The organism is Enterococcus hermanniensis (assembly GCF_001885945.1).
In the GTDB taxonomy this organism is placed as follows: Bacteria; Bacillota; Bacilli; order Lactobacillales; family Enterococcaceae; genus Enterococcus_A; species Enterococcus_A hermanniensis.
Genome location: NZ_JXKQ01000007.1, coordinates 1 through 57,056 on the forward strand (window position 1 = coordinate 1; position 57,056 = coordinate 57,056).

The window sequence follows — 57,056 nt, forward strand, 5'->3', positions numbered from 1 at the left end:
CTATATCATCCTCTCTGTGATAGGTGTCGTTAACCGAACTTTACTTTTTCGAAACGATTTAGATAATAAGTTTCGCCGTCTACGTCCACATAATTGCCAATGATGTCTTCATCATTTACATCCGGTACAGAACCATAATCCCCCACAGCCCATATGTTATACGTTTCCTCAGGTGTCTCAGCTTCAATTTCAATACTAACCTCTTGTTTTCTTTCCCAACTAATTTCAAAAGATGCCATGATATTCCTCCTTTGTATCGTCCGCTAACGTACTTCCTTTATGAAAACTGTCCAGCGTGTTTTGCTACGTTTATCACCAAATAAAGGCTTGTAATCAATGTAGGATAATACTTCTCTAAAACTAATTTGATCAGTATTCCATTTGAAAACTAGCGTTCCATTAGGTTTCAAAACTCTCATGCACTCATTGAATCCATCGTGAATCATTTTTGGCCAGTTTCCATCAAGCTTGCCGTATTTCTTAGCCAACCATGATTTTTCACCGGCATGGATCAAATGCGGTGGATCAAAAACGACTAAATCAAACTCATTATCTGAAAAGGGCATATCTGTAAAATCTGCCAAAACATCTGGATCAACATTGATTATATGCCCTGTATCTAATTCCTCGTAATATTGCCTTTTGTCCATGAACGTCGTGATTGGATTGTTCTTATCAAACCAAAACATTCGACTTCCACAACAGGCATCTAATACTTTTGCCAAGTGATTACTTCCTTCCTCCGTGATAGCGCCAGTTAATGTACTATCCAATAAACTTTTCTTTCTTGTATCCGACTTCCAGCAAGAACTCTTCTCGCTGATTCAACGCTGTACGATAACTCGTTTTCGATTTAATACTCTTAGCTACTTGCTTTGCTTTATCAATGCTGGTATAGCAGAACAGTTTTCTATCTTCGTCTGCTACGATTGCTGCAATACTGTCGTGATATATGCGATACATTGAATCACCTCGAATTTAATTTGATGCCATAGTTTCATCTTTGTACCAGCTTTTTTGTATTGCTATTCCACTCAAATAGTTCACAGGTTCTTAAATCTACGACAACAGCTACACCGTCTGCAATTGCAGAATAATGACGATTGTCCCATTGACGATATTTTTTAACTTCGCAATATCCATAACGCTGAATCAGCTCTTTAATCCTCTTTTTTTGCAATAACTATAAACGCCTCTTTTCTATTCGTGTACTTAAAAATTGGAGATAGTAATCTGATGAAGTCTGCTTATAGTCCACAGAATTATCAATGTACCACATGATATAACCACACATCATCAGACAAAAACGATGCTCAAGTTCGTCATTAGTACACTCGTTACGAACCATATCCCGCAGACGCTCATAATAAGAGCGCAATAACTCTTTTTCAATTTCGTCTTTTGCTGATCCGCCAAGCTTAGTGACGATCTCAAGAAATCGCATGTTCCATCCCCCGCTTCTTAATTTCTTCGGTCAGTATTACTAGTTCTTGCTCTGTGACACTATACTTTTCTGCAAAATAATCTAGCGAAGGGTGTCCACCCATCTTTTCAGCCCACCAGTAGTCAAATAGTTTTTTAGGCGTCCATTTGCTTTTAGAATTACGAGCTGAATTATTTTTGTTATAGTGTCCATCCAAAAAATGCTGGACCTTTTCTAACGAGTCTAGGCCTTTTGATTCCCATGATTTAAGAATCTTCTCAAGATATTTATAGCTGCGAGCATTGTTCTTTAGCATCTCGTCAATTGCAGCAATCACAATCTCGTCTTGCCCTCCAAAGTCATTGACCCAATGACCTAGAGACTGAACGATGAATGGTGCTTCTGCTGGGTTCACTTGATTGAGCCAATAACGTACAGCGCTCTCTTCTGAATTTTTAGTAATACTAGATACAGAAGCATTATTACTTTGTTTAGTTTTGTTTTGTTTAGTCTTGTTTATATAAGCTGAAGTATCTACTGAAGAAACTACTGAACTATTTACTGAAGTATCTACTGAACAATCTACTGTAGTATCTACAGGAATATTTCCAGTAGTAGCATTATCTGCAGGAGTCTTTACTGTAAAATTTCCAGTTATATCAGATAAGATATAAATTCCCGCTTTTGTTCTACCACGCTTTTTATATTGAAGGAGTCCGTTTTGGATTAACTGATTCCTGTTGTTAATCAATGTTTTCTCAGACGTTTTAGTCATTGATTGTAGCCTTGTATTTGAAATAGATAACTCCTTCTGCCAACCGCTCAGGTTTGCTACTCGCATAAGCTTGTACCAAAGCAACTGTGCCCCAGGCCCGATGTCATTAAACTCATTCAAATTTTCGAAAGCATTAATCTGTCTGATGTAGTCCAAAATCGTTCCTCCTTTCTATCAATTAATAAGAGGGAGGAGTTCTCCCTCACTAGTTTTTTAGAACGGTAGATCATCATCGCTGATGTTAATCCCGCCATTAGAAATACTTTTAGCTTCAGCAAATGGATCAGTACCAGGTAATGATTGTTGAAAAGTATTATTATTTGCAGTCTGTGTAGGCGTTCCTTGATTGCTTCTTTTTTGTCTTGTAAAAAATTCTTCTTTGGTTAAAAAGTTTTTTATATCAGTGCCGACTGATTGTTTTTCTTCCCCGTTTCGATCGATATAAGTCCCTGTTTTATCCTTCGCTTGAATAAACACTCGCTTGCCTTTTAAAAAGTCTAACGTTCCTTGGTTGTATCCATAATCAATTGGAGCAATTTGTTGGTTGTTATCTTCGACACTAGCTAATACTCTATTTAAATTAGCCTCAGACCATTCAAGCCCAAACGTAAGCCAGTAACTGCCCGTTTCTCCATTAGCTCCCTCTAGAGAAAATTCAAACATATCTTTTCCACTTTTAGCTTTTTTGTTGATTACATTTGAAATAACTGCATTGTGTACTCCTTCTGAAAAAAGTTTGAAATTATTTAAGTCGCTCATTTCGTTTCTGTTGTATTGCATATTAATTTCCTCCGTCTATTTTTTATTTTTTAGGGCTAGTTTCAAAATCAAAAAGTTCTTCAATTTTACAAATGATACGATCATCAATACGATTTTTGGCATACACGCTGTCGTTTCCTTCTAGGATCGCGCCACGGCCGCCTGTTTTTTGATTCACTTTAATACGTCCAACGACGTCAGTAAGACCTAATAGTTGATTTAAAACTTGATCTCTAATTTGGGGAACAAATTGAGTTATCTTTGTTCCATCTTCCATTTCTAAGTCTCTAGTCACTTCCCAAGCTGTCACATATATATTTATAGGCAGATCATAGATTGCAGTAATAATTCTCAAAAAATAATTAGTAAAGTCACCATAATGTTGTATCTCATTTCTGATACCATTTTTAGATGTTCTGCCACGTTCAACAAACCAATCCAGTTGAAAAGCTGTTATGTTGTCAAAAACGACTGTATCAAAGTCTTTTACCATTTTTGGTAGTTCTCTTAAAACATGAGTCATATCCTCTGTCGGATGCGTTCGATCGAATTTATAAACTTCAATATTTTCATGTTCAGCCAAAACTTTTCCTGAGCCGTCAAGATCGATCACAAGCACTTTTCCTTTTAGGTTTTTTACTGCGCTTGTTTTTCCTTGCCCTGGTTTTCCATATAATAGAACTCTCCAATTTTCAGTTCTATTTATTTGTGCAGCATTTGTGGTTTTAAGGACCATCTTATTCAGCCTCCTTAATAACAACTTTGTCATCTCGTGGAATTACTTTTATAGATTCGATAATTTCGCCATCAGGACTCACAACACTTCCATCTTCTAATACCGTCACTGATTTTTTAAGATCTGCTTTTTTAATTGACTCTTTTACTTCAATAAACTCAGTCAATCCCATTTCCTTTAGCTTTTCTACTGCATCATTTGTATACTCCCAAACGTCAGATTGTTTTCTGGTACTAACAGTCCCGTGAGGTGTTTTTACTTTTGCCTTTTTGTCACTTTTTCTAAGTTGGTATAAATAATCTGCCAATTTATGTCCAAAAAAATCAATACTGTCTTGGTTACTTTGAGTTTCTTTGTTCTCCCAATCAGCAATTCGTTCACGTTCTTTGTTAGCTAATTGATTGATTTCTTTGTTTGCTTGTTTTAGGGTACTAATCTTTCTAAAAGCCCAATCAGCACCTTCCAGACTATCTATTTTCCAAGTTTGGTTTTCTTCAAGCACTTTACTCTCTTTTAAATCTTCAATTTCATATTTTTCTAAAGCGTTCATTTAATCCCAACCTTCCATATTTGTTGGTTGATCATCTTCATGAGTATCTTTGCCCCAATCGGGATCTGTTTTGTAATCGTCTATTGCTTGTTCAAAACTCTTCATTGATAAAACCTCTTTCCTTCTGCTATAATGAGGTCAAATAGATTAACCTTTTGTGACTTACTTTTGCTTGCCGGCGAGTAAGTCTTTTTTTGTGCGCATTTCATATTCTTTTTCGTCATAAATCATTGTCGTCGGAACTAAAACACCCGCAGCAATGATACAAATAATCATTACTAATATTTTTAATGATTGGATTGAGCTTAATTGGAGCATTATAATTAAGCCAGCTACAAAAGTAATTCCTAGTCCTCTTACAATTTTGATATTTCTCATGCAATTTCTCCTACTTTCTCCATTTTTAAAAAGTCCTCAGGTTTAATTTTTTTTGTAAGCAATCTATTGTGTGACTCATAGTCAAGAAACAAATCATATAAATCAGTATCAATTCTTACTTCTTGGCTAGTAGGTCGTGTGTAGGCTCTACTAAAATAGTTAGTATTCTTTAACTTCATCATTCTTCTTTGATATGTTGACTCTGAATAACCATATTGTTTTTTAAAATCTGATTTGATTAATTTACTCATATCAATCATTCCTCTCTTTAAGGTCAGCGTTCTTAATTATTTCCCTTGAATTAAAGCTATATCGTTCACATACAGAATTGAATACCGCAATCTCAGATGAAATTTCATCTACTAATTCTAGTAACCAATCTTGAACTTCGATTCGCTCGTCCATCGTAATCTCTTCATTAGATATCGAGAGCAGATCCCATATTTCAAACTTTTTCTCTATCTCAATGCGTTCCATTTCTTCTTTGTCTTGACCAACCATCTTAGATAATGGGTGTCCATCTCTTCGCTTCCTGTTTAAAGGTTTGGGCGTGTAAAAGAGTGATGCGGCTGCTTCGAAATCTGTCTCTGGATTTTGAAGATAATCTGCGATTTCTACTACTTTTTCAATCCCCATTGTTCGACGACCATTTAACATGTGGCTCAAATTCTGTGCTGAATAATTAAGATGATCTGCCATAACTCGTTGGTTCAATGCTTGTCTGTCTACATCTTTCCTAAATATTGCTGCAATCTGTCTTTCTTTTGCTGAAACAACCATATTGTTCACTCCTTTGTATTCGTACATTAATTTTCATAGCCGTTTAAGAGCTATAAAATGTAATTATGAAACAAGTTGAGGGACACTTTCGAATTGCCATTTTGAATTGATGAAATCGAAAATATCTTGTGCTGTTTCATCATTCGATAAAAAACGGATTAGCATTTCATCGGTGCCGCCTGGTTCCATAAATATTGAACCTTCTATCCCAGGCTTGACGTCAAATTTTCTTTTAAGTGCTGGAACTAGCATTTCAATATATTGGTCTAAAAAGCCAGATGCTATTGTTGCTTTGATCGTTTGTGGTTTGTCTTTCATTTTGAAACCTCCTTCTTAGTTTCTATTTTAGAAACTTTGAGTATAAAAATTTTAGAAATAGGAATTCCAAGAATTTTTGCAACAACTGGTAATTCTTCTGGATTAAACTTATACTCGCCTGTTTCACGGCGATAGTATTTCGCTTTATCATTAAATCCCATTAAATCAGCCATTTTTCTAAAAGAATATCCTTTTTCTTTTCGCTTCTCTTTTATAAGTTTTAAGTTGACAGCATACATATTTATCCCTCCTAACGAGTTTCTTTTTTAGCAACTCTATATACATATAATACATTGCGATTTTAGATACGTCAATACATTTTTGTATCTTTTTTCGCTACTTTTTATATCTTTTTTCGCAACCATGATAAAATAGTTGTGAAAATAGAAACGAAAGGAGCTTCTAAATGGCAAAGAATGAACTAGCTAATAGAATTATCAATTTGAGAGAATCCAAAGACTGGACCCAGACTGAGTTAGGAAAAAAGATTGGTTTAGAAAAATCTACGATGAACAAAATTGAGAACGGGTCAAGAAAAGTCACAACAGATGAATTGCGGCAACTTGCTAAAGTATTCGGTGTTTCTACTGATTATCTATTAGGTAACACAAGTAAAAGAAACTACTATGACCTAACCGAAAAAGACGAAAATTCTATTCAGAAACAGCTCGAAGAAATGATTGGAGATTTATCCCAAGGTGGTCCTCTCTCCTTTTCTAAAGACGAATCTGAAATAGATCAAGAAACGAGAGAACTATTGATAGCTTCCCTCGAAAATTCATTGCGTATCGCTAAGATTGAAGCTAAAAAGAAATTCACTCCTAAAAAATATCGTGACGAGTAGGTGATCGTTATGGAATTACCGATTGTTGATAGCAAAATACACGATCTTATTTCAAATTATGAAACAAGAGATCCTTTTCATTTAGCTAAATCGCTTAACATAATCATCATCGAAGAGGATTTAGGAGAGATTTACGGATATTATAATCGAGCGAATCGCATAAAGATGATTCATATCAATAGTAAATTAGATGAGTTAAACAAACGAACTACCACAGCTCACGAGCTTGGGCATGCCGTTCTGCACCCCGATGAGAATACCCCTATGCTCTCAAAATCTACTATTGTTTCTGAATTAAAGATTGAAAAGGAAGCAAATTACTTTGCAACAAATTTGATTATTGATAAAGAAAAATATTTTGAAGAATGTAATTATGAAAATGCTCGCACTTATGGATTGTTGAATCATTATGGTTTACCAGAGCATTTCGCTCGTTATATCTAAATAATTTATTTTTAAGATGGGAGTTTTTTTAATGGAAATGGATCAATTCAAAGAATCATTAAAGAATTTAGGGAAACGTGTTGAAGAATTAAAAGATAGTATTGGTACTGAGGAAGCGACAAAAACATCCTTAATAATGCCATTTTTTGCCGCTCTAGGATATGACCTTTTTAATCCAACAGAATTTGTTCCAGAATTTACTGCAGATGTTGGAATAAAAAAAGGCGAAAAGGTTGATTATGCTATTGTCCTTGATGGCAAGCCTACTATTTTAATTGAAGCGAAATCAATAAATGAAATTTTAACTAAACATGATTCTCAACTTTTCAGATATTTTGGGACGACTGAATCAAAATTCGGTATTTTAACCAATGGTCAAGAGTATAAGTTTTTTACTGACTTAGATGAACCTAATAAAATGGACTTAAAGCCTTTCTTAACCATTGACATTACAAAGATTAAAGACAATCAAACTCCGGAGTTAGCTAAATTCCACAAAGAAAATTTTGATGTGGACAAAATTACTAGTTCTGCTGCAGAGTTGAAATATCTTGGTGCATTAAAAGAGTATTTAAATGCTGAATTGGATAACCCAAGTGATGGCTTTATTAAGTTTTTATTGAATGAAATATATGATGGAATGAAAACAAAACAAATAATTGATAAATTTAAACCGATTATCAAGAAAGGTGTAAACCAATTTATTTCAGAACGAGTGAACGATAAATTGAGTGCAGCTCTAAAATCATCCGTTTCAACTGAAGATCAAGAACCGATTGGATCTGAGGAAGATATTTCACAATGTGAAAATGAAATTGTAACAACTCCGGAAGAAATGGAAGCTTATACAATTACTAAAGTCGCTCTAAAAGATACAATTCCATTAGATCGATTATTCTACAGAGACAATAGAAGTTACTTTAATATTCTTTTAGATGATAACATCAGAAAATGGATTTTACGGGTTCGCTTTAACACTTCGGGGATGAAGATTGAGCTAAACGATGATCACCACACGACATATGAATTAAATGAACCTATGGATATCTATAAATACACCAAAGAAATCATCTCAGTTGTCGAAAAATTCTTATAAACATACGGAGGAATAAAAATGAATACTATTGGTCCTATTCTTCTTATCGTAAGTTTCTTAGGTATGATAATTACTGCGATCATTGTTAATAGAAAAAGAAAAAAACAGCAAGATTACACGCTAACCAGACGAATACTTATTATGTTTACAGCAATACTAATTCTAACTGTAATATTTGCGAAACTAACAGACACAAAAGATTCTGCAAAATCATCCAGTGTAGAAAGTAGTTCTACTATTAAAGAGACATCTGAAAGTGAGCAAATTTCAAGCAGTAGCACTGAAACTTCAACTGAAGAGTCTGGTTCTACTATTGAATCAAGCTCTTCAAGTGAATCAGATTCGATTAATACGCAGATCGCTGCCTATCTCGAACAAAATAAAGGATTTGCAAATGGTACATTAGATGAAAATGGAAATCCTACGGAAAATGGCACGCCTAATCCTGTGTTTAATTGGGCTTTAACTATTAGTGAAATAGATTACGAAGAAAACCTTCTTAAAGTAAATGTGAACGATAATTTCCTAACGCTTAGCCAAACTGATGCTAGCTCAGCTATTCTTTCTGCTCAGAACGCTGCTGTTTCGATTGTAAGCGAAAGCGAAAATTGGGATATGGATAAAGCCAGCGATGGAATTTTTACCCAAATTTACTATAACGGTAATGTAATTGGCAGATCAAAAATGACTGACGTTAAAGAATTTAAGTGGAAATAATTGGTTTGACGCTAAGAAAAAAGACTTACTGGGGTTGTAAAAAAGCTCTACCCTACTGGCGACTCTGGGACAATTAGATAGAAAATACCAAGCTGAAAACACGGATAAAAGATTTTATCTTTAAGGTCTTCCATCCATGTTTATCAAAGAAATGAGGTTATAAAATGAAAATGATGACTCTTTGTATCAAATGTTATTCATCATTCAACATTGAAATTGATAATGAATTTTTTGAAGGAAAACAAATTACATGCCCTCACGGACACAACTATTACTATTTTCCAGAAAGTCCAAAATATCCTTTTTTATTTCAGTTATCAATTAGAGCCTTTAGAAATGGTTACTACTCAGAAGCCTTCCAAGCTCTATACTCAGGCTTTGAATCTTTCAAGGAAGAGTATGTCGGCATTCATTATTACTCTCAATCCAAAAATATTGATAAAGTTACCGCGTTGATGAAACGAATAAATCGCTCGGAAAAAATCGACGGAGCTTTTACCCTCTCTTATGCGGAAGATTTTGGAGAGCTTCCAAAAAAAATGCCTAACAATTTAATCGAAAAGCGAAACAAGATTATTCACTCTGGGGATTTCCCGACTAAAGAAATTATTACAAAAATGGGGAATTGGATATTCTCATTTGTTCTTACAGTTCACGAAAAATTTAATAAAAATCGCGTTGAAAATTTCGATACATCTAGCCTTGTGTATACTTCCGAAAAGACAACAAAAAAGATTGCTGATAAAGGATTCAATATCAATAATATAGATAAAGATTTCAACGTTAACTACGTGAGACAAAGTTTGGCAATAACTGCAATATCTCCAAATATTATTTTAAACGACACCATTGATAACCCTTATGAATATTTTGTTTCTGATCCACTATATTCCAGTGCGTTTGATCAAGTTTATACAAATCAAGAATTCGCATAAACAAAATACACGTTGTTTTCTTCAACAATATCAGGTGATTCAGATTCATCAGATCCATCGTCATAGATATTTACAAAAATCATTTTTTTGTTTTGATCTAACATTTCTAGTTTTTCAATTAATTCCTTAACAGTCATTGTTATCCCCCCCTAATTGGATGACTTTTTCTCAATCCAATTATAACACCAAAAAAGAGATTAGCCTTCGGGCTTTTCTTTTTAACTATTAAACGAACGTACGTTTGTATAAATCAACTGAGTTTTATATTCAAATAAATATTTTTATTATCAAATTAGCAATAATACTAGCTATTTTGTATCCGGCAAATAAATACATATACAAGGTGGTTTTATTTATGTGGATTGAAGAAGTAACAAATCCTAAAGGAAAAAGAGTTTATAAATATAATGAACGCTATTTTGACCCAAAAACAAATCGAAGAAAAAAAGTATCAGTGACAATGCCTAATAAAGCACGTGATACCAAAAAAGAAGCTCAAAAGCTGCTAGACAGCAAGATTGATCTACGACTCAATCAAAAGACTTTAAAAAAACCTACTCTCACCTTTCACGATTTGATAGATGAATGGTTACCTTATTATCAAAAACAAGTCAAAGAAGCTACATACTATGCAACTAAGTATACATTTAATACCCTAAAGAATTATATCCCCGATACTTGGATAGTTTCATCGATAACAGCTTCTGATTTAGTTGACGTTTTAGAAAAAATTCTTTATTCAAATGACTTATCTAATAATTACATATCGACAATGAAAGGAAAAATGAACAAATTATTTACCTATGCTGTAAAACGTCAATATATTGATGCTAATCCAATTGCGGGCGTTGTAATTGAGCGAAAACTTGATAATAGAAGTGGAAAAATCAAAGATAAATTTTTGGAAGATGATGAATATAGTCGTTTGATAGACTATGTGGCTCCTAGAAATAAAAGATACGCACTATTATTTCAGTGGTTGTATTACACTGGTATGCGTCCTGGCGAAGCCTTAGCGTTGAATAAGACGGATGTTTCTAAGACTTCTGATGGCAGTTTTCACGTTAATATTACTGGTACTATGATGGATAGACGTAGAGTTAAAGATATGAAAAAATCTGATTCTACTAAAAGTAGTGCTGGAATGCGGGAAATAGATTTACCTAAAATGGCAATTGAGGTTTACCATGAACTTTTAGAAATAAGTCCTACAGGCCATTTTCTATTTCAAACATCGAGAGGTACACCTCTGCAAAATTCTGGATTAAACACTTATCTAAGAAATCATAAACAAAAAATGAAAATAGATAAGCCTTTGAGTTTACATATTTTTAGACATACTCATATTTCCAAGTTAGCAGAATTAGGTGTTCCATTATATGTTATTCAAGATCGTGTCGGGCATGAGCATAGTGATATTACTGAAAAGATTTATACGCACGTTACGAAGAATTCAAAACAACGATTAAAAGAGAATTTAGAAAAATTGTAGCACCTTGCCCCTTTTCTGCCCCTTTTCAAAAATATTTAGCAATTTTTTCTATCGATATCTTTTCTTTCGATAACAATATTAAAAAAAGAGTCCTTATCATATAAGGACTCAAACGTTTTAAAAAACAAATTACAGCAAAATCATTTCTTAAATTAAAAAATCTTTCCGGTTCTTACGGCATAAATAGTTAAAGAAATCAGAATGAACAACGCCAACATTTCCAATAGAAAGTCAGTAGATTTTACCTCATTTTTCGAAGTGTTCTTTTCTTGTTTCATTGTGCTATTCGAGCCCTCCTCACTTTTACAATGTAAGGATAACAAACGATTGGTATAGCAAGTTAATATTTTTTTATTAATTTGATTAGAATTTAATTACCATCATCTAATCTAACCGTGTGGAGTTTCATCCTGTACTAATGCTATTTGTTGTTAAATATGCTTGAATAGAAACAGCGTTTTTTTTGCTATTTTTACTGTTAAATTTCTTACAACAGTGCATATGAATGAGGGGGAACCTATGGAACAACAGCAAAAAGATACTCACCACACAAAAGAGATGAGTCTATTAGGCTTGAGCATGATCGTCATCGGATCGATGCTTGGTGGTGGTGTTTTCAATTTACCGAGTAGTATCTCACAATCAGCTGGTGTGATTGCCTCACTGATTGCTTGGTTTATTACTGGTACTGGCGTTTTCTTTATTGCCAAAGTATTTCAAACATTATCAAAAGAAGAACCCGATATTATTGGCGGCATTTATTATTATGCTAAAGACGGATTTGGTGATTATGTTGGTTTTAACTCAGCTTGGGGTTACTGGTTAAGCAATATTATCGGAAATGTCTCGTTTGTCATTTTATTTTTAGATGCATTGAGCAAATTTATTCCGCAAATTGGTGGTTCTGGTGGGCGAATTGGTCTATTCCTCGGAACATTTATGATTTGGGGTGTCATCTTTTTAGTTGCTCGGGGCATTCGAACAGCTAGCCTTTTAAATACAATTGCAACAGGTGCCAAAGTTATCCCTATTTTAATGGCTATTTTTCTTTTATTTATTCATTTTAAATACCATATCTTTTCATTAGATGTCTTTGCAAAAAATATTGAAGCCAATGGACAACATCTAGGTAGCATTCCGACACAAGTTCGCCATGCGATGTTACAGACGATGTGGGTATTCGTAGGAATCGAAGGTGCGGTCGTTTTATCGGGTCGGGCAAAACGTGCGCGTGATGTTGGACGTGCTACACTGATTGGTTATACGCTCACACTGGCTATTTACGTTTTAATCGTTATGCTAAGCTTTGGTTCATTACCGCAAGAACAACTAGCCAATTTATCTAGTCCTTCTTTAGGTGGTGTACTGCAAGCCTCTACGGGTAAATGGGCTGCAAATATGATTAATATTGGGGTCATTATATCTGTCCTAGGGGCTTGGATTTCATGGACGATCTTAGCTGCAGAGATTTCTTTCGATGCCGCTCAAGACAAGATGTTTCCAGCTTTTCTTGGCAAAGCAAATAAACAAAATGCCCCTGTAAATGCCTTAATCGTGAATGGCGTTATCATGCAGATCGTCTTTTTGATTTCACGTTGGGCGATGGATGCGTTTGAAGCTGTCACAAATACAGCTACGACGATGGTTTTAGTACCCTACGTTTTATCTGCGGCCTTCTTATGGCAAGTAGCTCGGACTAAACAACATAAGGGGCAACAATTTTTAGCTTTCGGCGGAATCCTCTATGGTATCTATATGCTTTATTCATCTGGTGCCTTGAATCTTTTATACTGCATCGGAATTTATGCATTAAGTTTTGTCTTTTGGTTATGGAACAGCCATACGTATCAACGCCCTGTTTTCAATACTAAACGTGATAAAATATTATTCATTGTTATCACCGGTCTAGGAATTTTGAGCTTGATTATTTTTCTTTTCAATTGAATTAATAAAAAAGACCACTAGCACTTATCACGCTAGTGGTCTTTTTTATAATTGATTATACGGAATAAATGCTGGATACTTACCTTGTGGTTCGCTTAAAAATTTTTGCAACCACAGGACATCATGCCATTGGTCAAATTTATAACCGATTTTAGGAAATCGTGCCACTTGTTGATAGCCCAATTTCTCATGGAAATGGATACTTCCATCATTTCCACCGGTGATGCAGGCAGTTAAAATCGCGACATTTTGTTTTTTCAGTGCTTGCTCTAGTGCTTGATACAAGCATTTTCCTGCACCATTTCCCCGTTTATTTTGATTTACATACACACTGACTTCTACAGCCCAGTCGTAAGCAGCACGATCTTTATAGGCGTGAGCATACGCATAGCCCAAAATTTCAGCATTTTTTTCTGCTACAAAATAAGGGTATTTTTCTTGAATCTCAAGTATCCGCTGAGAAAATTCTTCTTTGCTGGGTACTTCATAATCAAAAGTAATTGTTGTTTCTTTTACATAAGGTGCATAAATTGTTACTAATTCTTGCGCGTCCGCAGTCGTTGCTTCCCGAATGGTTATCATCTAACCCCTCCTTATTTTTATCATCCTACCATTTTAATTGATTGAAAAAAAGCTTATTTTTCTACTAAGCCAAAAGTCATACCAATAATCAAAATGACTAAAACAATCAGAGTAATGATGACATACAAATAATCTTTCTCTTTTGCAAAAGCAACTATGGAGACCACGACTCGCAACACTGGGGTCAAAATCAAACAAAATAGTCCTAACATAATAAATGCTTCGCCATTCAATTTGAGTACACCTTGGAAAATCAACCACAAATCAGTTGGTACTTGATCATTGGCGGGTTGGAAAAAAAGTAATAGCATACCGATTACGATGATCCCTGCCGAAACAACCACACCAATACGTAAAATATAGCCGATCGATCGCTCTATTTTTAGCATCTCTTCTTTATTTTCCATTAAATCATCACCCCAAATCCACGAAGAACCATTTGAATTCCCATAAATAGTAAAATTGGAATAAAAATCATTCGTATCACTATTGGTTTTAATCGTTGCATGATCCTAGAACCCATCGTCGCTCCGGCTAATACGCCTAAAGCAAGTGGCGCTGCGATTTGAGGTAAAATAGCACCGCTAAAAAAGTAAACGGTCGCTGAAGCTGCTGCTGTAACCCCCATCATCAAATTACTAGTTGCACTTGAGGGTTTCAACGGCATTTTCATGATCGTGTCCATTGCGGTCACTTTGAATACCCCACTTCCGATTCCTAATAATCCTGAAGCAATTCCTGCTCCAAACATCATTGCAAATCCGCCCGGAACTTTTTCGACTTGGTAATCGATCTGCTTATCTAAAACCTTATCATAATATGAACCATTCAATTTCAATTTTTCGGCTAAAGAATCCTCAGCAGCTTTGGTACTATTTTTCTCAGCTTTTCCTCGTAATTTTTGAACCATATTCACCACGGAAAATAAAAGAAAACCACCGAATAAAATAAATAAAAACCCCGTTGGAACAACTCCTGATAACAAAGCCCCAACGATTGCCCCAATCGTAGTTGCAATCTCCAGAAACATCGCAACACGTAAATTCAACATGTCATCTTTTAAATAAGCGATCGTTGCACCTGAGCTCGTTGCGATCACACAGACAATACTAGCTGCGATCGCATACTTTATGTCTAACCCCATCACTAAGGTTAAAAAAGGTGTTAAAATAATTCCCCCACCGATTCCCAAAATCGAACCCAATATCCCAGCTAATATGCCGGTCACAAGTAATAACACTATCTGACTAAGCATAACTTCCCGCCTTTCTTGTAGCTATTATAACGCAAGTTACTAAAGAATCAGCTAGTAATTACCTTAGTTGTTCCTTCCAGAATGAACTCACAAATTCAATTGTTCATGTAATAATTTTTTCACACGGTCCAATTCATCTTGTGGAACCCTTTGGTAAGAAATTCCTTCCTCTCCTGTATAACCATCGCCCGTAAAGCCTTCGCCTTGAAGTTGTTCGCTATCGATTTGTTTAAGCGCCGAGCGATAACTTTTCAGAATCTGCTGCATTTGATCGAATGTTAAATCTGTCTTTCCATTCTCGCCGATGCTGTCTAAGATTTTTTGATAATTGAAGAGACTTTTAGGAGACAAAATTTTGTCTACCAATAATTCGATTACTTCTCTTTGTCGTCCTTGTCTACCATAATCTCCCGTAGGGTCTTCGTAACGCATTCTAGAATATTGAAGAGCTTCCCAACCATTCAAGTGCTGTTTTCCTTTAGGATAATTGATTCCTTCTGCAGAAAAAGCAAAATCATTATCCACCGTCACTCCACCGACTGCATCGACTAACGTTTCTAACCCGTCCATGTTTACAGAGACATAATGATGCAGTGGTATGTCTAGCATATTTTCTACTGAATCCATGATCATTTCTGGTCCACCGATTGAATGGGCATGATTTATTTTATCTTCATAATCAGCACCGACGATTTCGGTATATGAATCTCGCGGAATGCTCGTCAATGTTGTCTTTTTCGTTTCATTGTTTAGTGTTGCGACCATAATCGTGTTTGCACGATAATCGGTTTGGCGTTTAGAATCATTGGCTATCCCAAGAATCAAAATACTCATTGGCTCTGAAGCCTCGGGCGCTTTAGTTTTTCTCGTGCCTTCAATCGGTGCGTACATAGAATCAGCCATTTTTTGAGAGCTATGATGAAGCTTTAAGGCAAATACACTGATTCCTGAAACGAAAGTCAGTAATAACACCAAACTGCCTAAGAGTATTTTTTGCCAAGTTGAAAAGATCGAGGTACGACTTCTCCTTGAATCACTCGGAAAAGAAAGCAAATAGCGATAAAACAAAGCGGCTGTTCCTAGAGTCACTCCTACAGCTAAGAATATTCCGGCTAAAACATCACTAATATAATGGACGCCTAAATAAATTCTCCCGCCCATAATCAATAGCGCAAATAAACCTAAGCCTAATTTCAACCCTTTTGACACTCTCTTTTCTAGGAAAACAGCAATAACTAAAAATGAACAAATCAACGTTGTAACCAACAGGGAGTGACCACTAGGGAAACTGTAAGAATTTCGCGTAATATATTGAAGTTGCTCCGGTCTAGTACGTTGAATCAAATGTTTTAAGACATAGCCCACTGCGCTTACAAAAAATAGATTTAGAAACCCCCAAATAATCAATCGATTTTGTTTTATCTTTAACAAATATAGTGAATACAAACTAAATAATACTAAAATCGGTCCAATTGTTGCTATTTTGGCAACCCATCCTACTACAGTAGTAACAACGGATATATTTGGGATACGATGATTTATAAAAAAATGATCCATCCCTTGCAACCAATGTGCATCGATCGTAACAGCGATACTAAGACCTAGTAATGCTATCAGTGCTACGCTACTAGTTAAAAAATATTTTTTTCGCATAATTAACCTCTATTCTCTATTAGTTTTCTTTGAATCCCATCATGATTCCTAAGCCAATCCCTAAAACGATCAATGATGTCCCACCTTGGCTCAAAATCGGTAGCGGAATCCCCGTTAAAGGTAAAATTCCGATCGCTGCTCCAATATTTTCAAAAATTTGGAACAACAAGCCAAAAACAAAAGAAACGGCAACATATAAATTGGCTTTATTATTTGTTCGAATAGCAGTAGAAAGTATTTGATAAAATAAGTAAAAGTAAAGAAACACAACAAACGTTGCGCCTATAAAACCAAAACTCTCTCCTACTACTGTAAAGATCATGTCGGATTCTCGAACAGGCACATATACGGCGGTTTGCTCGGATCCTTTTCCGATTAACCCACCAGATCCAATGGCATATAAACTTTGGACTTGCTGATAGGCGATGGAATCTTTGTATTGAAAAGGATCGACCCAAGCTCGTACTCGATCTAATTGATAGGTCTTAAAGTGAAGCGCATAAAGTAATTTGTTTCCCCATTTACTAAAAACCAAAAAGAGTAACGTACCGCCTGCACTCGCGCCTAAACCAGTGATTACTGCTAAAATTTTCCAGTGCATCCCGGATATGACAAATAACGCGCCTAAAATAGCAATAAAAACTAAGCTGGTCCCAAAATCGCGTTGGACGAACATCAAAATAAAGGTCGGTAAACTGTACAATAAAATCTTTCCTAAATACTGCAAGTCACTTTTCAAGGTCCGGTCCGTGCACTTCATCTCATAAGTCACTGTTAAACGAACCATAAAAAGTACAAAACTTAATTTCATCAGTTCAGATGGTTGAAATGAAAATCCACCAAATCGTAACCAACGTTTTGTCCCAGTCACTAAGTACATGGCTGGATCATAAAACCAGTACAGCAAAGCCATGATACCTAAAGAAATGACATAGAATACCGGTGCATATTTCAAGAAAGTAGCCGTTTTAAAACGACTAACAATTCCCATCGCCAATAAGGAAAGACAACAAAAAATAATTTGTTTGATCATGACATTTTTTACGTTTGCACCATCTAGATTAGCCGCCAGCGTTTGAACAATGACACTGATCACATAAAAAACTAGGATCGGTAAAAACAATGAATAATTAAATGATTCGTAATTCAGACGTTTTTTCATTGGTACGATCCTCCGAAGAAAATTTTAAGCAGACACCAAGTGCTATCGATAATAAAAGATAACTTGTTCCACCGTAACTAATAAAGGGCAACGGAATCCCAGTCATTGGGATCAACCCCAAAATACTCGCAATATTGATACTTGTTTGGATCAACAAGAGCGTTCCGACACCAAAATAAATCAAACTAACTTGCTGTTGTGTCTCTTTTGATGCCAATACAAATAATCTTAAAATGAGTAAAAAGAGCATTGCTAAAACAATCAGACCAACGATCAGCCCTAATTCTTCAACTAAAATAGAATAGACAAAATCCGTTTCTGCTACTGGTAAGTAGCCTTTTTTAGTGATGCTGTTTCCAAGACCTCTACCAAAAAATCCACCGTTGTATAATGCATAATAAGAATTACTCATTTGAAACCCTTTGCCATACGGATCTAAAAATGGATTTCCCACTAAGCGAATCCGATCATACGTGTGCGCAAAGATTCCTCGCAGTAATTGATGACTGCCTAAGAAAAGAATTAGTCCGCCAGTCGCAACTGCGGCTAAAGCCAGTGCTAAAAAAATCAAGATCGTTAACTGATAAGGAAATTGTGCAGTCGATATAATGACGAATGCAATCAGCCAAATCATGATTGCTCCAGTAACTTTAGGCTGGAATAAAACTAGTAAACTGCTGAGAAAAACGATACTGCACGGTGCAACTAATTCTCTAGTTGTTCGTTCTTTGCGAAAGAAATAGGCTAAATAAAAAATCAATGCGACATTGGTAACATCCGAGGGCTGAAATTGAATTCCCATAATCGACACCCATCGCTGTGCTCCGTTAATACTCACTCCATGAATCTTAACTAAAACCAAACTAACCAGTCCAATCGCCAACAAAATTTTGGCAAATTTTCCTTGTAACATCACAGTGCTTTTTACTCGATAAATCAGTAACATAATCATCCAGCTTAGTCCCATAAAAATTGCTTGCTTCATAAATAATGAAAATTGATTTTCTCCAGCAGCTATCAAGCGATAAGAGCTTGCACTGTAGACCATCAAAAGACCGATTGTGCTCGTGCCTAAATAAGGCAACACTAAAAGCCAATCGATCTTTTTCCTTCTTATCATCTTTATTTCCTCCTCTTCGTCTAAGTCGATGTTATAGACGAGAGTAGCACCACAAATAACTAAAAAAAGACACCAAACGTTAGCAAAAAGAACTAACAAGTTTGGTGTCTCATACAATCTCATCGTCTGAGTTTTAGCACTAAACAACGTAAAGAATTACTCTTAGCTATATTATGAAAAGCCTTAATCCGACAATTCCTGTTTTACACATTGGCGTCTTTCGACGTTTCTGCGCAATAGCTTATGTTTGTTTAGGAGCCTCACCTAACAAGTTCACTTATATTTACTTTCACAAAGAATACTACTTTCTCTGACGATAAATATCAAAAGTTTTCGTGAGATATAACCATTTCTTTAGATTTATTTATAAAATAACTAGAATTAAATTTTAAAATCACATTTATGTCAAAAAATATAGAATATGCTTTACGTAAATATCATAATAGATATCTTAGCTTAATAAGTCGCCAAGCATGGTTTTCCAGCCGACACTAATGAAATCACAACAAGCCCTCTCCTTTTCAGGAGAGGATGTAGTTGTTTATTCTATTATCTCTACTCCCAAACCTGTAGCAATCGTCAATGCTTGATAGGCTGTGACTTTCATCCCGTTCAACTGTTCCATCGAAAAAGCAATTTTACTAAATTGATTAGTAGTAAAATCCAAGTCCCTTAAATTTGTACGCATCCAATTACTATTATCAAGTTGATTATTCACAAGAAATAGATGTTTCCACGTCACTTCATAAAATTCGCTATCTGTTAATTGACAATTCTCAAAAGCTACATGTTTTAAATTTGTATTACTAAATGAGCCAAAGTTGATCACACAATCCTTGAACTGACAATCTCGTAAATAACTTTCCGCAAAATTACACCCAGTTAATTTACAATTTTCAAAAGTCACTTGATGAAAGCTACCACCTATCCAGTCAAGATTTGAAAAATCACAATTTTTGAATCCTGTATTACTGGCTTCAAATCGGAGCAATTTTGTGCGCTGCATTGTGATTTTTTCTAAAATTGAACGGCGAACAATCACGTTTTCAAAAGTCAAATAACTATAGTCTTCATCACTACCATGAACTTCCTCTATCAAGGCCTCATCCTCTAAGTAAAAATTAGTTGAAAAAGAATGGGGTAAATTTGGCGGGGCTGGATAATTTTTTGTCATATTTTAACTCCTCATCTGGATTGATCTGCTTCTTAGTGTGCCACAAAAAAGAGGAATTCTCTAGTCGAAGTAAATTTTTCTGATGTAAAAGAAGTTAACAAGAGCTTTTTATTTTGAAGCATGATAAAATTATCTTCGAACGAGGTGAATTATGAATAATAAATTAAAAGAGTGGCTTCCGATAGTCCTAATTATCTTATTAGTTTTTCTAGCTAGAATGTTTGTTTTTTCTCCTGTCAAAGTAGATGGACATTCTATGGATCCTTCATTGCATGATGGGCAACGATTGATCACATCCAAAATATCTTCACTCCAACGACAAGATATCATCACTACAAAAGAACCCGATGATGAAAGTGTGTATGTCGTAAAACGAATCATTGGACTACCTGGCGATCGCGTAATCATGAAAAATGATGTTTTGACTGTTAATGGTAAAACATACGACGAGTCCTACCTTGACGATTACAAGCAAAAATTCAAAAAGGATAAACTAGCGAGTGAGTATTCGTATAGTACAGGATTCCAAGAACAAGCGGCCAATGCGACTAGCTTCACCAATGATTTTGATGTCACTGTTCCCGATAATAAATACTTTGTTTTAGGAGACAATCGACTAATTTCAAAAGACAGCCGAATTTTCGGATTTGTCGATAAATCTTTGATTCAAGGAAAAGTTGTTTTGCGTTTTTGGCCATTGAATGAATTTAAGATCTTTTAAATAAAAAGCCATGACATAATATGTCATGGCTTTTTTGATTTTTCATTCATCGATCTCTTTGTTTTTTTGTGAAAAGATTTTTGAAGGCAAAATAATTTCCGCATGATGAATCTGCTCCATTGTCAGTTGAAGGATGCCTTGTTTTTCTTCATTTATAAAAATTAGATTCTCCCTTTGACCAGTCACTTTCCCGATTAGGTCATTGTGAAAATCCCCTTCGCTGTCCAAAATTGATAATTGAAGCGCAATACGACTACGTTTTACGTAAGCTTGCTGTAGCAATACACCAATTTCTTCCATGCTCATTTGTTGCTTTTCTTTGTTTATCTGACTACGTTGCTGACTGTCTTTTGCTAGTACTGCAGTATGATCGGATAAGTAAAAACCTACCCACTTCAACATACCACGATCTTGGTAAACCCGTTTAGCTTCAAGAAAAAGTTTTTTTGCGCTTTCATCGTCATAAATCATCGTTACTCAAGTCCTTCCATCCCACCTGCATGCCCACCAACAAGTCCGGCTCGTTTGATCGCAGTTGCACCTTCAGTCATTGAATGGGCGCGGACGATTGATGCAAATTTATAACGACTTCGAATTTGAGCAATCACCTCATCGATTTGATCTTCTTTGATCGTTTTTTGCGGTTCTTCAAAAAGATTTAGTTGTAAGCTTCCTGCAGAAGATAGACTAGAAACCGTAATAACTATTTTACGAACTTCAGAACGATTCCAATATCTTTCGAATAATCCAATCGCTGCTGCGGTTAGTTCTTTTGATTGTTGCGTCGCAGGTATTTTTTGTTGGTGTTGAAATCCCTCACGCTTACCCTTTCCATAGTAGGCATAACTAATACCCAAATGTAGCGTAGCACCTAATAAATTTTTTTTACGTAATCTTTGAGAGACTTGCTCACAAATCTCTGCAATCACTGTTATTATATCTACTTTACGCACATAATTTTTTGGTAAAATTTGAGAGTTACCAATTGATTTCTCTTGATTTGAGGATGGTTCCTTTTGTGAGAGTACTGAACGATCAATTCCCCATGCATGCATATAATGTTGCATCCCCATAACACCAAAATGATTTTTTAACTCAAACGGATCACTGTGAGCTAAATCTCCCATCGTATAAAAGCCCATCAATTGATAGCGTCTTTCCATTCGTCTGCCTATTCCACAAAAATCACCTAATTTAATTGGCCAAATTTTTTCAGGAACATCTTGATAATGCCATTGTGCAAAGCGCGTAGAATCATGTTTAGCCTCAATATCCATAGCAATTTTAGCTAGCAATGGATTATCCCCGATTCCTAAAGTGGTATAAATACCTAATTGATCCATAATTTGGGTTTGAATCTGTTTGGCTACTTCTGCCGAACTATCACCAAATAATTTCCAACTATGGGTCAAATCACCGAATTGCTCATCAATACTATAAGTATGAATATCTTCCTCGGCCATATAGTGACGGAAAATTTTTTGAATTCGCATGTGATAGTCAATATAAAGTGTCATCCTAGGTGGAACAACAAGCAAATCTGGATGGTTCGGAATTTCAAACCCGCGACTCACATTACTAATACCTAATAATTCCTTTGCTTTAGGACTCGCTGCTAAGACCAGTCCTGAATTCTCACGATCACCGCTCATAACGACTAACAGTGCCTCCAGAGGATCTACACCCAACTCGACACATTCAACACTGGCATAAAAACTTTTTGAATCCATGCAGAATACATCTCTAACTGGTTCTTCCATATAAAGATCCATTTCTCTTCTCCTTTTCACGAAAAAACAAACATACGTTCGTTTTTAGTTTAAAATTTTTTTTGTTGTTTGTCAATTATTCATCCATAGATCTCAGCATTAAATTTCGCAATGCTATTTTTTTAAGATGTTAAAATGAATGAACTTTAGCAGAAAGGAGCATTTCCATGCAGCAAGTCTTAAAAAAGCAGAATTATTCTTTTCGTAAATCACGTTTTGCTAATTTTCATGATTTTATATTTGAACAGATCAATTTTTCTGCTGCTGATTTACCCGGAGCTAATTTATTTCATGTAAAATTGGAAAATGCTGTAATTGCTGATACAACAACAAAATTTTTTCCCTTCATTGCCTTTTTCCAAAGGAGCATTTTTAGACTATAAGAAATGCTATGATCATCGCATTGTATAGTTATTGATCCCTAGTGAAGCTCAAAGAAGTTCGTCAACAACTACTTGTTGATGTTGTGATAAAGCAAAAGACCTCTTAATCAAAGGTATATCCACCAATAAAAATTACAGTGAGACCGTTTCTTATGTAGATGAATGGGTAACCGTTGAAAATTTTAATCTGAATCGCTGGATGGATTCAACTGGCGGAATTCATTTTTGACTGATGCGAAAAGAAGTGGAAAGTTATATGTAAAAAACAATATTGAATCTTTTCTTTCTATTACTTCGGTGACCTGATAAAATGAGGAAGAAGAATGAGAAGGAGCCAAAAATATAGATGGATGAAAAAAAATTAAATCTCGAACTGACACAAAAATATATGAAGTTGAATAGTTTATTCATGCAATTTTTTAGAGAAAATACTCGAGGACCTTTTAAATTTGAAAATAGAAATCGTGGACAAGGCCAAATATTAAGTATTATTCGCGAGCACGGAAAAATTTCACAAAAAGACTTAGTTAATCAATTAGATATGCGTCCTCAATCTGCTTCTGAAATGATTCGTAAGTTAGAAAAAAAGGAGTATATCACACGTGAAAAATCTGAAAAAGATAAACGCGTGATGGAAATTTATCTAACCTCAAGAGGAAAAATGGCAGCTCAACAATCAGATGATTTTCAGCCGGTTATTTTAGAAGCGCTGACTTCTGAAGAAAAAGCACAATTTGATCATATCATGACAAAATTAATCAACGAAATTGAACCTCAGGTCAAACATCGGCCACGTGATCGTTGGGGAAATAGAAATAATTAAATATAAAAAAAGACTGGCGCTAAAAATTAATTTAGCGCTAGTCTTTTAAGGTTCTAATTTTTCTTACGGTTTTTAATTTTAGTTGTGACATAGCCGATTGCTAAGACTGATAATATTTTGAATCCTAACGATTTTACTGCACTTTTATCTTTCGAGTGGTTCTTACCAGGATGCTTTTTAGCTTGAACTGGTTTTTTCTCTAAAAGATGGATCATGTTGTTCTCCCCTTCCCATTAATTCGCTACAAGTAGGCATTTTTAACTTGATTTTCTACTTGATGTAATTTTTGACGACAATTCTTCTTCATAATCGGCTGAAAAAGCCGTCATCCGTTCATATTTATCGTAATATTTTTTCAATGACGACGTGTAATCCTCATTCCAAGGTTTATCATGTCCAGAATAGTGAATAATTTTGGGATTTCTACGAGTTTCAAAATATTCTTTTTCCCCTTCAGGATCTGGATGGTCTACTTCTCGTTTCATGATATAACTTTGAGCATTCCATTTTGGATGCAACTGCAACCAATGATCATGTAAAATCGCATTCAAAGCATCTTGATCGTGAAACCTTAATTTTTCAGGGTGATCATGAATGAAATCCATTACCCGCTCAGTGATGTTTTCTGCTAACCATTTTTTTACATTGATCAGCATAAAACCTGAATTAAAATATTTTGCTGAATCACAAGCGATAGCCATTTTTTCTAACCGATGATGAAATCCCGCATCTTCGACTGCAGCAAGCGTATAATCAGTCAAATCTAATTTCCATAGAGCAGAGATATCTGTTAACGCAATCATGTCACAATCTAGGTATAACAGTTTTTCAATTTTTTGGTCTCTGAATAATTCAGGAATTGCGATTCGATAATAAGCAGTTTCAGGAATGCGATCACTCTCAACAGCGTTTTTAAAATATTTTTTATCGATAGTTAAAAATTTAACTGTCGCATTATATGGAGAAATCGTTTCTCGCATCAATCGTTTATGTTTGATCGTGATCTTATCATCGATCACGTAAAATTCATAATCTGAAGTCGTTCGATTGGCATTTTCAAGAATCGAAACAAATAATGCCGATACATGCGGAGCAAATGCATCATTGCAACTAGAAACGACGGTAATTTTTTCTTTTATCATTGTACATTCACCCTTTCGTTAAAAATACTTTCGTTCAAACGTTTCATATATAAATCTTGATACGGATGATTTTCAAGCGTGTTCCATGGTTTATCATGACCTGTAAAGTGGACGATAGCAGGATTTTCTCGTCCTTCTTTGTACAGTTGTTTATATTCTTCAGTCGGTGCCGGATGTTTATCAAAAATCAATGACGACTGCATATTCCATCTTGGATGAAACGAATGCCAATTTTCATACAGCACTGCATTTAATGCGTCTTGATCATGAAAAATAATTTTATCGGCATTGGTTTTCAAATAATCAATCGTCTTTTCTGTGATTTTTTGTTGATTCCAACGTTTCACATCGATAGCCATTACACCTGAATTAAAATAATAATCATCAGAAGTAACACCTAATCGTTCTAATGCTTTGGTTTGACCAGGATCAATGACGGCACCGATGGTCTTTCCTTCTAAACTCGATTGATACAAGTTGCTGATGTCATCTAACACTAATGTATCTGCATCGATATACAACAATTTATGATAATTTTCTTTTGCTAATAGTTTAGGCATCGATATTCTGAAGTAAGCAGTCGTAGTAATATGATCACTCACTAAAAAATCTTTGTATAATTCCTTATCAACTTTGACAAATTGAATCGTCGCAGAATCGGAAAAATCATTGGCTGTTTGAATCAGTTTTTCTTTACTCGATTTTGATAAATTGTCATCAATAATCAGAAAACGAACCGGTGTTTTACGCGCAGTCTTTTCGAGCAATGTGGCAATCATCACACTCAGAAAAGGAGCATATGCTTCATCAGATGCTGTCACTACCGGAATTTCTTCGGCTTTGGTAAACATGATACTTCACTCCTAACCCAAATTTTTCGTAAAATAGTGAAAAACATTTACAAATGTTTACAAATATTAGAATAATCTCATTTATTAGTTTTAGCAAAATATACGCTTTGTAAAAGATATAAATTATGTAAAATAATAGCAAAAACAACTGCTATATCACGTTTCTCAATTTAATTAATTTTTTATTAAGATAGTCAAAAAAATAATAATTAACTTGAATTCAAGAGCTATTTGTATTAAGTTTGAGCGTTTGATTGTTCATTTTTTGTCGTTTAAGCTAGTCTAAAGTAGGAAACTACTAAATAGATAGACATAAAAGGACGGATATGTATGAAATTGATAGCAGTGGATCTTGATGGCACACTATTAGATTCAGACGGAAAAGTCACACCTGAAAATGGACAAGCATTAAAAAAATTTAATCAGCAAGGTGGAATTGTTGCTTTAGCCACCGGTCGTTCCATTCAATCGGCAAGAGAAGTTTTTGCTGAATTGAAATTAAGTGGGTATACATTAGCATCAAATGGCGCTTATGTAGCACGGATCGAACAGGGAGAAATTGCTGAAGTATTAAAAAATTATACGATTCCAGCAGATACCGTAAAAACAGCTCTTTCTTTTGCCATGGAAGAAGGCGTTACCGTTGTCGCAAGCCGTGCGACACAAGATGATCGAATTAATTTTGCTCAAGATCATAATGAAGTCGATAGTCCTTATTATGCACAGTTTAATTTGCAGGAATCTCGAGTCGAAGACCTTTGGGAAAAAGTTGAAAATGGTGCTATTAGTTATTTTAAATTAGCTTTTACTGATGGAAACACTAGTAAATTAGTAAAATTGAGGGCCAAACTAGAAAAAGCACAGATCAATAGTTCTTATTCTGATAAATATTGGCTAGAAGTAATGGCTGAAGGTATCAACAAAGGCGCTGCCTTAAATTTTTTGACTAAGTATCTCACCGTTGATTTAAGTGACGTATTAGCGATTGGGGATCAAGAAAATGATTTAGAAATGCTAGAAATCAGTGGAACAAGTGTCGCTATGGCCAATGCAGCTCCCGCAGTAAAACAACTGACCGATCGATTGACCACTTCAAATAATGATTCTGGCGTTGCAACTATTTTAAACGAATATCTGAACTAGAAAAAAGCCACTCAAAAAAGAGTGGCTTTTTTCTTTATATCTTTATATTTCTTTATATCTTTATATATAGTAGCTATTTATTCTCCAAATTCAATCACTTTTCGGTCATTGAGTGATTGGCAACTACGACTATTCTTACCATGAATCGAAATGAAACGATCGAGTTGTTCTGCTGAAACTTCTAATACGTTTTGCAAAACATACCATTCGATTCCTTCAGTCAAAGGGGGAGTCGTTAAAGAGCCAATATAATGATAGTAACTTTTATTCTCAGGAATCAAACTTTCTACTGAAAAAGTTCCTTCCCCTTTTTCTGTTTCATATTGATTTAAAATGTGATCAAAATCTAAGTTATGCTTCCCTGCTCGATACAATACACCGATTACACCGGTTTGACCATTTGGGGATTGAAATAAAAAATGACCTTCTAACGGAAACTGTTCCCCATCAATCATATGCTCGCCATCCGCATGAAAATGGACTTGAACAAAATCAATTACACGACGATTGAGACAAGCTTGTCCGGAACCTAACAATTGAAGATTTTGACCATTATTAAAAAACGTGGCTGGAGTTGTTGAAAGATTTAGTTGAATTCCCGTACGGGTTCTTTCCATTTGTGTTTGATTTGTTTGGATATCAATAGGGGATTGTAGCTGTCCGCCTTGAAATCCCCACTCGTGTTGATGACAATAATCAATTAAAAATTTAGTTTTTACTTCTGCTTTCATAGAACCCCTCAATCACGTAAAATTTTTACAATGATATCATTTTCTATAAATCTTTTCCATCCATTTGCATATATCTCGAAAAACATCTTCTTTCTGAGCTTCATTCAATAGCTCATGTCGCGCATTTTCATAGAGTCTAACAGTCACATTTTCTACCCCTGCTTTACGATACGATGATGCAGCTTTCATTACACCTTTACCATATTCTCCAACTGGATCTTCTTTTCCTGATAAAAATAATAATGGTAGCTCTGTGGGAATAGTTGTCATTAAATGATTGTCTTGAGCGCTAATGATCAGGGAAAACAATTCTTGATATCCGCTTAGTGTAAATAAAAAGCCACAATGCTTGTCTGCTAAATACGCATTCACCTCCGTTGGAAGGGTCACCAGCCAATCTTTCTCCGTTCGTTTATTTTTAATTTTTCGATTCATCGTACCAAATGCTAAAACATCTACTAATTTACTAGGATGTTTTTCACCTTGAATTTTACTTAAAACGTTAGCGACATTTTTTCCTAAAGCTGTTAACCACGTTGGTTGCTGCCCTGTCCCTACAAAGATAGCCCCATCAATTTTTTGACCATACTCATATAAATAGTTTCGCAAAACAAATGACCCCATACTGTGTCCTAAAATAAAATAAGGAATTTCAGGATAATGTTGCCTGCCCCATTGAGTGATTCGGTACAGATCCTTAACTAGTCCCTGCTCAATCGTCGAATCATGAAAATAACCCAAAGTCCCGTTTTCCGCCGTCTTTCCATGGCCTAAGTGATCGTGACCAATGACAGCAATGCGTTGCTTAACCAAAAATTTAGCTAACGCTTGATACCTTAACAAGTGTTCAGCCATTCCATGGGTGAGTTGCAACACGGCCCTCGGTTTTTCACAGGACCAGTGATAGCCTTGTAGTAATGTTTTTTGGTCAATAGATACTACTTGAAATGATTCATACATAAATATACCGTTCTTTCTACTAAATATTAGCTTTTTAATTGTTCTATTTATCCTGCTTAAGATGGAGGTGAATCCTCAATAGAAATGATACACTATTTATATTATTGGAGGGATAAAAATGTCTTGTTTAGGAAATATCATTTGGCTGATTTTTGGCGGTTTGCTTGGGGGATTAAGTTGGTGTCTTGCCGGTATTTTTTGGTGTATCACCATTGTTGGTATTCCGATCGGTATGCAGTGCTTTAAATTAGCTAGTCTGAGCTTTGCTCCGTTTGGAAAAGACGTTGTTTATCAAACGACTGGAATGAATCTGGTTGTCAATCTTATTTGGTTGATTATTTCAGGGATACCTTTAGCAATTGGACATCTAATCAGTGCGGCCCTTTTATGCATCACGATCGTGGGCCTTCCTTTTGCAGCCCAATCATTAAAACTTGCGCGCTTAGCTTTAATGCCTTTTGGTGCAAAGATTGTTCCCATTCGTTAAGCTAATTTGTAAAAAAAAGAAGACGAATGTCTTCTTTTTTTTAACCAAAAATCAAATAAGCTAATCCCGCAATCACCAATACTAAATTCAACGTTACTTGAATATTGATCGTTAATGGGGCTATCGTTTTCTTTTTACGGCGGGCAAGGTTAAGAAAAATATTGTACCCTCCCACAAATATAATAAAAATTACCAATCCGAATAAATACAAAAAGCCACTTCCTTTTTTATTATAGTGTACTTTTTTATTTTTTTGGCCGCAATTAAACTCACACAATTTTAATCTGTTTGTCGATAAAAATTGCGCAATTCACTTTTCCGTCGTTCACTTAATTCTCGTTTAGGAATATCTTGAATCGCTCCTTCTAACGCATAAAGCAAATGCAAACAAGCGTCCTTATCCACCAAATGGTATACTTTCAAAAAAGAATTTTCTGTTCCTAATTCCTTTAATTTCTCTGCTGTATCGATTCCCACGCGCCCCAATTTTTCTTCATTGACAACACCAATATTTTTCATCTCAGATAATCTCATCATTAACTCCTTTTATTTTAATTATACCTTAAAACAAAAAGATAAACTTATCATTTATAAAAAGAAAAAAAGTTTAGAATGATTTTTTTAGCAAGCGAATCAATATTGGATGATTATCTTAATTTTTAATTCATTTGAAATTATTTTCCCCGCCCTCAATTTGTCATTTGTTATAAAATAATTAATCTATTGACATTATTTTCTCTTAAAATCTGACTATTAATTGTGTTTTTCAGCTATTTATTCTATTATGATAAAAAATGAGGATATTTTCTACGCTATTTTTATGGACGAAAGGAGGAGACTGCCGTGTTGGGCATGGATAGAAATACTTTGCTGAAAATTCAAATTATTGATATTCTGGACAGCTTCCAAACGCCTATTTCCTTAAAAGAATTACAGGAAAAAATTGGTTATGCAAGTATTGGTACAATTCGATTAAACTGCAAAGAACTTCAAATTATCATAGATGAACTTTATGCGACTAAAAGTTATTCATTAGAATTGCTAATGAATAATGGACGAGGAATTCAATTGATTCGCTCTTCTTCGAATCTTCAAACGTTGAAAATTTATTTATATCAAAAAGATTTAGGTTTTGAAATTATCCGTGAGATTTTAGCAAAACGATCAATTTCAACGATCCAATTTTGTTTAGACAATAATATCAGTGAATCTAAACTCCGTCGCAAAATCAAACAAATCAATTGTGAAATCGCGGATTATCGTGTACATATCTCATGCTCTGCCAATATCAGCCTCAAAGCTCGAGAAGTCGATGTTCGCCGTTTTTATTACGTGTTTCTTCGAGGATTCTACCGTCAATTCAATCAAATTACCTGGTTTAACACAGATAATTATTTGCAATTAGCTTTACAAACCGAGCAATATTTAAACTTAGCCACCAACCTGACTAATTTAGAAATGATTAGTTTTTGGATCTTTATTACTTATCAAGCAATTGATAAAAAAAGTCCTTTATCGCTCAATGAAAAAGAGGCTGAACTAATGAGTCGCTTTAAATTCCCACCAAAACCTGATTTTTTAAAAAATTGGGAAACGGAGGAATGGCAATTCTTTCTATCTGCTATTTACTGTTCCCAATTAAGCAACTTTGAGTTAACAAGTAAAGATCCGGCTGAAGAGGACTTTTTTTATTACGCTTCTGCTCATTGGGTCAGCTTATTTTCAAAACATTTCCGGCCATTAACAGCGATCGAACAAAAATATGTTTTAAAAAAAATAAAGCAGCACTACGCATCTTTTTTCTTTTTTAAATTGGACGATACAACACTGAACCAATTAAGCAATAGTATTTCCTTAGAAAATATGTACATGGAATTCCCTTATTATTTCAATCGTTTTCAATCGTTTTGGGAAGAATTTATTCAAGTGGTCCCTGAGTATGATCATAGACAGCTATACATTTACGCCGTTCTGACTAGCGTGACGCTCTTTTCGTTAGAAAATTGTTTGCCAAAAGTAAGCGTGTATGTTCATACTGAATTTTGTGATGTATTTAATATCTATATCCAGCAAAAAATTGATTTACATTTTAGGAATCATTACCAATTGACGTTTACGCAGCAGCCCAAAGACGCCCAATTAGTTATCGGTACAACTCCTACTTGCCGCTTATTCTTATCAGAAGAACAAGAATCAATTGTGATTCGTTCAAATATTTCTGAAACGGATTATTATGATATCGATCAAAAATTAGAAGCAATCGTCAAAAAAAGTTTGCAACCTTTAGCCGAAACAATAGGTTAATCTTGCTTATTTGGCTAATGACAGGTATCGTTTTTATTAATAGAAAATTATAAGGAGAATTTTATGGTTTATGTTAGTGAAATGTCTACAAGTTGTCCGGCCGACTATCGTTCTGAATTAGAAGAAATGACTTATGATGCCTTGACAAACTTAACTATTCCTTTTTATCAAGTGACAACTGATGAGGCTGTGACAATGGAAGATTGTCTCGATATCAATGAACGCTTAGGGATTGAAGTTGTTAAAACTATTTTTCTTTGTAATCAAAAGAAGACTAAATTTTATCTATACATCACCCCGGCTGACTTTAAATTTGTGACTAAAGACTTTGGAAAGAAATTAGATATCCCGCGGGTTTCTTTTGCTTCAGCGGAGCTTTTAAAAGAACGCTTAGGAGTCATTCCTGGCGCCGCTACGATTTTTGGTCTTTTATTGGATTCAGATCATGAAATTCAACTTGTGGTTGATCGTACGGTTGCAAGCCGCGACTGGTTCGGTTGTAGCGCGGGTTCAGTGACGAACTATATGAAACTACCGACAAAAGACTTGTTTGATATTTTTTTACCTTATACAGGACATAAAGCCCGTATCATCGATTAAAAAAGTGTTCGGAGAAATAACTCCGAACACTTTTTTAATCGATATTTTTTTGAAGCTACTCATCACTATTTTCTGATAAATCTTGTTTATTGATTGAAAGTATTTTTTGTTGTAGACGGTCATATACCACAATAAATTCGGCTACCCCTTTTTCTGAGGTAGGGACTCGAAAATAATAATCCGACTGTCCATCAGTTGGCGTATTGGTATGATAAAACCCAGAAAGATAGGCATGTGTTAAATCGCCCCTCGTGTCTCTAAACAAATCAAAGAAGCCACTTGGGTCGGTGACATTCATGCTCTTTTCCAACGCTTTAAATTCTGTTTGATCACTATTCATTCCATCTTTTTTCATCTGGCGGTAAAGTTGGACATCTGTTCCTCGTTGAACCAATTCTGTCCATGCCGTTTCAAAATCAGCTGATTTGTCTAGGTACGTATCATCCTTCGTAATCACTGATTTGACCTCACTATTTTCTTCAATCGATAATTGATACAACTCTTTTGTATTAAATTGCAGACTAATCGTATAATCATGACGCGTGCCATTAGAATCGGTGAAACTCCAGATCTGTCTTTGTGATGTGTATGTTTGATCGTTGATCAATCGTTGACCAAATCCTAACAAACTTACACTGACAAATCCATTTTCTTCTGAACTGACCATAGGATAGATTTTACGATAGAAATCAAACAAGTTTTTACTTTTTTTTGCAGGTCCATAAACTTTTTCGATAGCCGTTGCCATAGATTGCGAACTAGAAAAATTTGAGTTATCAGAAAAAGCTGTATTTAATGCTGCTATTTTATCTGTTTGTTCTTCTAATAAAGTTTGATCATTAACGTCTTTAAGTGCTAAAGATTTTAATTTGGGGATTTCCTCTTGTTTCTCTTCTTTATCGTTACTAGCAAAAACGCTGAAAGGAATTGTAAATTGTGGGAAATTCCCACTTAAGACGATAGCAAACATCCCAACAAATAAGGCTGCCAATATGCCCCAAAAAATCAGCCATTTTTTCTTTGTCTCCATAATTCACCTCATTCTTTCTATATTGTGGATACAAATAGAAACGTCGTCAAGTCTTTCTATCGAATATCTTATCATTTTTACAAAAATATCTAAAATTTTCCTTGGAATAATCGGTTTATGATAGTTATTATGCCTCATTTCCATTAAAATAAAGGAAATGATTAAATAAGGGCAGGCAAAACATGGCAAATAAAAAAGAACCAAAAAAAATAAAACCAACAAAGAAAAAGAAAGCAACACATAAAAATACTAATCAAGGAAAATTAGCAAAGTCGACTAAAATTTCAATTAGTATTCTTGTACTGATCCTTTTAATGATTATCGCTGGATCTGTCTTCTTTTTTCAACGATACGGAAAAGAAGTGACTGCCGCAATCGATACTGGTGAAGCAAATGCAGCAAAAATCCAAGAAAGTGATTTTAAGCAGCATTATCCAACGACTATTTTAGATAAAAATGGAAATGTGATTAAAGAATTAAAAACACAAGAACGTGACTATCTGACGTATGACAAAATGGACCCACTAGTCTCTGAGGCTTTGATTTCTATCGAGGATAAACGTTTTTATGAGCATCATGGGGTCGATACACAAGGTCTGTTGACGATTGCTTTAAATGCAGCTACCGGTCGTGGAATCCGTGGTGCCTCAACAATCACGCAACAGCTCGTCAAAAATATTTATTTGACACCTGAAGTTTCCATTTCACGTAAAATTGAAGAAATGGTCATGGCCCAAGCACTAGAAAAACGATTTACTAAACATCAAATCCTGGAATACTATTTAAACAATGTCTATTTTGGTCATGGTGCTTACGGTATCAATGCTGCTGCAAAAGTCTATTTTGGCAAATCAATTAATGATACCAGCTTGTTAGAAAAAGCGACATTAGTTGGTATTACTAATAATCCTGGGATTTTTGACCCTGTCTCAAATAAAAAGAATGCATTAAAACGAGCAAAAGTCATCTTAAAACAAATGAATCAGCAAGGTTATATCACTAAGGATCAATACAACAAAGCGATCGCTGATGATTTCACAGCCAAGATTAATAGTAATGCCTTAAACAATCAGTTAGATAATAATGAAGTGGCTTTAGCCGTCGATTCTACTGCTAAAATTTTGATGGAACAACAAAATTTCCGTTTTCAATATCAATTTGATACTAAAGAAGAGGAAGATAGCTATAACAAAGAATATAAAACTGCTTATAATAAAGTCTATCAGAGAATCCTTTCTGGCGGTTACCAAATCAATACGAATATCAATACCGATTTACACAACCAGCTTCAAACTATCGTAAGTAACGTCATGAATACTTGGCAAGATAAAGACGATGCTAGTGGGCTTTATACAAAACAAGCTGCGATGACTGTTATCGATAATCAAACAGGTGATGTGGTAGCAAGTATTGGTGGCCGTGGTGAAGAAGGAAATCATTACAACCGCGCTTTCTTATCTTATAGACAACCCGGATCAGCGATCAAACCACTAGTCTCCTACGCTCCTGCTTATGAGCGCGGACTATTAGAAACAAGTACTGTTTCAGATGATCGGCCAAATAATACGTATCCAAATAATGTCTATAATAGCTCAAAAGGCAATCTAACGTTGCGAAATGCCTTAGCAATTTCTTCAAACGTCGTTGCTTATAAATTAGCTAGCGAAAATCGTGATGACTCTAAGGAGCCGGTTTATCAACCTTTAGCTCAAATGCAATTTACAGGCTTGGATGTCCAAGATGACAATCCGATCATTGCTGTCGGTGGAATGACCTATGGCGCAACAACCCAAGAAATGGCGAGTGGGATTGCCACTTTAGTTAATCAAGGAAATTACCGAACACCTTTGAATATTCAAACAATCAAACGAAAAGATACTGGTAAAGAAGTCTTTTCTCAGAATGATCTATCACAACAAAAAATTTATAGTGATGATGCTGCTTATTTAACGCTTGACACGATGAAAGCAGTTCATCAAGATGCAGACGGTACTGCTGCTGGTCTAACACTGGCTCATAATCAATATTGGGCGATTAAAACCGGAACGACAGATGAAGCAAAAGATTTATGGACAGTTGGTGCTACCCCTTATTATACTGTCGCTGTTTGGGCCGGTGATGATACGCCACAAGCTCAAGACAATTCAACAGTTGGACAAGCGACAAAAGAAATCTTCAAACAAACCATGGATCTCTTGAACAACGGAAAAGAAGACACAGACTTTCAAATGCCTTCTTCTGTTCAGCAGTCTGGCGGACAGCTGATCACTCGTTCGAGTCAAACTAAGCAAGTTTTAGCTACTAGAAAAAGTGCTCTGGAAGCTGCTACGACTAATTTAGATACTTTAGCAAAACAAAAAGCGAATGAAATCACCGCTGCTAAATTAGAGTCTCCGATGGTATCAGACGCAACAACTTTTAGTAATCAGTTGATTGCTGACCGCATCGATACCTTAAGTGATTTTGAAATTATCGTCACAGATACCCAAGACAATTGGCAAACATTTGATCAATATGCTCAACAAGTTTATGCCTTAGTTCAACAAGTCGAACCTTCTGGTGGAACATTATCAAATCAATATACTAATATTTATCAAAATAAAGAAACTGAATACGCTCATGCAAAATCAGCACTAAACTCTGCGGTCACAACTGTCGATGATCAAATCGATGACACTAAAGATCAAAGTAAAGAATTAGACAAGCAAATCAGTGAGTTGAAAAAACAAATTGAAGACGAAAAAGACGATTAGATTTACTAATCGTCTTTTTTTATTGTTGAAGCGTTGATTCATTACCGTTTCGAAAGAAAGCCATGTCCGTCGATGATTGTTGAAAATCATGCCCAAAGATTTATTTTTCAATAGTGTTAGATAAAACCATTTTTGATAGCTGCTTTTATCTTCATAGAAAATTCGCTTAAAAAGGAGTGCTTCCAAATGGAAGCACTCCTTTTACATGTTAATCATCATCTTCAGCCGAACTAGAGGAACTACTTGAGCTTGAACTGCTTGAAGAGCTCGAACTACTTGAACTGCTTGAAGAACTTGAACTGCTTGAAGTACTCGAATCTTCAGCAGATGATGACTCTTTCTCCTTCTTACTATCATCAAGTGATTCTTTCAATCGTTGATAGGATTCATAGGTTTTTTGCTTTTCTGCTAAGGTCTTTTTTAATTCGATCAATTCTTTGTTACGCGCCGCTAATGCTTGTGCTTGACGTTCTTGATATTCTTTTTCGGCATTAGCCATTTCAGAATCACTTTGTTGAATCTTGCTAGCAAAGCTATCATTTTGATTGGCTAAATTATTTTTGACTGGATTCAACTTGGCTAACAAGCTCTCTTTATAATCACCATCTGGTAAAATCGCAATTGTCTTCACTCCAGCTAAATATTCGGCTAAAGATACATCATCTTTAGCTACCAAATTAGTGACTTCAGATTCAGCTTTCGTGTAATCAGCTGACTGTGTCGTAGCGATTCGTAGAATCATACTGATATCTTCGCCCCACTCTGTCCCCTTATTCGAACTTTTACTCAATTGTTCTTTTAACTGATTGATTTGATTTTCATTCGTTTTTTTTAAAACCGGATGAGCAGAAAGATCTAATCCATTCAAAACATCTGCTTCAAAAAGATGATTCATATCCGTTTGAATCTCAAAATCAACTTCTGCCTGTTTGATGTCTTTGATCGTTCCACTATTACTTTTTTGATTTTTTACATCTTTTGTTAAGTCATCAAAATCACTGGCTGTAATATCAGCTTTGAAATAACCAGTAGATTGGTCCTCATATAAATTTGCTAAACGCTCATTTAAAACTTTTTTATTCTCATTTTCTGTAGTAACTACTTTATCTTGAAAAATACGATAACTAGCAAGACCTACTGCTCCAAAAACAATGATTCCCAGGATAACCCAACCGACTATTTTCTTACTCAAATCGGTTCCTCCTTATATAATTTGTCAATATTATAACATTTTAATTGATACGAACGATCTTTTATAGGAGAATCTTCGGTAAATCTTTCTATATTTTTGTTATTTTAAAATAATTGGAATTTTCTCACCTTTTTATCATATTATATCAAATTTCCTTTACTGTTTTGAATTTTCTGATAAAATTTTACTAATCTTAAAAAAAGGACTGATTTTATTGGAAAGTCATGAGGAACTAGAAAGAGGATTAAAAAATCGACACGTTCAACTAATCTCGATTGGAGGCGCAATCGGAACCGGACTATTTCTTGGCTCTGGAAAAACCATCCAACTTACAGGTCCCTCGATTCTTTTATCTTACGCTATTACTGGTGGTATCATTTTTTTAATCATGCGTGCACTTGGTGAATTAATGTTATCAAACTTAAATTATCATTCATTTTTAGATTTCATCGCTGATTATCTTGGGAAAAAAGCAGCGTTTGTTACAGGTTGGACCTATTGGTTTTGTTGGATCGCTATTGCGATGGCCGATTTGACTGCCACGGGTATGTACGTCAGATATTGGCTCCCAAATGTCCCTCAATGGATCCCTGAAATTATTGCTTTGGCAATTTTATTGGGACTCAATCTTGTTGCAGTGGGACTCTTTGGTGAGATGGAATTTTGGTTCGCCTTAGTAAAAGTTATTGCGATCATTGCCTTGATTATCGTTGGAGCGGTAATGATTTTCATGCATTTTCAAACCAGCGCTGGCCCTGTACAAATAAGTAATCTGTGGAGTCATGGTGGATTCTTCCCTAAAGGTGCTCACGGATTTGCGCTCTCCTTTCAAATGGCAACTTTTGCTTTTTGTGGGGTAGAATTAGTCGGATTGATTGGTGGAGAAACATCTGATCCAAAAACGGTTTTACCAAAAGCGATTGATAATATTCCTATTCGGATCATTCTATTCTATCTTGGTTCATTGTTTGTCATTATGACAATCTATCCTTGGTCAAGTTTATCAGCTGACCGTAGCCCATTTGTCCAAGTTTTTTCAGAAATTGGCGTTATTGCCGCGGCTTCAATCGTTAACTTAGTTGTCTTGAGTTCTGCGATGTCTGCCTGTAACAGTGCTATTTATAGTACTAGTCGGATGGCTCGTTCATTGGCTCAAGAAGGTAGCGCACCACGTAGCTTTGCTAAATTAACCCGTCATCGTGTTCCAGGTAATGCGTTAGTATTTTCTACTTTAGTCATTTTTATTGCTGTGCTTTTGAACTTTTTCGTTCCTAGTCAAATCTTTACATTGATTAGTTCGATTGCGACGATCTGCTTCATTTTCATTTGGGGTATGATTACTTGGACGCATATGCGCTATCGCAAAACGAATCCAGAACTTGTCGCGAAGAGCACCTTTAAATTACATCTTTATCCATATGCGAATTATTTGATCTTTGCTTTCCTTGCTTTTGTCTTGTTCGTTTTAGCACTAGCTCCTGACACAAGAGAAGCCTTGATCTTTTCTCCACTATGGTTTATCCTACTTTTAGTCATTTACCATTTCAAATCTAAAAGTAAAAAACCAGAATCAAATGAAATTTTGATGGATTCTGACATTAAACATTAAAAGGCGTTATTTTTAATTTATTTAAGTTAAATAAAAAAATCACAAAAAGAGCTGGGGCAAATGTAATAAATACATTTGCCCCAGCTCTTTTAATTGATCTTTGAAACAAAATTTTCTAAACGTTTCATTGCTTCTTTTAATTCTTCTAATGAATAGGCATAAGATAGACGAATAAAACCTTCCCCACTATTCCCGAATGCCGATCCTGGAACGACTGCTAAATTTTCTTCTTCCAATAATCGTAAAGCAAACTCTTCACTGGTTAATCCAAGATGGCTGATTTGCGGAAAAAGATAAAATGCACCTTTAGCTTTGTAACAGGGTAACCCCATTTTTTCTAACCGATGATGCAAATAATTCCGCCGTTCTTCATAAGACAAACGCATTTCTTCGACCGTTGCTTGCCAATTATTTTTTAAGCCAGCTAATGCTGCATATTGACTAGCCGTTGGAGCCGCCATGATCGTATACTGATGCAACTTCAATAATTGCTCTATAAAAATTTCTGGTCCAGCAACAAATCCTAAGCGCCAACCTGTCATCGCAAATCCTTTTGAAAATCCATTAATCACGATTGTTCGTTCCCGCATTCCTGGCAACTCTGCAATGCTAACAAACGATTCATCATAGACGAGTTCTGCATAGATTTCATCCGTTAAAACTAATAAATCATGCTTTTTCACTACATCCGCTATTTTGATCAACGCTTCTCGATCCATCGTTGCGCCAGTTGGATTATTAGGATAAGACAAAATCAAGATTTTACTTTTGTCTGTTATGACAGCTTCTAGTTTTTCTGGTGTCAATTGAAATTGATCTTCTGCTTGTACAGCCACTGTCACTGGCGTACCACCCACAATTTCAGTGATCGGTTGGTAACAAACAAAACTAGGTTGGGGAATAATCACTTCATCGCCTTTTTCTACAAAAATTCGTAATGCCATATCGATAGCCTCGCTGCCACCGACTGTGACAATGATTTCAGATGTCGGATTATACTTTACTTTATTTCGAAACAACAGGTAGTCACTGATTTTTTCTCTCAGTTCGATTAATCCAGCATTCGCTGTATAAAATGTACGACCTTCCTGCAACGAACGGACCCCTTCTTGAACCATATGAGAGGGCGTGTCAAAATCAGGTTCACCGACACCTAGTGAAATGGCGTCTGGTCGCTCCGAGACGATATCAAAAAATTTTCGGATCCCTGATGGCTGGATCTCACGGATATGACGATTTAAAAAATCTCTCATGGGCTCACCTGAATACGATGATCTGTAGTATCTTGAGACAGATCAATGCCCCATTCTTTATATTTGTCTAATAAGAAATGTGTACGCGTTCCTGAAACATCAGGGATCGATGCTAAATTGACAGAGATAAACTTTGATATTTCTTTGATATTACGACCTTGTAACTGTAAAATAAAATCAAATCCACCACTTATAAAGTAAAGCGATTTAACTTCTGGAAATTTACGGACTTGATCTGCTAATTCTCGATAACCCTCTTCCCCTCTAGGAATCGTGCGCACTTCCACGATCGCTTCGATCAGATCATCTTCAACCTTATCCCAATCGATCAATGCGCGATAACCGCAGATAACTTTTTCCTTTTCTAACCGTTTGATTTCGTTGGCCACAATAACTGTTTCTTCGCCCAACATGATAGCATATTCTTCGATACTTAGACGACAATCAGATTCAACCAACTTTAATAGCTGTTTTTGCTTTTTTTTCTCCATCCAACCATTCCTTCCATGGTTTACTTATAGAAATATTTTTTAATTTATCATTCATTATTCCTAAAAAAAAAGAAACTGTCAATTTTTTTTGCAAAATTACCGAGCGTAATTAACCACTGTCCCGAATAATTAAAATAAAAATATTCCATTTTTTATAACACAAGCAAGCTGTTTCATAGTACAATAAATGAGACAAACACCCAGTAAAAAGCAATGAGGTAGGAGGTTTTTAGATGGAACAGGTCATAGAAATTTTTATCGAAAAACAACGTCAGCGTTTAGCTGATGGAAAGATTAGACCGGAAGAATACGAAGCCTTTTTAGACGGCATCAATGATGCGCTTTCATTTCTAGGGCTACACTATGTGAATAGCTCTGAAACAGTCGAAAAAAACGAGCGTAAACCAGTTAGTTTCAATGAAATCGAAGAAAAATACAAGAAATTCCGCGAAGTCGCTATGTATAAGAATAGTTTTTTACGTGTTTCCGACATCATTAAATATTCCGACCAAATGACTGACTCGCTACAAAAAATCACCAGTTCTGTTCGTAATGAATTATAAAAAAAGAAGCGACGAATCGCTTCTTTTTTTATCGCTTTTCTTAACCTTTCAATAATAACTCATTGTAAAAAGCTTGACCGATTTCTTTTAATTCAGTTTTATTAAATGATTTTGCGATCCAAGTAGGCATGGGTACCTCTACAGTTCCATAAATTTCGATCATCACTTGAATAAATGAAGAAGTATTCAATTGATCAATCGCTTTTCTTAAACGCTTGGCTGGTTCTAGTAACCTGCTTTCTATTCGTTGTGTCCGATAAATTTTATAGATTTTTCGGCCCTCCTCTGCTGCTAAAGAGAACAAGGGCTGTTCTCCTGCAATCGTTTGGAGTATTTCTTGTTTATAGCGGTCATAACGTTGCTGCCATTCCAGCAATTCCCGATAGACAGTCTCGATTTTTTGTTCTCGAACAGTAGCTAAAGCACTATAAAAATCGATCGGTAATTTTTCGATACGGCGTTCACGTTTGATCCAGGTTGCTAATGTTGATTGCGGAATCCCAGCTACTTTTCCAAATTGTTCAACAGTGATTCCTAAGTCACGGCGAATGTACATTTTTATAGGGTGTTCAATCGTAGTTAAAGACATTTTTTCACCTAGCTCTCTTGCGATATTTATACTTCATTATATCCGTTTCACTTAAAAAGACCAAGTAGAAAGAAAAAATTTAAAAGCAGCTCCTAAATTAGTTTTGGCTAACTTAGGGGCTGCCCACTTTAGATATTTGATTGCGCTCATTTTTTTTTATGCGTATTTTCTTGATTCAAACGTCGCTCAGTCATAGCTTTTTGCATTTCTAAGCGTTGTTTTTGTTTTTCTAAACGAGCGATATCTCGTTCTGCATGATGCTTATCTGAATCGTTCAATTCAAACAAGTGCTTTTTACGATCATTGATTTCTTGATCGATGTTTCCTTCCCATTCAGACATAACTTGTTTCCAGCGATCTGGGTCTTGGTCATTACCTTGCTTCATTGAATCCCTCAGCAAAGTAGAATAACGTCGTACGGAATTCCCCCAGAGTTGATCTCGGTCTTGAAAGTAATCGGCTTGCTGATCTTCATCCAAAGTAGCTACTAGGTTGTCTTCTTCCCGATCAACAATATTCTGTAAGAAAGCTAAGATTGGTAAGATCAAATAAATGACTAAGGCTGGCTTGACAAAGAAGTTGCCAAAAACTAACAAGAGTAGGCGAAAACTAATAGCGACTATGTCCTGCCGATTCAATTCGTGAAAACGATGGTTTCGTTGCTCATCATCCGTCAGTGCTTGCCCCGTTAAAGCAACAATCAAACGGCGCATTACAAAGGTGACAATCAAGGTCAAGACGCCATAAATCAATAAGGTCTGTTTGGTCGTATCTTCAATCAATAATCGAGTGGCTGAAGGAACCAATGACAAGAAAAATAGCAGAAGCAAATAAATGACTAAGTCTTTATTTTTAACTTGTTCGATTTTATTGAAAGCATAACCCGTTTGAAACCAAAGATTTGCTACAAAACAAAAGCTAATAAAATAAATACCGACAGCTCGGAACAAAGAGTTCATGTCCACCATCCCGTTAGTTGCTGTTTGAATCGGTAATTCTAAAACAATGATCGTTAGGATAATCGCGATGATGGCATCACCGAATACTACAACGCGTTCTTTCATATTTTCATCTCCTTCCTAACATCATATACTATACCAGAAAAAAAGAATAATGATAAGGAGCCCTGATTAGATTTCCATTTCAATACTCCTTTTTTAATTAGAAGAGTGACAAAGAAATTCACTACAGCAATAAAAAACCTGTCACTTTTTCATGTGACAGGTTCTTTTTTATTCTTCAGTGATTGGTAATTCTAACGATGACTCTGCTAAATCAAGAGTATACTCAATCGCCTGATTACCTCTGACCGTCATTCCAAAATCAGTTCCATAAACTGCTAGCCCAATTTGATGACCTGCTGGAAGATGGTACAGCGTTGGCTGTAGCGCAACTTCGATTTCGACAAATTCATCAGCTTTTAAATCATCAACTTTCCAAGGATTGCTGCGATTTTGTAAGTTGATATGCCCACGGCTAATTAATTTATACTCGTCTTCTGCACCAAATTTAAATTCGACTAAATTATCTTCCCGCCAATTTCTCCCTAGCGGCAAAGCATGTAACGCCAAAACATCGGGTACCGGTTTTAAGCGTTTAGCTCTACCAAAATCGATCAACTCAAAACTTAGCATTCCTAGATCGACATTGGATGCTACTTTTACTTTGACCGTTGGCCGACCATTCAAGAATACTTCTGCTGGTAGTTTTTCTGTTTTAGCTAAGTAGCGATGGACATCCATTGCACCAGATTCTTTTAATTCTTTCTCCCAAAGAGCAATATTTTTCGTATATTTTTCGTATTGTACAGCCGGCAATTGGTCATTGAAAGTCACTGTCCCTGAATTTTGTTCTTGAACCAATTGATCATTTCCTAAATAATAAGTCTGTTTCTGTTCAGATCCCCAATTTGTTAATGTGGACCAACTTGTTGTTTCGGTATTTTTTTGATAAAGAATGTCTGGCAAAATATCTTTAGCACCATTGTCTAATCCGTAAAGTTTATGACTCAGCCATAGATTCATCATATCTTGAAAGTCTAGTGACGGCATATTATTGATGTAGATATGTTGACCTTGATGAAGAATCAATTTTTTCGCAACCGGTATTGCTTGCAGCGCATCCCATAAATCGGCGACTTGGCGTGGCTTAACATTCCAGTCGTTCAATCCATGAACCATTACGACATCACATTTGATGTCTTTGATGGCGGGTAGATAATTGCGTTCATCCCAAAATGTATTATAATTCCCGGTTTTACGATCTTGTAATTCCACCATTCTTTGCAAATAATTTAAAAAGAACTCTTTGCTGTGTAAATAGTCACCCGCATTTCGCATTTTACTGAAGGTTTCGATTGCTAATACATCCGCATCTTCTCCTGGGAATCCTCCGGGAGCGATCACCAAGCCATTATCACGATAATATTGATACCAATCTGAGATAGCTGCCTCAGAAATGATTGTTTCCAATCCAGCAACTTGGCGTGTTGCACACGCTGTTGCTAACGTACCTAAATAAGATTTGCCGGTCATCGCAACTTTACCATTGCTCCACCATGCAGCAATCTCAATATTATCGGTCCGATTAGTAAATGCACGGCGATTACCGGCTAGCCATTCAATATACGCAACCATTGCCGTTGTTTGTTCCGTTGAGCCACACGTTTGGATTCCATCTGAATCTCGTGTTCCGATTCCAGCACCATATACGACCGCAAATCCACGAGCCAAAAAGAAATCATTCAAGCTATAACTATTTTCTCGACTAAATGTTTCTGTTGCATGAGTAGCTTGTCCTTTGACTTCACGCTCAGCCGGTAGTTCTATCGTTTGTGGCTGGTATTTGATTTCCTCATAGGTCGTATTATTAGGTTCTTTTCTTTCCAAAGGAACATTTACGTCATAGGTTCGTTCTTCACCCGCAGGACCATTGACCCCTTGACTATAAGGACTGGCCGTAAACAATGTTGGTACTTGTACTTCTTCCTCAGTTTCAATCGGGCGCAAGATTTCAAGCTTTAACAAATCACGTTTACCATCTCGATCCGTATCCAAAGGCGCTTCTACATACACAACTTCTCGTATCAAACGGCTTGTATCAAAAACGGCTTGCGCCTTCCCATTGAAAAAGAGTGGTTTTTCAATTACTTTATTCTCATAATATCCCTCTGAAGCTAGCTTATCTAAATAATTCAACCCATTTTTTGTATGGCTTGTTAATAATAAATACCAAGCTTCAATGATTGTATCCGATTGCGTAAAGTCCCCCTCACATAAAGGAACGCCGATTGCTTTTGCATCCGCTAAAACTTTTTCTGGCGCAAAATCGATCATTGGTTCAAATTCCAATAACTGTAACGCCATCGTATAAAAAATTTCATTAGTCAAAGGGGCAGTTGATTGATAAAAAACGGCAGCATCCATCGTTTCGGAAATCAAAAAATTCCCTAATTTATTAATAAAACCACTTTGATCGCGAACAGTCAAAAAGCTTTTTTGCAAGAAGTTAAACCAAAGTGTCTTACTTTCATAGGACTCTTTTTCAGCTAAAAAACCGATTTGGCTTAGTTCTTTTTTTGCTTCTGCTAACGATACACGTTTGAGCCCATACTGATTAATTTTCATTACTACACTCCTTTATTTAAACTAACTGGTTTTTACTTATTTCATACTTTAAGTATAACAAACAAGACGTTTAAATTCGCACAAAAAGTGAAATCGGTTACGCTGTTTTTACAAAAAATAAAAGACCTTCCAGCGCAAGCACCGGAAGGTCTTTTATTTATACTAGTTCAATATATTTCTCATTCTTCTCTAAATGATTTAGATAAATCAATAGACGATCGTACAATTGATTATTGGCTTCTTCAATAGCTGTGCCAAGGTTTTCACCAATTTCTCTAACTGTTCTTTTGCCATCGATTTGCTGAAGAATAAAACTACCATATTTATCAAGTTCCATCTCAGAAGTTTCTGGGATCTTATAATGAATCTTACGTAAGAGTCTTTGGACCCAAGCATTTTGTTCGGTGATCACGAAGACAACACCGTCACGTACTTCATAATGCAGATCTTCTTTTTGACGATAAACTCGATTTAATAATTGGTCTGTTTCAGGATTTACAGCATTAGGCTGTTGATTAGTCATTGTGTTTCACTTTCTTCACACTTAACAATGGAACAATGATCGCAACAACTAAAATCGCAAGTAGTAAGAAAGCTGCACCATTAGATCCTAAGAATCCAGTTGGTGTTCCTGGAGTTACTACACCTGTTACTTGTAAAATGATTCCGATTAAACCGATGATTGATCCACCAGCGATTAAACCAGATGATAAGCTGACACCTAAAGTTACACGTTCTTCGGCAACTTCTTCTGTTTCTTTTTTGTTTAGTTCATCGATCAAACGACGGATCAATGCACCAACTAAGATGATTGAAGTAGTTGAAATTGGTAAATAGAAACCAATCGCAAATGTCATGATTGGAACTTTCATGAAGTGTAATACGATACCCATTACAATCCCTGCAATAACCATGTGCCAAGGAAGTGATCCAGACATAATACCAGAAGTCAATGTTGCCATTAAGTTCGCTTGCGGTAAACCAAATGGAGGGTTAGCACCAGTGATCGCTAATTGTGGAGCTAAGATAACCATCATACCTGTAACGATAACCACACCAACAATGTTTGAGATCAAGAAGTAACGACGACCTTCTGAGAAGTTTCCGCCCATTACGAAAGTAACTTTTTGTGATTGAGAATAACCACCAGCAACTGAGATTGCTAATACGATAAATGTACCAAACATTAATAATTGTTGTGTATTTTCAGTTGATGTCCAACCCATCATAACAAATACTAATGTCAAGATAACCATTGATGCGATCGTCATACCAGATACTGGTAAGTTTGATGTTCCGATCGTACCAGTCAAACGACCAGCAACAATAACGAATAAGAAACTTAAGATGATAGAAATAATTCCACCGACAAGAGCCATAGTTACGCTACCTGTAATAACAAATCCCATTACGATACCGATAACTGCACCAGCGACTAATGGTAACATACCGCCGCCTTCTTGTTCAGAACCATCTTTACGACCTTTTAATGTTGCAGAAATTGATGAAATGATTGTTGGGATCAATTTAATCGCACCGATCAATCCACCAGAAATCATCATCCCAGCACCGATGTATTTAACATAAGAACCAGAAATCACTGCAAAATCAGAAGTACTCAATAATTGAGAAGCGTTATCCCATACATGGGCACTGCCGCCAGCCATTCCCATGAAATAGCCTAGTAATGGAGCAATTGCGAAGTTTGCTAAGATTGATCCAGCAAACATCAATACAGAAACGTCCATACCAACGATAAAACCGATACCTGCTAATAATGGATTTACTTCTGTTTCAAATTTCCATTTATAGAAACTTTCATTGACATAACTGATCACGTTGTTCATCACACCGAAAACAGATCCAGTCAACGCTGTTAAGACACCACCGATACCAAAACCGATACCCATATATTTCAATGAGTCGCCACCAGTATCAGAAGCAACTAGTGTTTCAGAAATCGCCATTGCTTCAGGGTAAACTAATTTTCCGTGTTCGCTAACTAACATGTAGTCTTGAACAAGTGAGAAGACACCAACACCTAGTAAAACAGCACCAATACCTACTCCAACGCCTTCGATGAAGTTCACTTTACCACCAACTAAAATAACCGCTGGTAATACGAAGATCATACCTGATGCGACTGATTCCCCACCACTAGACATTAATTGTAATAAGTTCTTACCTAAGATTGTTTTTGGTTTTACAAACAAAGCAACCAAACCTGAACCAATAATTGCACCTGGGATACCTGCTGCTACAGTCAAACCAGCTTTCATACCTGAGTATGCAGTTGATGCAGCGAATAATGCTGCAAGTAAAATACCTAAAATCATGATAATTGGTGAACCAGATTTTTTAGGCTTGTCTGCGACGTACGGGACATAGTCCTTTCCGTCAATTCCGCCAAAAGCGTCTTTCGAGAGTTTTTTCATTATTGAAATTCCTTCCTTACTATCTTTTCCCCAATGAGACGAGGAATCCTGTAAAGACAGGATTCCGAATCCTCTCATTACCGACTATTATTTAACTAAGCGATAAATTGCGTCAGCATAGATAGCTGTTGCTCTGAACAAGCTATCAATAGGCATAAATTCATTTGGTTGGTGCATTACGTTTTCTTCACCTGGGAACATCGCGCCATAGGCAACACCGCGTTCTAGGATTCGACCGTAAGTTCCACCACCGATTGATTCTTCGTGGCCTTCAAGACCTGTATGTTCTTCGTACACATCCAATAATGTTTTCACTAATGGATCAGTCGCTGGAACATAGTGAGGAGTTTTCACGTCACCAATGATCGCGATTGAAACACCTGCGTCTTTAAGAACTTCTTCCATGCTAGCTAAAATATCATCTTTTGTAATACCTTCTGGATGGCGGACATTCAAGGTAACTTTCTTGTCGCCATCTGTAGTATAGTCAAACAAGTTTGCTGAAGAAGTTGTTTCACCCATTACATCGTGTTTTGTGTAAGCATTCAGTTTCTTACCGTTGTAATCTAAGTGCATGTATTCAGCAATTGTTTGGATATAGTTGGCACCATTGCCATCCAATTGATAATCTACTAAAAATGTAGCTAAGAATGTAGCAGAATTAACGCCGAATTTTGGTTCTTGTGCATGAGCAGCTTTACCGATAGTTGTTAAAGTAATTTCGCCATTATTTTCAGCAAATTCACCTTTCACATCAGTTTTTTCAACAAATGCTTCAAAAGCAGCTTTTAAATCAGCAACTTTTGCTTCATTGTTTACTTTAAGTACAGCTGTAGCATCACCAGGAACCATATTTGTACGTAAACCTGACTTGAAGCTTACTAAATCGAAGTCACCAGATTCAGCATTGTCTTTGTTTGCAAATGTAACTTCATAAGATAAGATACCTTTTTCACCATTAATAATTGGGAATTGTGCATCTGGAGAAAAACCAACTTTAGGCATTTCTTCAACTTCCATATAACGGTGGATTCCTACCCATTCGCTTTCTTCATCAGTACCGAAGATAAAACGAATTTTTTTAGAAATCGGTAATTCTAGATCTTTGATGATGCGCATTGCATAATAAGCGGCGATCGAAGGTCCTTTATCATCGGCAGAACCACGTGCAAATAATTTTCCATCTTTGATTACTGGTTCAAATGGATCAGTATCCCAATTATCATCTACAGGAACTACGTCCACGTGACCTAATAATCCGAACATTTCTTCGCCGTCACCATATTCAATATGCCCAGCAACATTTTCAATATTCTTAGTAACAAACCCATCACGCTCGCCAAATTCTAATACTTTGCGTAATGCGGCAGCTGGTCCAGGTCCTAGAGGTTCTTCTTTTGTTCCATGCTCAATATCACGAATACTATTGATACGGATCAAGTCTCCTAAGTCTTTTAATAAGTCGTCTTTACGTGCGTCTACTTCTTTTTGCCAATCGATTGTCATTATTTAATCCCTGCTTTCTCTTTTTTTAAACAAGCTATGTAACTTGTTAGTTTCATTAGAAAGTACATGTCTAAAATGTGATACTCAGATTTTGACAGCTTAGAATAACTCATTTATTCTACTGAGCAACAATTATATGAAGAATTTATTGCGGTAGATAATTCATAAAAAATCATTTTCTGAATAATGAAAATGTTATTCTATCATTCCTAATTCTGCAGTGTGTTTCACCTCCCAAGTTAGCATTATACCGTATTTTATCCAATAAGTCATTGTGAAAAATCTATCATTTCAAAAAAAATAAACAGTTTTTTATCGGAAATAAGGTTTTTTCATAAAAATTTATTTTATTTTAGCTGAATAATTATTGAGTTCGACATTTACGACATGACTGATTTAACGCCTGATAAAAGTATATCTAACTATGTATGCGTTTACAACTTATAATTTATTCATTTATTTGTTGACTTTCTCATTTTAATGCCATCTGTGATTCATCTCTTTTTTTCATATTTTTTGTACAATAATAAAAAAAGAGTGTCGATATCAAGACACTCTCTTTTTATTTTACTATTCCGCTTTAATCGAAAATTAATTTTCGTTTTTTTATAAGCTAGCAACTTTAGCTTGCGCTAAGGACATTTTCGCTTGTGGAATTCTAAAGGGTGAACAAGAAATATAATCGATTGCTAAGTCTTTCAAAAATGCAATTGATTTTGGATGCGCTGCAGCTTCTCCACAGATACCGATTTTTAATTGCGGGTTCACCTGGCGACCACGTTCAATCGCTAGTTTCATTAGAGCTCCTACTCCCGCTTCATCCAACACTTGGAACGGGTCATCTTTTAGAATTTTAGCATCTAAATACTCGCTGATGATCCGCGGAGAATCATCCCGTGATAATCCTAAGGTCATTTGCGTTAAGTCATTGGTACCAAAGCTAAAGAAATCAGCATACTGAGCAATCTCATCTGCAACAAAACAAGCTCTAGGCATTTCGATCATTGTCCCGATTTGATAATTCAACGAATCTTTCTTACTAGCTAAACTTGTTATGATTGCTGCTTCGATTGATTGACGTACATGAGCAAATTCTGTGGCATCAATCGTAAAAGGAATCATAATTTCTGGCTGAATCACCGTTCCTGTTTCTTCCATCACTTCATACGCTGCCTCTACGATCGCTTCAGCTTGCATTTGATAAATTTCTGGATAAACCACGCCCAAACGCAATCCACGAAAACCCAGCATAGGATTTACTTCAGCTAAATTTTCAGTTTTCCGTTCGACTTCATTGAATGTTTTTCCTAGTTCCGTTGCTACTTCACGACATTCATCACTACTTTTAGGTAAAAATTCATGTAAAGGTGGGTCTAATAAACGAATCGTCGTCGCTTTTCCTAAGGATGCTTGGTAGATAAATTTGAAATCTTGTTTTTGAACTGTTTTCAGTTCCTTCAACACATCCAAGCGTTCAGCTAAGTTATCGGCTAAAATCAAACGACGAAATTGTAATAAACGGTTTTTTTCAAAAAACATGTGCTCCGTTCGTGCTAAACCGATTCCTGTAGCTCCTAAAGCCAGTCCCGTTGCAATATCTCTTGGTGTTTCAGCATTGGCTCTTACTTGAATCGTGGAATACTGATCCCAAATGGCTTGCAATTCATCTAATGCCACCGTGTGAGTAACTTCTTCCATCGGTATCTCGCCAAAATAAATTTTTCCACTCGTACCGTCAACAGAAAGGATCGCACCTTCTTCAATCATTTCTTCATTAACTGTTGCTCGGCTTTCGTTCAATACATTCAAATGTTCACAGCCTACAACAGAACAGATCCCCATACCACGTGCTACTACAGCAGCATGAGAAGTCATCCCACCACGACTTGTGATGACTGCTTCACTGACTGCAATGCCTTCAATATCTTCCGGGGAAGTCTCCTCGCGCACCAAGATTACACGTTCACCGCGGGCTTTTGCTTCGGTGGCTGATTCGGCTGAAAAATAGGCCGCTCCTGTTGCAGCACCTGGACTAGCTGCCAATCCAGACAAAAAGGCGACTCGTTTTTGTAAAGCTTGTTCTTCAAAGTTTGGATGGAGCGCTGCTGCTAAATCTTTCGCCTCGATCCGCTGAATCAATTCTTTTTCATTGATAATTTGCTCTTTGTGTAAATCTAGCAAAATGGCTAACGCCGCCTTGGATGTTCGTTTTCCATTTCTTGTTTGCAAAATAAATAATTTTTCACGCTCGATTGTAAACTCAACATCTTGCATATCTTGATAATGATGCTCCAATTGCTCACAAATCATTTTCAATTGTTGAAATTGTTCTGGTAGTTCTTCTGCTAACACTTGGATCGGTTTAGGGGTTCGAATCCCTGCAACAACATCTTCTCCTTGCGCATTGATCAGATACTCGCCAAATAATCCTCGATCACCAAGGGAAGGATTCCGAGAAAAGACAACTCCTGTTCCGGATGTTTCGCCAAAATTACCAAAAACCATTTCCTGAATATTGACTGCGGTCCCCAGATCATCACTGATATCGTGAAGACGCCGGTATGTTTTAGCCCGCGAATTATTCCAACTGTTAAAAACTGCTTCAATCGCTAAATACAATTGCTCGATGGGGTCTTGAGGGAACTCACGGTTCATTTTTTTTCGATAAAGCTCTTTGTATTCGTTTACAATTTGTTGCCAATGTAATGCTGTCAATTCATTGTCATAAGCAAGTCCATGGGCTTTTTTTAAAGCCGTGATTTTCTTTTCAAAATCAGCCGTTTCCATTCCCATCACAACATTACCAAACATTTGCAAAAGGCGACGATAACAATCATAAGCAAACCGCGGATTTTGACTATTTTTGGCTAACACTTCAACGGTCTGATCGTTTAATCCTAAATTCAAAACAGTATCCATCATACCTGGCATCGAAAATTTTGAACCACTACGAACAGAGACAAGCAATGGGTTTTTAGCATCATTAAACGTTTTACCCGTTTGATCCGCTAATTTTTTCACCGCAGTAATTACTTGCATTTTCATTTCATCCGTTAACTGGTTGCCTTGATTTAAGTAGTAAAGGCATGCTTCAGTCGTCACAGTAAAACCCCTTGGAACAGGCAATCCTAATTTGGTCATTTCTGCTAAATTAGCTCCTTTTCCTCCTAACAAATCTTTTTGTTCTTTTGACCCTTCTGAAAATAAATAAACCCATTGATTCATGCTATTCTCCTTTAAACAGTTTATTTGTTCTAAAGACAGCATAATACGATGATTATTAATTGTCAATAAGATGATTATTCATTTTATTAATCTACTTATAAAGAGCGTATATCTTTTTATTATCAGATACGCCACAAAAAAAGATTCGACTAAGTTTTTCTTAGTCGAATCTCTTTAAATTAATTGCATTAAAATCAGGAGTAACGTAATCAACGCTGGCAGTGCTTGGATCAAATAAATTGATTTTGTTACTGTCTTACCACCATAACATCCGACGATCACAACGAATAAATTCAACAATAGTAAGACACTCAAGCGTGTGGTCCCTTGAAATAAAAAAACACTTACTAGCATTACCAGTCCTAAACTGCCATTATAAATCCCCATATTTTTTAATGCGATTTGCGCATTTGGCAATTTGACAAATTCTAATGGCATCCTAAATGTTTGCGCCTGTTTTTCATTCGATGCAAACATTTCCAAGCCCATAATAATTAAATGTAAGATCCCGATAATCGTTGAAAGAACTAAAATAATACTTCCCATACAAACGTCTCCTTTATTTTACTTCTTTCACTATAACGATTTTGAACTATTTTTCCCATCAAAAGGACCTCATTTAACATTCTTCAATTAAGAAGCCATGTTTTGCTAGCTGATAGCCTGATCTTTCATGGTAGTTTTGGCCAAATAAACGACGTCCATTAGCTACTGTTTCAACCATCTTCCCTTCGTTGAACAATGCAATGAGGGTCTTTTCTTTATATTTTCTAGTCAACGAAACAATTTTTTTATCGTCATCATAGTGCCAAGTAGTGGAACCATAACTAAAGACTTCTGAAAATTGTTTTCTAAGGGCAATCAGCTGCTTCATAAAAGCATGCAATTCCTGATCTTGTTCTTCGCCCCACAACATGCAGCGACGACAGTCGGGATCTGCCTCACCTTCCATCCCAACCTCTGTACCATAATAAATACAAGGGGTTCCTTTTTGAATAAACATAAAGGTCAAGATGGCTTTCATCAGGTCTTTATTTCCTTGACATAAAGTCAGCATCCGCGGTGTATCATGTGAATCTAGGAGATTGAATGTCACTTCATTGGTTTGATCTCGATAAAGCAGTTGTTGGCGATTCATGCCAAAAATCATTTGTGAAAGTGAAATCGACTGTTCGACGAAAAAGGCTTTGATCGCATCTGTAAAGGCATAGTTCATCACTGCATGAAATTCATCGCCTTGAAGCCAATTTTGTGACGTGTGCCAAATCTCGCCGAGAATATACAAGTCGGGTTTTTGTTTCAAAACAGCTTGATGAAACTCTTTCCAGAAATGGTGATCGACCTCATTGGCTACATCCAGGCGCCAACCATCAATATCAAACTCACGGATCCAATAAGTGGCAATCTCTAATAAATATTTTTGTACTTCAGGATTGGCTGTATTGAGCTTTGGCATATTCGGATTAAAATTAAATGCATCGTAAGTTAGATTTTTAGCATTTTCTGAATTTGGAACCGCTGTATATTGTGGCGGAAAAGATTCGACATGGAACCAATCGGCATACGCTGATTCTTTCCCATGTAAAATAACATCTTGCCATTGATGAGAACTCGCTCCTAAATGATTGAAAACGGCATCCAACATGATCCGAATCCCACGTTCGTGGGCTTTTTCGACTAGTTCACGAAACAATTGTTTATCACCAAAATGAGGATCAATTTCGTAGTAGTCAACTGTATCATATTTATGATTCGAAGGTGCTGTAAAGATCGGACACAGATACAAGCCATTGATTCCTAAGTCTTCTAGGTAATCTAGCTGATTGATCACCCCTTGTAGATCACCACCATAAAAACTCTCGCGAGTCGGCTTTTCACTTCCCCAGGCCATCGTATTTTCAGGATCATTCGATGGATCACCATTACAAAAACGTTCAGGGAAAATTTGATACCAGACCGTTTTTGCTACCCAAGAAGGGACTTTAAAACGATCGATTTCATGAAAATAGGGCATTCTAAAGTAAAGATTATCACGTGTTATCCGCTGTTCGTCAAAATCAAAAATCCCTTGATCGGTATAAAAAATCTTCGTTCCTGAAAAATCAGTAATCAAAAAAGCGTAAGCTAGGCGATGATGTGGCGCTGTCACTTCGATTTCCCAATAATCATGGGTATCTGTCATATACGCTTTTTCCATTGTTTGCGGTTTTTGATACCATTTCTCTTCGGCAAATAAATAAAAATCACCACTTATTAGCTCAACCTTTTCTATCTCATCGCGGGCTGTTTGTAATCGGATCCGCATCAAATCCTTTGTGTAAAGAAAAGCAAATTCGCTTTCGGGACGATGATAAATTCCAGCATAATTCATCCCACCACCTCCATTCCTGATTTTATTGTATCAATTCCATAATTATAGCTCCACTAATACAGATTATTAGGCTTTTCACTCATATTTTTAGTGAAAATATGCTACTATATTAATAGAAGAAAAATTTTCTTCACCTCGATTATCGAGGATCACTCCAGGGCGTAGCATGTTTGGGGAAGCGGCTACGTCCATATTTTTTTGACAAAGCCGACAACTTCTGTTTTAATACACTTACCATATAACGAAACGAGGGATCATGCCATTGAAAAATTAAGCGAAGATTGGAAGTTGCAAACTGATCAACTATTGACCATGTCAATGGAGCAGTGTGCATATTTTCAGGATTGGCTTAAGATTTCAACGGTAGGTCTCTTTTTTGCGCCCTTTTTTTGCACCGATCGATCTCCTTGTTCTCTCCTTCCTGAAAATCATGCGTATTTGTTTCTAAAAACAGATCATCCATAAAATAAAGGAGGACATCTATATGACAACGATCCAAATTAAAAATTTAACTTTCGGCTTTGATAAGCAAGTCGATTATTTATTTGACCATGCCAACCTAACGCTTGATAGCTCTTGGAAATTAGGCTTAGTTGGCCGTAATGGTCGTGGGAAAACGACTTTTTTAAATCTATTACTAAACAAGTATCCCTACCAAGGAGAAATTATCTTCCCGCTCCGACCAATTTATTTTCCACCATCTATTAAAGACGCCACCCAGATTACCTATTATTCACTGTTGGAAATCATTGATTTTGAACTATGGGAACTAGAACGTGAAATGACGTTGCTCCAATTAGACCCACAATTATTGTGGCGTTCTTTTCAATCACTTTCTGGTGGAGAGCAAACAAAAATTTTGTTAGCATTGCTTTTCACTCAAACAGAGGATTTCCCTTTAATCGATGAACCGACAAATCATCTAGATATTTTGGGCCGAAAGCATGTGGCAGATTATTTAAAACAAAAAGAAGGTTATATTGTCGTTAGCCATGATCGGCATTTTTTAAACGAAATCACTGATCATACGCTAGCGATTGAAAAGAGTCAGCTGATACTCTATCAAGGGAATTTTGCTACGTATGAAGAACAAAAACAATTACGTGATGAGTTTGAACTAGCTCAAAATAAAAAAATCAAAAAAGAAGTCGGACGGTTGAAACAGACCGCAGCAGAAAAAGCCGAGTGGTCCTATTCCAGAGAAAAAGATAAATACGGTAAGTCTTCTGAAAAAGGTAGTGGAAAAATCTTTGATACAGGAGCGATTGGGGCTCGTGCTGCTCGTACCATGAAACGTTCAAAGACGATCGTTCATCGAATGAATGATCAAGTCGTAGAAAAAGAAGGCTTACTAAAAGATTTAGAAGAAGTCGATCAATTAACAATGAATTATCATCCCAGTCGACATACACAACTTTTAAAAATCGAAGAGCTACAGCTTTCTTATGATGGACAAACAAATTTATTTGCCCCTCTTTCTTTTTCAGTAGACCGTGGAACGATTGTTGGACTGACTGGACCAAACGGCATTGGAAAATCCAGTATCCTACACTATATCTTAGGCGGTTTTCCCGGTAGTAGTTTTGGGGAATCCTTAGCTACCACCGCCCACATCAGCTATGTTCGGCAAAATTATGAAGACAATCAAGGATCATTAAAAGATTTTGCTGAAACAAATCATTTGGATTTTTCGATGTTTTTAAATAATTTACGTAAACTTGGAATGGAACGTAATGTGTTTCAAAATCACATTGAAGAAATGAGTATGGGACAACGCAAGAAAGTCGAATTAGCGAAATCACTTGCTCAGGAAGCCGAATTATATATTTGGGATGAACCTTTGAATTATCTAGATGTTTTCAATCAAAAACAATTAGAAGTTCTATTAAAAGAAGTTCAGCCGACACTCTTGGTTGTGGAACATGATACAACATTTTTGAATGCTATTAACGCACGACAAATCGAATTAAAAAAAGAAACATAAAAAGAGGCCGAATAAATATTCGGCCTCTTTTTATATTCATCTCTTTTTACTGCGCCTCAATCAATAAACGAGCGAATCCAAGAAGCTTGAATTTCCCAAAGACCGCCTTGCATATCATTAAAAGGAAGTTCTTTGGTTCTTTTTATCCATTCATCGTATTGAAAAAGCTTTTCCCAACTGATTAAGAGTTCCCTTTTTAAAAGCGGATAAAAGGATGTATTAAAAACCTCGCCTTCATAAGTTATATTGAACTTTTTCAATTTGTCTTTATATTGCTGCACTTCTAGTTCGTTTCCTAAACATTGAAGATTCAATATCTTATTCCAATCTGACATCCTAAAAAAAACAATTTTATCCATTGGTACATATAATTCCATG

General features: G+C 36.0%; 63 protein-coding genes and 1 riboswitch (1 of these 64 running past the window's edge). Of the genes, 19 read left to right on the top strand and 44 right to left on the bottom strand.

Annotated features, from left to right (window positions below):
* Positions 1-29: 29 nt before the first annotated feature.
* The 13 genes from RV04_RS08770 to RV04_RS08835 form a co-directional block, all read right to left on the bottom strand.
* Positions 30-239, bottom strand: coding sequence for a hypothetical protein (locus tag RV04_RS08770; protein ID WP_071858086.1), 210 nt, complete (start codon positions 237-239; stop codon positions 30-32).
* A gap of 24 nt (positions 240-263) precedes the next feature.
* Positions 264-725 (bottom strand): methyltransferase domain-containing protein, encoded by a 462-nt coding sequence (locus RV04_RS08775; protein WP_084405596.1) that lies wholly within the window; start codon positions 723-725, stop codon positions 264-266.
* A 40-nt stretch (positions 726-765) separates the two neighbouring features.
* Positions 766-963 (bottom strand): hypothetical protein, encoded by a 198-nt coding sequence (locus RV04_RS08780; RefSeq protein WP_071858087.1) that lies wholly within the window; start codon positions 961-963, stop codon positions 766-768.
* A gap of 220 nt (positions 964-1,183) precedes the next feature.
* Complete coding sequence (locus RV04_RS08790; protein ID WP_071858089.1) at positions 1,184-1,444, bottom strand: hypothetical protein; 261 nt, start codon at positions 1,442-1,444, stop codon at positions 1,184-1,186.
* Entirely contained in the window at positions 1,431-2,354 is a 924-nt protein-coding gene (locus tag RV04_RS08795) for a DnaD domain-containing protein (protein WP_071858090.1), read from the bottom strand. Before RV04_RS08795 ends, RV04_RS08790 begins: the two co-directional genes overlap by 14 nt.
* Before the next feature lie 57 nt (positions 2,355-2,411).
* Complete coding sequence (locus RV04_RS08800; RefSeq protein WP_071858091.1) at positions 2,412-2,978, bottom strand: single stranded DNA-binding domain-containing protein; 567 nt, start codon at positions 2,976-2,978, stop codon at positions 2,412-2,414.
* A 22-nt stretch (positions 2,979-3,000) separates the two neighbouring features.
* Complete coding sequence (locus tag RV04_RS08805; protein WP_071858092.1) at positions 3,001-3,693, bottom strand: AAA family ATPase; 693 nt, start codon at positions 3,691-3,693, stop codon at positions 3,001-3,003.
* A gap of 1 nt (position 3,694) precedes the next feature.
* On the bottom strand, positions 3,695-4,243 hold the full coding sequence (locus RV04_RS08810) for a host-nuclease inhibitor Gam family protein (protein ID WP_071858093.1): 549 nt from the start codon (positions 4,241-4,243) through the stop codon (positions 3,695-3,697).
* A 162-nt stretch (positions 4,244-4,405) separates the two neighbouring features.
* Positions 4,406-4,621, bottom strand: coding sequence for a hypothetical protein (locus tag RV04_RS08815; protein ID WP_071858094.1), 216 nt, complete (start codon positions 4,619-4,621; stop codon positions 4,406-4,408).
* Positions 4,618-4,872, bottom strand: a complete 255-nt coding sequence (locus RV04_RS08820) for a hypothetical protein (protein WP_071858095.1) — start codon at positions 4,870-4,872, stop codon at positions 4,618-4,620. The genes RV04_RS08815 and RV04_RS08820 overlap by 4 nt, the downstream gene beginning before the upstream one ends.
* A 1-nt stretch (position 4,873) precedes the next feature.
* Complete coding sequence (locus RV04_RS08825) at positions 4,874-5,401, bottom strand: helix-turn-helix domain-containing protein (protein ID WP_071858096.1); 528 nt, start codon at positions 5,399-5,401, stop codon at positions 4,874-4,876.
* Positions 5,402-5,464: 63 nt separating this feature from the next.
* Entirely contained in the window at positions 5,465-5,719 is a 255-nt protein-coding gene (locus tag RV04_RS08830; RefSeq protein WP_071858097.1) for a hypothetical protein, read from the bottom strand.
* Positions 5,716-5,958: a helix-turn-helix domain-containing protein gene (locus tag RV04_RS08835; RefSeq protein ID WP_071858098.1), complete on the bottom strand. Its 243-nt coding sequence runs from the start codon at positions 5,956-5,958 to the stop codon at positions 5,716-5,718. Before RV04_RS08835 ends, RV04_RS08830 begins: the two co-directional genes overlap by 4 nt.
* Positions 5,959-6,125: 167 nt before the next feature.
* On the opposite strand from RV04_RS08835, the gene RV04_RS08840 reads away from it, so the two are divergent.
* From RV04_RS08840 to RV04_RS08860, 5 genes are all read left to right on the top strand, one after another.
* Positions 6,126-6,563, top strand: coding sequence for a helix-turn-helix domain-containing protein (locus RV04_RS08840; protein ID WP_071858099.1), 438 nt, complete (start codon positions 6,126-6,128; stop codon positions 6,561-6,563).
* A gap of 9 nt (positions 6,564-6,572) precedes the next feature.
* Positions 6,573-7,007 (top strand): ImmA/IrrE family metallo-endopeptidase, encoded by a 435-nt coding sequence (locus tag RV04_RS08845; protein WP_071858100.1) that lies wholly within the window; start codon positions 6,573-6,575, stop codon positions 7,005-7,007.
* Between the two features lie 31 nt (positions 7,008-7,038).
* The gene (locus tag RV04_RS08850) at positions 7,039-8,103 is read left to right on the top strand and encodes a type I restriction endonuclease (protein ID WP_071858101.1); all 1,065 of its coding nucleotides are present in this window, start codon (positions 7,039-7,041) and stop codon (positions 8,101-8,103) included.
* Between the two features lie 18 nt (positions 8,104-8,121).
* On the top strand, positions 8,122-8,820 hold the full coding sequence (locus RV04_RS08855; RefSeq protein WP_071858102.1) for a hypothetical protein: 699 nt from the start codon (positions 8,122-8,124) through the stop codon (positions 8,818-8,820).
* A gap of 164 nt (positions 8,821-8,984) precedes the next feature.
* On the top strand, positions 8,985-9,755 hold the full coding sequence (locus tag RV04_RS08860) for a hypothetical protein (RefSeq protein ID WP_071858103.1): 771 nt from the start codon (positions 8,985-8,987) through the stop codon (positions 9,753-9,755).
* On the opposite strand, the gene RV04_RS13230 is transcribed toward RV04_RS08860, so the two are convergent.
* Positions 9,740-9,892 carry a hypothetical protein gene (locus RV04_RS13230; RefSeq protein ID WP_169818200.1) on the bottom strand — a complete coding sequence of 51 codons (153 nt, stop codon included), beginning with the start codon at positions 9,890-9,892 and terminating at the stop codon, positions 9,740-9,742. The two genes, RV04_RS08860 and RV04_RS13230, sit on opposite strands and share 16 nt — an antisense overlap.
* Positions 9,893-10,110: 218 nt before the next feature.
* On the opposite strand from RV04_RS13230, the gene RV04_RS08865 reads away from it, so the two are divergent.
* Both RV04_RS08865 and RV04_RS08870 read left to right on the top strand, forming a co-directional pair.
* A complete protein-coding gene (locus RV04_RS08865) occupies positions 10,111-11,247 on the top strand; it encodes a tyrosine-type recombinase/integrase (protein ID WP_071858104.1) in 1,137 nt (378 codons plus the stop codon).
* 519 nt (positions 11,248-11,766) lie between these two features.
* On the top strand, positions 11,767-13,191 hold the full coding sequence (locus RV04_RS08870) for a basic amino acid/polyamine antiporter (RefSeq protein WP_071858105.1): 1,425 nt from the start codon (positions 11,767-11,769) through the stop codon (positions 13,189-13,191).
* Between the two features lie 45 nt (positions 13,192-13,236).
* On the opposite strand, the gene RV04_RS08875 is transcribed toward RV04_RS08870, so the two are convergent.
* The 7 genes from RV04_RS08875 to RV04_RS08905 form a co-directional block, all read right to left on the bottom strand.
* Positions 13,237-13,773, bottom strand: a complete 537-nt coding sequence (locus tag RV04_RS08875; RefSeq protein ID WP_084405590.1) for a GNAT family N-acetyltransferase — start codon at positions 13,771-13,773, stop codon at positions 13,237-13,239.
* A 53-nt stretch (positions 13,774-13,826) separates the two neighbouring features.
* Positions 13,827-14,180, bottom strand: a complete 354-nt coding sequence (locus RV04_RS08880; protein WP_071858106.1) for a DUF1634 domain-containing protein — start codon at positions 14,178-14,180, stop codon at positions 13,827-13,829.
* Positions 14,180-15,028 (bottom strand): sulfite exporter TauE/SafE family protein, encoded by an 849-nt coding sequence (locus tag RV04_RS08885; RefSeq protein WP_071858107.1) that lies wholly within the window; start codon positions 15,026-15,028, stop codon positions 14,180-14,182. Before RV04_RS08885 ends, RV04_RS08880 begins: the two co-directional genes overlap by 1 nt.
* A gap of 87 nt (positions 15,029-15,115) precedes the next feature.
* On the bottom strand, positions 15,116-16,681 hold the full coding sequence (locus tag RV04_RS08890; RefSeq protein WP_071858108.1) for a phosphatase PAP2/LCP family protein: 1,566 nt from the start codon (positions 16,679-16,681) through the stop codon (positions 15,116-15,118).
* Between the two features lie 19 nt (positions 16,682-16,700).
* The gene (locus RV04_RS08895) at positions 16,701-17,843 is read right to left on the bottom strand and encodes an FtsW/RodA/SpoVE family cell cycle protein (protein WP_071858109.1); all 1,143 of its coding nucleotides are present in this window, start codon (positions 17,841-17,843) and stop codon (positions 16,701-16,703) included.
* Positions 17,812-18,963, bottom strand: coding sequence for an FtsW/RodA/SpoVE family cell cycle protein (locus RV04_RS08900; RefSeq protein WP_071858110.1), 1,152 nt, complete (start codon positions 18,961-18,963; stop codon positions 17,812-17,814). The genes RV04_RS08895 and RV04_RS08900 overlap by 32 nt, the downstream gene beginning before the upstream one ends.
* Positions 18,964-19,074: 111 nt before the next feature.
* Positions 19,075-19,242: riboswitch (M-box (ykoK) riboswitch) on the bottom strand.
* A gap of 262 nt (positions 19,243-19,504) precedes the next feature.
* Entirely contained in the window at positions 19,505-20,137 is a 633-nt protein-coding gene (locus tag RV04_RS08905) for a pentapeptide repeat-containing protein (protein ID WP_071858111.1), read from the bottom strand.
* Positions 20,138-20,288: 151 nt separating this feature from the next.
* On the opposite strand from RV04_RS08905, the gene lepB reads away from it, so the two are divergent.
* Positions 20,289-20,858, top strand: coding sequence for a signal peptidase I (lepB, locus tag RV04_RS08910; protein ID WP_071858112.1), 570 nt, complete (start codon positions 20,289-20,291; stop codon positions 20,856-20,858).
* 42 nt (positions 20,859-20,900) lie between these two features.
* Here the strand turns inward: lepB and RV04_RS08915 are convergent, their stop codons facing one another.
* On the bottom strand, positions 20,901-21,329 hold the full coding sequence (locus RV04_RS08915; protein WP_071858113.1) for a hypothetical protein: 429 nt from the start codon (positions 21,327-21,329) through the stop codon (positions 20,901-20,903).
* Positions 21,330-21,331: 2 nt separating this feature from the next.
* Complete coding sequence (locus RV04_RS08920; RefSeq protein WP_071858114.1) at positions 21,332-22,630, bottom strand: Y-family DNA polymerase; 1,299 nt, start codon at positions 22,628-22,630, stop codon at positions 21,332-21,334.
* A gap of 164 nt (positions 22,631-22,794) precedes the next feature.
* Here RV04_RS08920 and RV04_RS13555 point away from each other — a divergent pair, with 164 nt between their 5' ends.
* From RV04_RS13555 to RV04_RS08930, 3 genes are all read left to right on the top strand, one after another.
* Positions 22,795-23,010, top strand: a complete 216-nt coding sequence (locus RV04_RS13555) for a pentapeptide repeat-containing protein (RefSeq protein ID WP_245791075.1) — start codon at positions 22,795-22,797, stop codon at positions 23,008-23,010.
* 115 nt (positions 23,011-23,125) lie between these two features.
* A complete protein-coding gene (locus tag RV04_RS13560; RefSeq protein ID WP_245791081.1) occupies positions 23,126-23,239 on the top strand; it encodes a DUF5758 domain-containing protein in 114 nt (37 codons plus the stop codon).
* A 117-nt stretch (positions 23,240-23,356) separates the two neighbouring features.
* Positions 23,357-23,833, top strand: a complete 477-nt coding sequence (locus tag RV04_RS08930; RefSeq protein WP_071858115.1) for a MarR family winged helix-turn-helix transcriptional regulator — start codon at positions 23,357-23,359, stop codon at positions 23,831-23,833.
* A 53-nt stretch (positions 23,834-23,886) separates the two neighbouring features.
* Here the strand turns inward: RV04_RS08930 and RV04_RS13235 are convergent, their stop codons facing one another.
* The 3 genes from RV04_RS13235 to RV04_RS08940 are packed head-to-tail and all read right to left on the bottom strand — an operon-like array spanning position 23,887 to position 25,826.
* The gene (locus tag RV04_RS13235) at positions 23,887-24,048 is read right to left on the bottom strand and encodes a hypothetical protein (protein WP_169818201.1); all 162 of its coding nucleotides are present in this window, start codon (positions 24,046-24,048) and stop codon (positions 23,887-23,889) included.
* 42 nt (positions 24,049-24,090) lie between these two features.
* Positions 24,091-24,975, bottom strand: coding sequence for a glycosyltransferase family 8 protein (locus tag RV04_RS08935; protein WP_071858116.1), 885 nt, complete (start codon positions 24,973-24,975; stop codon positions 24,091-24,093).
* Positions 24,972-25,826, bottom strand: a complete 855-nt coding sequence (locus RV04_RS08940; protein WP_071858117.1) for a glycosyltransferase family 8 protein — start codon at positions 25,824-25,826, stop codon at positions 24,972-24,974. The genes RV04_RS08935 and RV04_RS08940 overlap by 4 nt, the downstream gene beginning before the upstream one ends.
* A gap of 330 nt (positions 25,827-26,156) precedes the next feature.
* Between RV04_RS08940 and RV04_RS08945 the strand changes: the two genes are divergently transcribed.
* Positions 26,157-26,969 (top strand): Cof-type HAD-IIB family hydrolase, encoded by an 813-nt coding sequence (locus RV04_RS08945; RefSeq protein ID WP_071858118.1) that lies wholly within the window; start codon positions 26,157-26,159, stop codon positions 26,967-26,969.
* A 77-nt stretch (positions 26,970-27,046) separates the two neighbouring features.
* On the opposite strand, the gene RV04_RS08950 is transcribed toward RV04_RS08945, so the two are convergent.
* Both RV04_RS08950 and RV04_RS08955 read right to left on the bottom strand, forming a co-directional pair.
* Positions 27,047-27,700: a carbonic anhydrase family protein gene (locus RV04_RS08950; protein WP_071858119.1), complete on the bottom strand. Its 654-nt coding sequence runs from the start codon at positions 27,698-27,700 to the stop codon at positions 27,047-27,049.
* Positions 27,701-27,736: 36 nt separating this feature from the next.
* A complete protein-coding gene (locus tag RV04_RS08955; protein WP_071858120.1) occupies positions 27,737-28,660 on the bottom strand; it encodes an alpha/beta fold hydrolase in 924 nt (307 codons plus the stop codon).
* Positions 28,661-28,778: 118 nt separating this feature from the next.
* On the opposite strand from RV04_RS08955, the gene RV04_RS08960 reads away from it, so the two are divergent.
* A complete protein-coding gene (locus RV04_RS08960; protein WP_071858121.1) occupies positions 28,779-29,147 on the top strand; it encodes a YccF domain-containing protein in 369 nt (122 codons plus the stop codon).
* Positions 29,148-29,187: 40 nt separating this feature from the next.
* On the opposite strand, the gene RV04_RS13240 is transcribed toward RV04_RS08960, so the two are convergent.
* Positions 29,188-29,358 (bottom strand): hypothetical protein, encoded by a 171-nt coding sequence (locus tag RV04_RS13240; protein ID WP_169818202.1) that lies wholly within the window; start codon positions 29,356-29,358, stop codon positions 29,188-29,190.
* A gap of 68 nt (positions 29,359-29,426) precedes the next feature.
* Positions 29,427-29,681 carry a TfoX/Sxy family protein gene (locus RV04_RS08965; RefSeq protein ID WP_071858122.1) on the bottom strand — a complete coding sequence of 85 codons (255 nt, stop codon included), beginning with the start codon at positions 29,679-29,681 and terminating at the stop codon, positions 29,427-29,429.
* 318 nt (positions 29,682-29,999) lie between these two features.
* Between RV04_RS08965 and RV04_RS08970 the strand changes: the two genes are divergently transcribed.
* Together RV04_RS08970 and RV04_RS08975 are read left to right on the top strand one after the other, a co-directional pair.
* Entirely contained in the window at positions 30,000-31,451 is a 1,452-nt protein-coding gene (locus RV04_RS08970) for a helix-turn-helix domain-containing protein (RefSeq protein ID WP_245791082.1), read from the top strand.
* Positions 31,452-31,514: 63 nt separating this feature from the next.
* Complete coding sequence (locus tag RV04_RS08975; RefSeq protein WP_071858124.1) at positions 31,515-32,051, top strand: prolyl-tRNA synthetase associated domain-containing protein; 537 nt, start codon at positions 31,515-31,517, stop codon at positions 32,049-32,051.
* Between the two features lie 55 nt (positions 32,052-32,106).
* Here the strand turns inward: RV04_RS08975 and RV04_RS08980 are convergent, their stop codons facing one another.
* Positions 32,107-33,081: a hypothetical protein gene (locus RV04_RS08980; RefSeq protein WP_071858125.1), complete on the bottom strand. Its 975-nt coding sequence runs from the start codon at positions 33,079-33,081 to the stop codon at positions 32,107-32,109.
* 182 nt (positions 33,082-33,263) lie between these two features.
* Here RV04_RS08980 and RV04_RS08985 point away from each other — a divergent pair, with 182 nt between their 5' ends.
* Positions 33,264-35,834: a transglycosylase domain-containing protein gene (locus RV04_RS08985; protein WP_071858126.1), complete on the top strand. Its 2,571-nt coding sequence runs from the start codon at positions 33,264-33,266 to the stop codon at positions 35,832-35,834.
* Positions 35,835-36,042: 208 nt separating this feature from the next.
* On the opposite strand, the gene RV04_RS08990 is transcribed toward RV04_RS08985, so the two are convergent.
* A complete protein-coding gene (locus tag RV04_RS08990) occupies positions 36,043-37,026 on the bottom strand; it encodes a hypothetical protein (RefSeq protein WP_071858127.1) in 984 nt (327 codons plus the stop codon).
* 214 nt (positions 37,027-37,240) lie between these two features.
* Here RV04_RS08990 and RV04_RS08995 point away from each other — a divergent pair, with 214 nt between their 5' ends.
* Positions 37,241-38,635 (top strand): amino acid permease, encoded by a 1,395-nt coding sequence (locus tag RV04_RS08995; protein ID WP_071858128.1) that lies wholly within the window; start codon positions 37,241-37,243, stop codon positions 38,633-38,635.
* A gap of 89 nt (positions 38,636-38,724) precedes the next feature.
* Here RV04_RS08995 and RV04_RS09000 read toward each other — a convergent pair whose 3' ends face one another.
* Together RV04_RS09000 and RV04_RS09005 are read right to left on the bottom strand one after the other, a co-directional pair.
* Complete coding sequence (locus RV04_RS09000; RefSeq protein WP_071858129.1) at positions 38,725-39,888, bottom strand: aminotransferase class I/II-fold pyridoxal phosphate-dependent enzyme; 1,164 nt, start codon at positions 39,886-39,888, stop codon at positions 38,725-38,727.
* Positions 39,885-40,379, bottom strand: coding sequence for an Lrp/AsnC family transcriptional regulator (locus tag RV04_RS09005; RefSeq protein ID WP_071858130.1), 495 nt, complete (start codon positions 40,377-40,379; stop codon positions 39,885-39,887). Before RV04_RS09005 ends, RV04_RS09000 begins: the two co-directional genes overlap by 4 nt.
* 233 nt (positions 40,380-40,612) lie before the next feature.
* Between RV04_RS09005 and RV04_RS09010 the strand changes: the two genes are divergently transcribed.
* Positions 40,613-40,942, top strand: coding sequence for a hypothetical protein (locus RV04_RS09010; RefSeq protein WP_071858131.1), 330 nt, complete (start codon positions 40,613-40,615; stop codon positions 40,940-40,942).
* A gap of 40 nt (positions 40,943-40,982) precedes the next feature.
* On the opposite strand, the gene RV04_RS09015 is transcribed toward RV04_RS09010, so the two are convergent.
* From RV04_RS09015 to RV04_RS09055, 9 genes are all read right to left on the bottom strand, one after another.
* On the bottom strand, positions 40,983-41,531 hold the full coding sequence (locus tag RV04_RS09015) for a hypothetical protein (RefSeq protein ID WP_071858132.1): 549 nt from the start codon (positions 41,529-41,531) through the stop codon (positions 40,983-40,985).
* 146 nt (positions 41,532-41,677) lie between these two features.
* Entirely contained in the window at positions 41,678-42,595 is a 918-nt protein-coding gene (locus RV04_RS09020; protein ID WP_071858133.1) for a TMEM175 family protein, read from the bottom strand.
* 168 nt (positions 42,596-42,763) lie between these two features.
* Positions 42,764-45,157 (bottom strand): Xaa-Pro dipeptidyl-peptidase, encoded by a 2,394-nt coding sequence (locus RV04_RS09025; RefSeq protein ID WP_071858134.1) that lies wholly within the window; start codon positions 45,155-45,157, stop codon positions 42,764-42,766.
* 157 nt (positions 45,158-45,314) lie between these two features.
* Entirely contained in the window at positions 45,315-45,680 is a 366-nt protein-coding gene (locus RV04_RS09030; RefSeq protein ID WP_071858135.1) for a PqqD family protein, read from the bottom strand.
* On the bottom strand, positions 45,673-47,592 hold the full coding sequence (locus RV04_RS09035) for an OPT/YSL family transporter (RefSeq protein ID WP_071858136.1): 1,920 nt from the start codon (positions 47,590-47,592) through the stop codon (positions 45,673-45,675). The genes RV04_RS09030 and RV04_RS09035 overlap by 8 nt, the downstream gene beginning before the upstream one ends.
* An 87-nt stretch (positions 47,593-47,679) precedes the next feature.
* The gene (gene pepV / locus RV04_RS09040; RefSeq protein WP_071858137.1) at positions 47,680-49,098 is read right to left on the bottom strand and encodes a dipeptidase PepV; all 1,419 of its coding nucleotides are present in this window, start codon (positions 49,096-49,098) and stop codon (positions 47,680-47,682) included.
* A 606-nt stretch (positions 49,099-49,704) separates the two neighbouring features.
* Positions 49,705-52,323, bottom strand: coding sequence for a pyruvate, phosphate dikinase (ppdK, locus tag RV04_RS09045; RefSeq protein ID WP_071858138.1), 2,619 nt, complete (start codon positions 52,321-52,323; stop codon positions 49,705-49,707).
* Between the two features lie 174 nt (positions 52,324-52,497).
* Positions 52,498-52,869: a DUF1304 domain-containing protein gene (locus RV04_RS09050; RefSeq protein WP_071858139.1), complete on the bottom strand. Its 372-nt coding sequence runs from the start codon at positions 52,867-52,869 to the stop codon at positions 52,498-52,500.
* Positions 52,870-52,942: 73 nt separating this feature from the next.
* Positions 52,943-54,694, bottom strand: coding sequence for a glycoside hydrolase family 13 protein (locus RV04_RS09055; protein ID WP_071858140.1), 1,752 nt, complete (start codon positions 54,692-54,694; stop codon positions 52,943-52,945).
* Between the two features lie 484 nt (positions 54,695-55,178).
* Here RV04_RS09055 and abc-f point away from each other — a divergent pair, with 484 nt between their 5' ends.
* A complete protein-coding gene (gene abc-f / locus RV04_RS09060; RefSeq protein WP_071858141.1) occupies positions 55,179-56,678 on the top strand; it encodes a ribosomal protection-like ABC-F family protein in 1,500 nt (499 codons plus the stop codon).
* Between the two features lie 56 nt (positions 56,679-56,734).
* Here abc-f and RV04_RS09065 read toward each other — a convergent pair whose 3' ends face one another.
* Positions 56,735-57,056 carry the 3' portion of a DUF3841 domain-containing protein gene (locus RV04_RS09065; protein WP_071858142.1) on the bottom strand. The gene runs 281 nt beyond the window's last position, so the window shows 322 of its 603 coding nt (coding positions 282-603); its start codon lies beyond the right edge, outside the window — the gene reads right to left on this strand; it ends in the stop codon at positions 56,735-56,737.

Excerpts from the sequence above, each read along its gene's own strand:
- RV04_RS08770 (WP_071858086.1), bottom strand. The coding sequence starts at position 239 with ATGGCATCTTTTGAAATTAGTTGGGAAAGAAAACAAGAGGTTAGTATT.
- RV04_RS08780 (WP_071858087.1), bottom strand. The coding sequence starts at position 963 with ATGTATCGCATATATCACGACAGTATTGCAGCAATCGTAGCAGACGAA.
- RV04_RS08790 (WP_071858089.1), bottom strand. The coding sequence starts at position 1,444 with ATGCGATTTCTTGAGATCGTCACTAAGCTTGGCGGATCAGCAAAAGAC.
- RV04_RS08800 (WP_071858091.1), bottom strand. The coding sequence starts at position 2,978 with ATGCAATACAACAGAAACGAAATGAGCGACTTAAATAATTTCAAACTT.
- RV04_RS08805 (WP_071858092.1), bottom strand. The coding sequence starts at position 3,693 with ATGGTCCTTAAAACCACAAATGCTGCACAAATAAATAGAACTGAAAAT.
- RV04_RS08810 (WP_071858093.1), bottom strand. The coding sequence starts at position 4,243 with ATGAACGCTTTAGAAAAATATGAAATTGAAGATTTAAAAGAGAGTAAA.
- RV04_RS08815 (WP_071858094.1), bottom strand. The coding sequence starts at position 4,621 with ATGAGAAATATCAAAATTGTAAGAGGACTAGGAATTACTTTTGTAGCT.
- RV04_RS08820 (WP_071858095.1), bottom strand. The coding sequence starts at position 4,872 with ATGAGTAAATTAATCAAATCAGATTTTAAAAAACAATATGGTTATTCA.
- RV04_RS08825 (WP_071858096.1), bottom strand. The coding sequence starts at position 5,401 with ATGGTTGTTTCAGCAAAAGAAAGACAGATTGCAGCAATATTTAGGAAA.
- RV04_RS08830 (WP_071858097.1), bottom strand. The coding sequence starts at position 5,719 with ATGAAAGACAAACCACAAACGATCAAAGCAACAATAGCATCTGGCTTT.
- RV04_RS08835 (WP_071858098.1), bottom strand. The coding sequence starts at position 5,958 with ATGTATGCTGTCAACTTAAAACTTATAAAAGAGAAGCGAAAAGAAAAA.
- RV04_RS08840 (WP_071858099.1), top strand. The coding sequence starts at position 6,126 with ATGGCAAAGAATGAACTAGCTAATAGAATTATCAATTTGAGAGAATCC.
- RV04_RS08845 (WP_071858100.1), top strand. The coding sequence starts at position 6,573 with ATGGAATTACCGATTGTTGATAGCAAAATACACGATCTTATTTCAAAT.
- RV04_RS08850 (WP_071858101.1), top strand. The coding sequence starts at position 7,039 with ATGGAAATGGATCAATTCAAAGAATCATTAAAGAATTTAGGGAAACGT.
- RV04_RS08855 (WP_071858102.1), top strand. The coding sequence starts at position 8,122 with ATGAATACTATTGGTCCTATTCTTCTTATCGTAAGTTTCTTAGGTATG.
- RV04_RS08860 (WP_071858103.1), top strand. The coding sequence starts at position 8,985 with ATGAAAATGATGACTCTTTGTATCAAATGTTATTCATCATTCAACATT.
- RV04_RS13230 (WP_169818200.1), bottom strand. The coding sequence starts at position 9,892 with ATGACTGTTAAGGAATTAATTGAAAAACTAGAAATGTTAGATCAAAAC.
- RV04_RS08865 (WP_071858104.1), top strand. The coding sequence starts at position 10,111 with ATGTGGATTGAAGAAGTAACAAATCCTAAAGGAAAAAGAGTTTATAAA.
- RV04_RS08870 (WP_071858105.1), top strand. The coding sequence starts at position 11,767 with ATGGAACAACAGCAAAAAGATACTCACCACACAAAAGAGATGAGTCTA.
- RV04_RS08875 (WP_084405590.1), bottom strand. The coding sequence starts at position 13,773 with ATGATAACCATTCGGGAAGCAACGACTGCGGACGCGCAAGAATTAGTA.
- RV04_RS08880 (WP_071858106.1), bottom strand. The coding sequence starts at position 14,180 with ATGGAAAATAAAGAAGAGATGCTAAAAATAGAGCGATCGATCGGCTAT.
- RV04_RS08885 (WP_071858107.1), bottom strand. The coding sequence starts at position 15,028 with ATGCTTAGTCAGATAGTGTTATTACTTGTGACCGGCATATTAGCTGGG.
- RV04_RS08890 (WP_071858108.1), bottom strand. The coding sequence starts at position 16,681 with ATGCGAAAAAAATATTTTTTAACTAGTAGCGTAGCACTGATAGCATTA.
- RV04_RS08895 (WP_071858109.1), bottom strand. The coding sequence starts at position 17,843 with ATGAAAAAACGTCTGAATTACGAATCATTTAATTATTCATTGTTTTTA.
- RV04_RS08900 (WP_071858110.1), bottom strand. The coding sequence starts at position 18,963 with ATGATAAGAAGGAAAAAGATCGATTGGCTTTTAGTGTTGCCTTATTTA.
- RV04_RS08905 (WP_071858111.1), bottom strand. The coding sequence starts at position 20,137 with ATGACAAAAAATTATCCAGCCCCGCCAAATTTACCCCATTCTTTTTCA.
- lepB (WP_071858112.1), top strand. The coding sequence starts at position 20,289 with ATGAATAATAAATTAAAAGAGTGGCTTCCGATAGTCCTAATTATCTTA.
- RV04_RS08915 (WP_071858113.1), bottom strand. The coding sequence starts at position 21,329 with ATGATTTATGACGATGAAAGCGCAAAAAAACTTTTTCTTGAAGCTAAA.
- RV04_RS08920 (WP_071858114.1), bottom strand. The coding sequence starts at position 22,630 with ATGGATCTTTATATGGAAGAACCAGTTAGAGATGTATTCTGCATGGAT.
- RV04_RS13555 (WP_245791075.1), top strand. The coding sequence starts at position 22,795 with ATGCAGCAAGTCTTAAAAAAGCAGAATTATTCTTTTCGTAAATCACGT.
- RV04_RS08930 (WP_071858115.1), top strand. The coding sequence starts at position 23,357 with ATGGATGAAAAAAAATTAAATCTCGAACTGACACAAAAATATATGAAG.
- RV04_RS13235 (WP_169818201.1), bottom strand. The coding sequence starts at position 24,048 with ATGATCCATCTTTTAGAGAAAAAACCAGTTCAAGCTAAAAAGCATCCT.
- RV04_RS08935 (WP_071858116.1), bottom strand. The coding sequence starts at position 24,975 with ATGATAAAAGAAAAAATTACCGTCGTTTCTAGTTGCAATGATGCATTT.
- RV04_RS08940 (WP_071858117.1), bottom strand. The coding sequence starts at position 25,826 with ATGTTTACCAAAGCCGAAGAAATTCCGGTAGTGACAGCATCTGATGAA.
- RV04_RS08945 (WP_071858118.1), top strand. The coding sequence starts at position 26,157 with ATGAAATTGATAGCAGTGGATCTTGATGGCACACTATTAGATTCAGAC.
- RV04_RS08950 (WP_071858119.1), bottom strand. The coding sequence starts at position 27,700 with ATGAAAGCAGAAGTAAAAACTAAATTTTTAATTGATTATTGTCATCAA.
- RV04_RS08955 (WP_071858120.1), bottom strand. The coding sequence starts at position 28,660 with ATGTATGAATCATTTCAAGTAGTATCTATTGACCAAAAAACATTACTA.
- RV04_RS08960 (WP_071858121.1), top strand. The coding sequence starts at position 28,779 with ATGTCTTGTTTAGGAAATATCATTTGGCTGATTTTTGGCGGTTTGCTT.
- RV04_RS08965 (WP_071858122.1), bottom strand. The coding sequence starts at position 29,681 with ATGAGATTATCTGAGATGAAAAATATTGGTGTTGTCAATGAAGAAAAA.
- RV04_RS08970 (WP_245791082.1), top strand. The coding sequence starts at position 30,000 with ATGGATAGAAATACTTTGCTGAAAATTCAAATTATTGATATTCTGGAC.
- RV04_RS08975 (WP_071858124.1), top strand. The coding sequence starts at position 31,515 with ATGGTTTATGTTAGTGAAATGTCTACAAGTTGTCCGGCCGACTATCGT.
- RV04_RS08980 (WP_071858125.1), bottom strand. The coding sequence starts at position 33,081 with ATGGAGACAAAGAAAAAATGGCTGATTTTTTGGGGCATATTGGCAGCC.
- RV04_RS08985 (WP_071858126.1), top strand. The coding sequence starts at position 33,264 with ATGGCAAATAAAAAAGAACCAAAAAAAATAAAACCAACAAAGAAAAAG.
- RV04_RS09000 (WP_071858129.1), bottom strand. The coding sequence starts at position 39,888 with ATGAGAGATTTTTTAAATCGTCATATCCGTGAGATCCAGCCATCAGGG.
- RV04_RS09005 (WP_071858130.1), bottom strand. The coding sequence starts at position 40,379 with ATGGAGAAAAAAAAGCAAAAACAGCTATTAAAGTTGGTTGAATCTGAT.
- RV04_RS09010 (WP_071858131.1), top strand. The coding sequence starts at position 40,613 with ATGGAACAGGTCATAGAAATTTTTATCGAAAAACAACGTCAGCGTTTA.
- RV04_RS09015 (WP_071858132.1), bottom strand. The coding sequence starts at position 41,531 with ATGTCTTTAACTACGATTGAACACCCTATAAAAATGTACATTCGCCGT.
- RV04_RS09020 (WP_071858133.1), bottom strand. The coding sequence starts at position 42,595 with ATGAAAGAACGCGTTGTAGTATTCGGTGATGCCATCATCGCGATTATC.
- RV04_RS09025 (WP_071858134.1), bottom strand. The coding sequence starts at position 45,157 with ATGAAAATTAATCAGTATGGGCTCAAACGTGTATCGTTAGCAGAAGCA.
- RV04_RS09030 (WP_071858135.1), bottom strand. The coding sequence starts at position 45,680 with ATGACTAATCAACAGCCTAATGCTGTAAATCCTGAAACAGACCAATTA.
- RV04_RS09035 (WP_071858136.1), bottom strand. The coding sequence starts at position 47,592 with ATGAAAAAACTCTCGAAAGACGCTTTTGGCGGAATTGACGGAAAGGAC.
- pepV (WP_071858137.1), bottom strand. The coding sequence starts at position 49,098 with ATGACAATCGATTGGCAAAAAGAAGTAGACGCACGTAAAGACGACTTA.
- ppdK (WP_071858138.1), bottom strand. The coding sequence starts at position 52,323 with ATGAATCAATGGGTTTATTTATTTTCAGAAGGGTCAAAAGAACAAAAA.
- RV04_RS09050 (WP_071858139.1), bottom strand. The coding sequence starts at position 52,869 with ATGGGAAGTATTATTTTAGTTCTTTCAACGATTATCGGGATCTTACAT.
- RV04_RS09055 (WP_071858140.1), bottom strand. The coding sequence starts at position 54,694 with ATGAATTATGCTGGAATTTATCATCGTCCCGAAAGCGAATTTGCTTTT.
- abc-f (WP_071858141.1), top strand. The coding sequence starts at position 55,179 with ATGACAACGATCCAAATTAAAAATTTAACTTTCGGCTTTGATAAGCAA.